The sequence below is a fragment of the Paenibacillus sp. J22P90 genome (genome assembly GCF_059692195.1).
In genome coordinates this window covers 865,073-922,743 of record NZ_JCAUAY010000002.1, presented here as the reverse complement: position 1 = coordinate 922,743, position 57,671 = coordinate 865,073, and the positions used below count along the sequence as shown (strand labels likewise).

General features: G+C 45.1%; 52 protein-coding genes (1 of these 52 cut by a window edge). 40 read left to right on the top strand and 12 right to left on the bottom strand.

Going from position 1 to position 57,671, the window contains the following annotated elements; translation table 11 throughout:
* The 5 genes from AC58UX_RS08875 to AC58UX_RS08855 all read left to right on the top strand — a co-directional run.
* Positions 1-769 carry the 3' portion of a stalk domain-containing protein gene (locus tag AC58UX_RS08875; RefSeq protein WP_497251540.1) on the top strand. It extends 347 nt beyond the left edge of the window, so only the last 769 of its 1,116 coding nucleotides appear in the window; its start codon lies off the left edge, out of view; it ends in the stop codon at positions 767-769.
* Between the two features lie 118 nt (positions 770-887).
* Entirely contained in the window at positions 888-1,205 is a 318-nt protein-coding gene (locus tag AC58UX_RS08870) for an SPW repeat domain-containing protein (protein WP_497251538.1), read from the top strand.
* Positions 1,206-1,384: 179 nt separating this feature from the next.
* Positions 1,385-1,933, top strand: coding sequence for a cysteine hydrolase family protein (locus AC58UX_RS08865; RefSeq protein WP_497251536.1), 549 nt, complete (start codon positions 1,385-1,387; stop codon positions 1,931-1,933).
* 67 nt (positions 1,934-2,000) lie between these two features.
* Entirely contained in the window at positions 2,001-3,446 is a 1,446-nt protein-coding gene (locus tag AC58UX_RS08860; protein ID WP_497252135.1) for a nicotinate phosphoribosyltransferase, read from the top strand.
* Between the two features lie 120 nt (positions 3,447-3,566).
* Positions 3,567-4,406 (top strand): aldo/keto reductase, encoded by an 840-nt coding sequence (locus AC58UX_RS08855; protein WP_497251534.1) that lies wholly within the window; start codon positions 3,567-3,569, stop codon positions 4,404-4,406.
* Between the two features lie 69 nt (positions 4,407-4,475).
* On the opposite strand, the gene AC58UX_RS08850 is transcribed toward AC58UX_RS08855, so the two are convergent.
* Both AC58UX_RS08850 and AC58UX_RS08845 read right to left on the bottom strand, forming a co-directional pair.
* The gene (locus AC58UX_RS08850; RefSeq protein ID WP_497251532.1) at positions 4,476-5,267 is read right to left on the bottom strand and encodes a hypothetical protein; all 792 of its coding nucleotides are present in this window, start codon (positions 5,265-5,267) and stop codon (positions 4,476-4,478) included.
* 157 nt (positions 5,268-5,424) lie between these two features.
* Positions 5,425-5,637: a hypothetical protein gene (locus tag AC58UX_RS08845; RefSeq protein WP_497251530.1), complete on the bottom strand. Its 213-nt coding sequence runs from the start codon at positions 5,635-5,637 to the stop codon at positions 5,425-5,427.
* A 319-nt stretch (positions 5,638-5,956) separates the two neighbouring features.
* Between AC58UX_RS08845 and AC58UX_RS08840 the strand changes: the two genes are divergently transcribed.
* Both AC58UX_RS08840 and AC58UX_RS08835 read left to right on the top strand, forming a co-directional pair.
* Entirely contained in the window at positions 5,957-6,904 is a 948-nt protein-coding gene (locus tag AC58UX_RS08840) for an ABC transporter ATP-binding protein (RefSeq protein WP_497251528.1), read from the top strand.
* Positions 6,901-8,004 (top strand): ABC transporter permease, encoded by a 1,104-nt coding sequence (locus tag AC58UX_RS08835; protein WP_497252133.1) that lies wholly within the window; start codon positions 6,901-6,903, stop codon positions 8,002-8,004. Before AC58UX_RS08840 ends, AC58UX_RS08835 begins: the two co-directional genes overlap by 4 nt.
* 510 nt (positions 8,005-8,514) lie before the next feature.
* Here AC58UX_RS08835 and AC58UX_RS08830 read toward each other — a convergent pair.
* From AC58UX_RS08830 to yhbH, 3 genes are all read right to left on the bottom strand, one after another.
* On the bottom strand, positions 8,515-8,859 hold the full coding sequence (locus tag AC58UX_RS08830; RefSeq protein WP_497251526.1) for a hypothetical protein: 345 nt from the start codon (positions 8,857-8,859) through the stop codon (positions 8,515-8,517).
* A gap of 290 nt (positions 8,860-9,149) precedes the next feature.
* Positions 9,150-10,583 carry a SpoVR family protein gene (locus AC58UX_RS08825; RefSeq protein ID WP_497251524.1) on the bottom strand — a complete coding sequence of 478 codons (1,434 nt, stop codon included), beginning with the start codon at positions 10,581-10,583 and terminating at the stop codon, positions 9,150-9,152.
* Entirely contained in the window at positions 10,580-11,737 is a 1,158-nt protein-coding gene (yhbH, locus tag AC58UX_RS08820; RefSeq protein ID WP_497251522.1) for a sporulation protein YhbH, read from the bottom strand. The genes AC58UX_RS08825 and yhbH overlap by 4 nt, the downstream gene beginning before the upstream one ends.
* A 276-nt stretch (positions 11,738-12,013) precedes the next feature.
* Between yhbH and AC58UX_RS08815 the strand changes: the two genes are divergently transcribed.
* The 7 genes from AC58UX_RS08815 (at position 12,014) to AC58UX_RS08785 (ending at position 22,744) form a co-directional block, all read left to right on the top strand.
* Positions 12,014-12,847, top strand: coding sequence for a (2Fe-2S)-binding protein (locus tag AC58UX_RS08815; protein WP_497251520.1), 834 nt, complete (start codon positions 12,014-12,016; stop codon positions 12,845-12,847).
* Positions 12,848-12,867: 20 nt separating this feature from the next.
* Positions 12,868-15,513 (top strand): winged helix-turn-helix domain-containing protein, encoded by a 2,646-nt coding sequence (locus AC58UX_RS08810; protein ID WP_497251518.1) that lies wholly within the window; start codon positions 12,868-12,870, stop codon positions 15,511-15,513.
* 94 nt (positions 15,514-15,607) lie between these two features.
* Complete coding sequence (locus AC58UX_RS08805) at positions 15,608-16,855, top strand: NAD(P)/FAD-dependent oxidoreductase (protein ID WP_497251516.1); 1,248 nt, start codon at positions 15,608-15,610, stop codon at positions 16,853-16,855.
* 183 nt (positions 16,856-17,038) lie between these two features.
* Positions 17,039-18,901 carry an FAD-dependent oxidoreductase gene (locus AC58UX_RS08800; RefSeq protein ID WP_497251514.1) on the top strand — a complete coding sequence of 621 codons (1,863 nt, stop codon included), beginning with the start codon at positions 17,039-17,041 and terminating at the stop codon, positions 18,899-18,901.
* 144 nt (positions 18,902-19,045) lie between these two features.
* Positions 19,046-19,603, top strand: coding sequence for a hypothetical protein (locus tag AC58UX_RS08795; RefSeq protein ID WP_497251512.1), 558 nt, complete (start codon positions 19,046-19,048; stop codon positions 19,601-19,603).
* Between the two features lie 91 nt (positions 19,604-19,694).
* Positions 19,695-20,651, top strand: a complete 957-nt coding sequence (locus tag AC58UX_RS08790; RefSeq protein WP_497251510.1) for a 3'-5' exoribonuclease YhaM family protein — start codon at positions 19,695-19,697, stop codon at positions 20,649-20,651.
* 185 nt (positions 20,652-20,836) lie between these two features.
* Entirely contained in the window at positions 20,837-22,744 is a 1,908-nt protein-coding gene (locus tag AC58UX_RS08785) for an ATP-binding protein (RefSeq protein WP_497251508.1), read from the top strand.
* A gap of 41 nt (positions 22,745-22,785) precedes the next feature.
* Here the strand turns inward: AC58UX_RS08785 and AC58UX_RS08780 are convergent, their stop codons facing one another.
* The 3 genes from AC58UX_RS08780 to AC58UX_RS08770 all read right to left on the bottom strand — a co-directional run bounded on the left by AC58UX_RS08780 (position 22,786) and on the right by AC58UX_RS08770 (position 26,323).
* Positions 22,786-23,025, bottom strand: a complete 240-nt coding sequence (locus tag AC58UX_RS08780) for an NHLP leader peptide family RiPP precursor (RefSeq protein WP_497251506.1) — start codon at positions 23,023-23,025, stop codon at positions 22,786-22,788.
* Positions 23,026-23,099: 74 nt separating this feature from the next.
* A complete protein-coding gene (locus tag AC58UX_RS08775) occupies positions 23,100-24,041 on the bottom strand; it encodes a hypothetical protein (protein ID WP_497251504.1) in 942 nt (313 codons plus the stop codon).
* Positions 24,038-26,323 carry a helix-turn-helix domain-containing protein gene (locus AC58UX_RS08770; RefSeq protein WP_497251502.1) on the bottom strand — a complete coding sequence of 762 codons (2,286 nt, stop codon included), beginning with the start codon at positions 26,321-26,323 and terminating at the stop codon, positions 24,038-24,040. Before AC58UX_RS08770 ends, AC58UX_RS08775 begins: the two co-directional genes overlap by 4 nt.
* Before the next feature lie 273 nt (positions 26,324-26,596).
* Here AC58UX_RS08770 and AC58UX_RS08765 point away from each other — a divergent pair, with 273 nt between their 5' ends.
* The 8 genes from AC58UX_RS08765 to AC58UX_RS08730 all read left to right on the top strand — a co-directional run bounded on the left by AC58UX_RS08765 (position 26,597) and on the right by AC58UX_RS08730 (position 34,497).
* On the top strand, positions 26,597-27,520 hold the full coding sequence (locus AC58UX_RS08765; protein ID WP_497251500.1) for an ABC transporter permease: 924 nt from the start codon (positions 26,597-26,599) through the stop codon (positions 27,518-27,520).
* Positions 27,521-27,532: 12 nt separating this feature from the next.
* The gene (locus AC58UX_RS08760) at positions 27,533-28,423 is read left to right on the top strand and encodes a carbohydrate ABC transporter permease (protein ID WP_497251498.1); all 891 of its coding nucleotides are present in this window, start codon (positions 27,533-27,535) and stop codon (positions 28,421-28,423) included.
* Between the two features lie 74 nt (positions 28,424-28,497).
* Positions 28,498-30,093, top strand: a complete 1,596-nt coding sequence (locus AC58UX_RS08755) for an extracellular solute-binding protein (protein WP_497252131.1) — start codon at positions 28,498-28,500, stop codon at positions 30,091-30,093.
* A gap of 119 nt (positions 30,094-30,212) precedes the next feature.
* Positions 30,213-30,677, top strand: a complete 465-nt coding sequence (locus AC58UX_RS08750; protein ID WP_497251496.1) for a MarR family winged helix-turn-helix transcriptional regulator — start codon at positions 30,213-30,215, stop codon at positions 30,675-30,677.
* Positions 30,678-30,717: 40 nt separating this feature from the next.
* Positions 30,718-31,638 (top strand): AEC family transporter, encoded by a 921-nt coding sequence (locus AC58UX_RS08745; RefSeq protein ID WP_497251494.1) that lies wholly within the window; start codon positions 30,718-30,720, stop codon positions 31,636-31,638.
* A 97-nt stretch (positions 31,639-31,735) separates the two neighbouring features.
* Positions 31,736-32,038, top strand: a complete 303-nt coding sequence (locus AC58UX_RS08740) for a hypothetical protein (protein WP_497251492.1) — start codon at positions 31,736-31,738, stop codon at positions 32,036-32,038.
* 35 nt (positions 32,039-32,073) lie between these two features.
* A complete protein-coding gene (locus AC58UX_RS08735) occupies positions 32,074-32,442 on the top strand; it encodes a DUF423 domain-containing protein (protein ID WP_497252129.1) in 369 nt (122 codons plus the stop codon).
* 189 nt (positions 32,443-32,631) lie between these two features.
* The gene (locus AC58UX_RS08730; RefSeq protein WP_497251490.1) at positions 32,632-34,497 is read left to right on the top strand and encodes a putative bifunctional diguanylate cyclase/phosphodiesterase; all 1,866 of its coding nucleotides are present in this window, start codon (positions 32,632-32,634) and stop codon (positions 34,495-34,497) included.
* 44 nt (positions 34,498-34,541) lie between these two features.
* Here the strand turns inward: AC58UX_RS08730 and AC58UX_RS08725 are convergent, their stop codons facing one another.
* Entirely contained in the window at positions 34,542-35,042 is a 501-nt protein-coding gene (locus tag AC58UX_RS08725; protein ID WP_497251488.1) for a hypothetical protein, read from the bottom strand.
* A gap of 135 nt (positions 35,043-35,177) precedes the next feature.
* Here AC58UX_RS08725 and AC58UX_RS08720 point away from each other — a divergent pair, with 135 nt between their 5' ends.
* From AC58UX_RS08720 to AC58UX_RS08660, 13 genes are all read left to right on the top strand, one after another.
* The gene (locus AC58UX_RS08720) at positions 35,178-35,450 is read left to right on the top strand and encodes a hypothetical protein (protein ID WP_497251486.1); all 273 of its coding nucleotides are present in this window, start codon (positions 35,178-35,180) and stop codon (positions 35,448-35,450) included.
* 97 nt (positions 35,451-35,547) lie between these two features.
* On the top strand, positions 35,548-35,850 hold the full coding sequence (locus tag AC58UX_RS08715) for a YunC family protein (RefSeq protein ID WP_056624253.1): 303 nt from the start codon (positions 35,548-35,550) through the stop codon (positions 35,848-35,850).
* A 284-nt stretch (positions 35,851-36,134) separates the two neighbouring features.
* Entirely contained in the window at positions 36,135-36,875 is a 741-nt protein-coding gene (locus AC58UX_RS08710; RefSeq protein ID WP_497252127.1) for a basic amino acid ABC transporter substrate-binding protein, read from the top strand.
* Positions 36,876-36,957: 82 nt separating this feature from the next.
* On the top strand, positions 36,958-37,605 hold the full coding sequence (locus AC58UX_RS08705) for an amino acid ABC transporter permease (RefSeq protein WP_497251484.1): 648 nt from the start codon (positions 36,958-36,960) through the stop codon (positions 37,603-37,605).
* Between the two features lie 11 nt (positions 37,606-37,616).
* Positions 37,617-38,339 (top strand): amino acid ABC transporter ATP-binding protein, encoded by a 723-nt coding sequence (locus AC58UX_RS08700; RefSeq protein WP_497252125.1) that lies wholly within the window; start codon positions 37,617-37,619, stop codon positions 38,337-38,339.
* Positions 38,340-38,479: 140 nt separating this feature from the next.
* On the top strand, positions 38,480-40,225 hold the full coding sequence (locus tag AC58UX_RS08695) for a sensor histidine kinase (RefSeq protein ID WP_497251482.1): 1,746 nt from the start codon (positions 38,480-38,482) through the stop codon (positions 40,223-40,225).
* A gap of 5 nt (positions 40,226-40,230) precedes the next feature.
* The gene (locus AC58UX_RS08690) at positions 40,231-41,766 is read left to right on the top strand and encodes a response regulator (protein ID WP_497251480.1); all 1,536 of its coding nucleotides are present in this window, start codon (positions 40,231-40,233) and stop codon (positions 41,764-41,766) included.
* A 174-nt stretch (positions 41,767-41,940) separates the two neighbouring features.
* Positions 41,941-42,630, top strand: a complete 690-nt coding sequence (locus AC58UX_RS08685) for an ABC transporter ATP-binding protein (RefSeq protein ID WP_497252123.1) — start codon at positions 41,941-41,943, stop codon at positions 42,628-42,630.
* Positions 42,620-43,654 carry an efflux RND transporter periplasmic adaptor subunit gene (locus AC58UX_RS08680; protein WP_497251478.1) on the top strand — a complete coding sequence of 345 codons (1,035 nt, stop codon included), beginning with the start codon at positions 42,620-42,622 and terminating at the stop codon, positions 43,652-43,654. Before AC58UX_RS08685 ends, AC58UX_RS08680 begins: the two co-directional genes overlap by 11 nt.
* 54 nt (positions 43,655-43,708) lie before the next feature.
* Positions 43,709-46,606: an ABC transporter permease gene (locus AC58UX_RS08675; RefSeq protein WP_497251476.1), complete on the top strand. Its 2,898-nt coding sequence runs from the start codon at positions 43,709-43,711 to the stop codon at positions 46,604-46,606.
* Positions 46,607-46,608: 2 nt separating this feature from the next.
* Entirely contained in the window at positions 46,609-47,493 is an 885-nt protein-coding gene (locus AC58UX_RS08670) for an ABC transporter ATP-binding protein (protein WP_497251474.1), read from the top strand.
* Between the two features lie 161 nt (positions 47,494-47,654).
* Entirely contained in the window at positions 47,655-48,950 is a 1,296-nt protein-coding gene (locus tag AC58UX_RS08665; protein WP_497251472.1) for a homocysteine synthase, read from the top strand.
* Between the two features lie 176 nt (positions 48,951-49,126).
* On the top strand, positions 49,127-49,993 hold the full coding sequence (locus tag AC58UX_RS08660; RefSeq protein WP_497251470.1) for a M15 family metallopeptidase: 867 nt from the start codon (positions 49,127-49,129) through the stop codon (positions 49,991-49,993).
* 49 nt (positions 49,994-50,042) lie between these two features.
* On the opposite strand, the gene namA is transcribed toward AC58UX_RS08660, so the two are convergent.
* Positions 50,043-51,047: an NADPH dehydrogenase NamA gene (gene namA, locus AC58UX_RS08655; protein WP_497251468.1), complete on the bottom strand. Its 1,005-nt coding sequence runs from the start codon at positions 51,045-51,047 to the stop codon at positions 50,043-50,045.
* A gap of 247 nt (positions 51,048-51,294) precedes the next feature.
* On the opposite strand from namA, the gene AC58UX_RS08650 reads away from it, so the two are divergent.
* Both AC58UX_RS08650 and AC58UX_RS08645 read left to right on the top strand, forming a co-directional pair.
* A complete protein-coding gene (locus AC58UX_RS08650) occupies positions 51,295-52,311 on the top strand; it encodes a Gfo/Idh/MocA family protein (RefSeq protein WP_497251466.1) in 1,017 nt (338 codons plus the stop codon).
* A 40-nt stretch (positions 52,312-52,351) separates the two neighbouring features.
* On the top strand, positions 52,352-53,314 hold the full coding sequence (locus AC58UX_RS08645) for an AraC family transcriptional regulator (RefSeq protein WP_497251464.1): 963 nt from the start codon (positions 52,352-52,354) through the stop codon (positions 53,312-53,314).
* Between the two features lie 279 nt (positions 53,315-53,593).
* On the opposite strand, the gene mtnA is transcribed toward AC58UX_RS08645, so the two are convergent.
* Together mtnA and mtnK are read right to left on the bottom strand one after the other, a co-directional pair.
* Positions 53,594-54,700: an S-methyl-5-thioribose-1-phosphate isomerase gene (gene mtnA / locus AC58UX_RS08640; protein ID WP_497251462.1), complete on the bottom strand. Its 1,107-nt coding sequence runs from the start codon at positions 54,698-54,700 to the stop codon at positions 53,594-53,596.
* Positions 54,697-55,917, bottom strand: coding sequence for an S-methyl-5-thioribose kinase (mtnK, locus tag AC58UX_RS08635; RefSeq protein ID WP_497251460.1), 1,221 nt, complete (start codon positions 55,915-55,917; stop codon positions 54,697-54,699). The genes mtnA and mtnK overlap by 4 nt, the downstream gene beginning before the upstream one ends.
* A gap of 238 nt (positions 55,918-56,155) precedes the next feature.
* Here mtnK and AC58UX_RS08630 point away from each other — a divergent pair, with 238 nt between their 5' ends.
* The 3 genes from AC58UX_RS08630 to AC58UX_RS08620 all read left to right on the top strand — a co-directional run bounded on the left by AC58UX_RS08630 (position 56,156) and on the right by AC58UX_RS08620 (position 57,575).
* A complete protein-coding gene (locus AC58UX_RS08630) occupies positions 56,156-56,614 on the top strand; it encodes a Dps family protein (protein WP_497251458.1) in 459 nt (152 codons plus the stop codon).
* A 94-nt stretch (positions 56,615-56,708) separates the two neighbouring features.
* Positions 56,709-56,876, top strand: coding sequence for a hypothetical protein (locus AC58UX_RS08625; RefSeq protein WP_497251456.1), 168 nt, complete (start codon positions 56,709-56,711; stop codon positions 56,874-56,876).
* 129 nt (positions 56,877-57,005) lie between these two features.
* Positions 57,006-57,575 carry a DUF1802 family protein gene (locus tag AC58UX_RS08620; RefSeq protein ID WP_497251454.1) on the top strand — a complete coding sequence of 190 codons (570 nt, stop codon included), beginning with the start codon at positions 57,006-57,008 and terminating at the stop codon, positions 57,573-57,575.
* The last annotated feature ends 96 nt before the right edge of the window (positions 57,576-57,671 follow it).

The following is a 57,671-nucleotide window of genomic DNA, read 5'->3' as shown; positions in this document are numbered from 1 at the left end:
CACGTACCACCCTTATGGACTTACCATCATCTACACTTTGAAATCGGATGGCACAGGTAATCCTTCAGGTGTTGTCTCACTTACGGTTACTACGTACGGGCAAACTAGTGGCACAGGCATGCCGAGAGTGGATACGTATAATGTGCTGAATGCGGCAGCGGCTCAACGTGTAACGCTTCAGGATCTCCTGGGAACGGACTATAAAGCTAAGATCGATGCTGGTGTCATTGCTAAAATTAACGAGAACCCGCAATACTTCTTTAAAGATCAATTTAAAGGAATTGACGAGAATCAAGGCTTTTATGTAGAAAAAGGGGAAGCAGTTGTGGTGTTCCCGAAATATTCCATCGCAGCTGGTGTTGCTGGATCGCCGGAATTCCGGTTTAGCTTACCTGACAACTTGACGATTAAACCGAATCCTGCGCCACTGCCTGGTTCTGATAAAGTGAAAGTAGACCTGGTCACAAGTGATGTTGTCGTGAATCCAGACGGTGTATCGCTCGTTCCTTTCCGCAAAGTGGCTGAAGGCCTTGGCTACACGGTGAAATGGAATCAAGATACGTACGCTGCTGAACTGAATAAAGGTGCTCAGTGGACGAGTGTAAGCGTGGGCAAAGACAGTTATTTCTTTGCTAAAATGACGCCAGTTGCGCTAGGTGCAGCTCCAGTTATTTTGAACGACTCCCTTTACGTACCGGTTAAATTCGTAACGGATATTTTAAAAGCTGAAGTGACGACGGTTACGACAGGACTTCATATCGAGCAATAGATGTAAAATGAAAAGCCTTTGGTTGCCTTTTTAGGTGAGCCAAGGGCTTTTCTATACACACATACCTGTAAGCGTTTGCATATACTGTAACATCCCGCTTTTAGGAGGTGTGATCGGTATGTATCTCAAAAACAGTTTATCAGCACTCATGGGCCTCTGGTTCTTGATAACACCTTGGGTGTTTGGATTCGGAGATGAGTCCAATGCGCTATACACCTGTGCCCTGTTCGGAAGTCTACAATTCGTAAGCTCGATGCTAGCTCTGGGGAAAACAGGGAAGTATACATGGCAGAACTGGGTTTGTGTTGGCACAGGTGCTGTTTTTATCGTATTTCCTAACGTATTTCATCTGTCATTTTTGGCATTTTTCTTATTCGTTGCCCTTGGCTTTATGACGATTCTCATTAATTACGCTAATCTATACCCGGATTCGTAATTATTGATTTCCCATGTGCCTATTGTAAAATGTTTTTAATTATGTCATAATGAAAATATCAAAATGACAATGTAAAACAAAGCGCGCCTCAGCTGTTGAATTACAGTTAGGCTTTTCTTTTAATTGTTGATAAAGTCGTTATAATAGTATTACACATACAATTTAAGGAGTGATGAACAATGAAAGCCCTCATTCTCATTGACTATACGGTGGATTTTGTAGTAGGAAAGCTTCCTTGTGGGGACCCTGCTATCGCCATTGAAGCTCGCTTATGTGAGCTAACTGAGCGGTTTCTAGCAGATAAGGATTATGTGGTGATGGCAGTGGATCTACATGAAGAAGGAGATCCCTTCCATCCTGAGACGGCTTTGTTCCCTCCTCATAATATCCGCGATACAGAGGGACGGGAGCTTTATGGCCGATTAAAAGCGGTGCATGAAGAGCACTTGGCATCCATCTATTGGATGGACAAAACGAGATACAGTGCTTTTTACGGGACAGATCTTGAGCTAAAGCTGAGAGCTAGAGGCATTCAGGAGCTGCACCTGGCAGGCGTGTGTACAGATATATGTGTCTTACATACAGCGGTGGATGCGTATAATAAAGGTTTTTCCATCATCATACATGAGGATGCGGTGGCTAGCTTTGATGCGCAAGGCCATGTCTGGGCGTTGAGGCATTTTGAACATACACTAGGGGCTAAGGTTGTTCGGGATTGGCAAAATTAACGGAAATGGCATTGGACGACGAGTAGACGCGAGGGTGGAGAGGATGAAGGCAATGAATTGGCATACGATGAAGGCGATGAACAACTTAACACTGCACACCGATAAATATCAAATTAATATGATGTACGCCCATTGGTTACAAGGGACACATACGGAGAGAGCTGTGTTCGAGGTGTATTTCCGTAAGCAGCCTTTTGATGGAGGATATGCTGTCTTCGCTGGGCTGGAGCGGGTCATTCATTATGTACAAAGTCTGCATTTCGGTGAGGAAGAAATCGCCTATTTGCGGATGCAGGAGGAAAATTACAAGGAAGAGTTCCTCGATGCGCTTCGTGCGTTTGCGTTTAAAGGTGATATCCAAGCCATCCCTGAGGGGACACTTGTATTCCCAAATGTGCCGCTCGTTCGTGTGATCGGCACTATATTTGAAGCGCAGCTCGTCGAGACAGCGATTCTCAACTTCGTGAACTTCCAGACGCTCATTGCGACGAAAGCCTCGCGCATGAAAGGCGTTGCCCCGCACGATGTGCTGCTGGAGTTCGGCACACGCCGCGCCCAAGAGGCTGACGCCGCGGTCTGGGGCGCAAGAGCGGCCTATATCGCGGGGTTCCACGCGACATCAAACCTAAGAGCCGGGATGCTGTTCGGCATCCCGACCAAAGGCACCCACGCGCACGCGTGGGTGCAGGCTCACGACACGGAAGCGGAAGCGTTCCGCGCTTACGCCGAGGCCCTGCCCGAGCAGGTGACGCTGCTCGTGGACACCTACGACACGCTGCGCAGCGGCGTGCCGAACGCCATTGCTACAGCGCGGCAGCTCGCGAGCCGCGGCAAGCGCTTGAACGCCATTCGCCTCGACAGCGGCGATTTGGCGTATTTATCCCAGCAGGCGCGGCGCATGCTGGATGAGGCGGGCTTTCCGGAGGTGAAGATTGTGGCATCCAATGACTTGGATGAGCACATCATCGCCGGGCTGAAAGCCCAGGGGGCTAAGATCGACAGCTGGGGCATTGGCACCCAGCTGATTACAGCGGCCGACCAGCCTGCGCTAGGCGGCGTGTATAAGCTTGTTGCCCGTGAGAAGGACGGCGAGTTCGTGCCGGTCATTAAGATTTCGGGCAACCCAGAGAAGGTGTCGAATCCGGGCTTCAAGGAAGCCTACCGGATTATGAACTTGAAAACAGGCAAAGCGGAGGCTGATTATTTGGCTTTGCAGGATGAGGTGGATATTCGTCGTGGGGAGCGAATTAAGCTATTCGACCCCATCCATCCGTATCTGTTTAAATATATCGAGGATTATGAGGCGATTCCGCTTTTGAAACCGATTTTTGAAGGCGGCGAACTGGTCTATGAGCTTCCTAGTCTGGATGCGATTCGCGATTATCACGCGCAGCAATTGGATACGGTTTGGCCGCAATATTTGCGGATGTTGAATCCGGAAGTGTATCGCGTTAATTTGAGCTCGGCTTTATGGCAAATGAAGATGGATTTGATTCATGCGCATCAAAGCTAGCACGTAGGCTGGCTGTTTTCGGTAAAACTTTAGAATATCCGACTTCAGTGGTATGATTAATGGGAGCTACACGGTAAAGATGCGCTCATTTTAATCTTATTCCGATGGAGGTTGTTAGCAATGTCTACGCAAGCGAATCAAGCATTAACAGCTGGGGTTACGCTCAACAATGGTGTACATATGCCTTGGCTGGGGCTCGGCGTTTATAAAAGCAAAGAAGGACAAGAGGTTATCGGAGCAGTTCAAACCGCTTTGCAATTAGGTTATCGAAGCATTGATACAGCTGCTGTATATCGTAACGAAGAAGGCGTTGGTCAAGGGCTGCGCCAAAGCGGTGTGCCGCGTGAGGATATTTTCGTCACGACGAAGGTATGGAATGCGGATCAAGGATACGAATCTACGCTGCAAGCTTTTGAAGCCAGTCGTAAACGGCTTGGTTTAGAGACGATTGATCTATATTTGGTGCATTGGGCGGTTTCCGCGACGTACCGAGAAACGTGGAAAGCACTCGTCCACCTGTACAAAGAGGGTCATGTTCGTGCGATTGGCGTGAGCAATTTTCAAATCTCTCATTTAGAGCACGTGATCGAGGATACTGGCGTTGTTCCTGCTGTGAACCAAGTCGAGTATCATCCGGAACTTTCACAAAAGGAATTGCTCGCGTTCACGCGTGAACATGGCATTCAGCTGGAAGCTTGGAGTCCGCTCATGCAAGGTAAGCTGAATCAGCCTGAATTGGCGCAGCTCGCTGCGAAATACGGGAAATCGGCAGCACAAATAGTGCTGCGTTGGGACCTTCAGCATGGCGTCGTAACGATTCCGAAGTCGGTGACGGAGCATCGCATTCGTGAGAATGCGGACATTTTTGATTTTGAGCTGAGTGCTGATGATGTGGCTCTGATCGATGGGTTGAATAAGAATCAGCGTATTGGTCCGGATCCGGATCATGTGACGTTTTAGATGTATTTCGTTGAAAAAGGAAACGCCCGCTTTTGCGGGGTTTCCTTTTTTTATGGGAGGGCCTCCTCCCTATTTTAACAATGCAATCATTTGATAGACTTCGCGGTGATCACCCGGCAGTAAGAAATTCGCGACCTTCAGCTGCGATGAGCCGTCTCCGTCAAGGAAAAGTCCGTCGACCAGTTGATTTTTCCCGACTTGCTCCTTTACCGCTGTACGAAACTCTTCCCCCGTACATGGTGTAGGCGCTACAACTAGATATACGTTGTTGAATCGATCATACACGATACCAGAGCGCATGCGTTTCTCGTTAATTACAGGCATTTCTTCGGAAATAGCTTGCTCCGCCCAGCCCATCGGATTCGTAAGCCCCATGCTTACGCCTCCCTGCGCCCAATATCGCGCGCGATCCATCACCTTGAGCTCACTCGCATTTTCAACAACTTGGACTGTAAAGGTTTGCGCCTTCTCGTCCCACACCAGCGTTCCCCGTTTCCGATCCGTATTGTACCAGCCAGAGCCGTAATCTCCGGGTTGCCCCTTTACGGGCTTATCATTGGTCACAGCGATGCTCAGCAAATACCCCTGCCAAAAAAAACCGCCATTAATCCCATTGTCCTCTCGCTCCGTCACATTTCCAGTAATAGCTTTGAGTCCTATGTTTTCAGGTGACGTTTGAATCACATGCAGAAGGACACCGTTCGTTGCGGGCTTGATGCTGTACTCGGCCGTAGTTCCAGGAGGCGGTGGAGATTTCAAGGGAAGCCCCCAGATTAAGGTCCAAACAAAGCTAGTTATCATGATGAGTAGATAGATTAGTAGCTTAGCAGCATGATCTTTGAAAAGGCGGATAACATTCATAGCGTTCTCCATCCCAGCTGTAGTGGTCTTGTTTCTATTAGTCTATTCTATGAAAAGAATAGGGGGAATATGCCAAATTGTCTACGAAAAAAACGCTTACGAAGGAATCTACCATTCGCAAGCGTTCGTTATGGAACATCTATGTACTGACTTCCATTTAAAAAATCGGAATACGTGCTTTATTGCCATCCGTGCCATATAAAATCGCTTCCGAGCTAAATAAATCTACACGCTCTAACGAGTTAACTAAATTCATGGTTGTGAATTTGTTATGGCGAAGTGCGTTGATCAAGGAAGGAATTAGTTTGTGGTCTGTGCCGACGAAATTAACGGAAATCGGCTTCTTATTAAATAAAATATTCATTCTCACTCCAACACATCTCCTTCTGATTTTGTTTATTAAGTAGATATTAAGATTATCATACCTTTCTCAATTAGTTCGTCGATTGGCGTTGTCGGAATTCCACTAGTTCTGTCAGTCAAAATATGATAGATAGTTCGTTGGGTATGCACCTATGTGAGAAAGTGTAACTGTGCTTTCATTTGTTAAAATATAGAAAATATATTTCACCTTATAAGTTGACTATATTTCTCCATAAACGATCCCGTCCTTTGATGGACGGTATACTCGTTTATTTTGTATGATAGGGTGAGTTACGTAAAATTTGGTAGCGGAAGGGGCTGGCTTTATGGATTCTTCACACATTGTTATTGAAGCGGATGGTTTAATGAAGCACTATGGATCCTTTCAGGCCGTGCGAGGCGTTAATTTTCAAGTCTATCAAGGCGAGGTATTTGGCCTGCTTGGTCCCAATGGTGCTGGAAAAACGACAACGATGGAAATGATCGAAGGGCTGCGAAAGCCTGACGGCGGACGTGCGATTGTTGCTGGTTATGATACGCAGAAGGATTTAGGTAAGGTAAAAGAAGTGATCGGGGTTCAGCTGCAGTCGACGTCCTTATTTGAGCTGTTGACGGTTGAGGAGCTTATGAGGATGTATGCCAGCTTCTATCCGAGCTCAGTTCCGATTGAACCACTTTTAGAAGATATGACGTTAATGGATAAAAGAAAAGGACGTGTCAAGCATCTATCTGGCGGGCAAAAGCAGAGACTTGCCATAGGTCTTGCGCTTTTGAATGATCCTAAGGTTATTTTTCTGGATGAGCCTACAACTGGGCTGGATCCAACAGCAAGAAGAACACTGTGGGAGATCGTTCTGAAGCTAAAAGAGAGAGGCAAAACGATCGTGTTGTCCACGCATTATATGGAAGAAGCGCATGTGCTTTGCGATCGGATTTGTTTAATGGATCAAGGCAAGGTCGTCGCCCTCGATACGCCGCGTAATTTAGTCAGCAGCTTGCAATCGGACAGCGCGATCGAGTTCAGACTGCATGAATTGGCAGAAGAGGATAAGGAATCGGTTCTTAAAGAGCTTCACGATGTCCGGGAAGTAAAGGGAATCGACGTGCGGAAGGACGTATTCGTGCTGTATACCGATAGATTGCAAGATTCGCTAATCGACCTCATTGAAAAGAGTGCTGGCGGTCGATGGCAATTAGTAGATTTGCAGACACGGACGGCTACGCTGGAAGATGTGTTTATTTCCATGACCGGAAGGAGCTTGAAAGAAGAATGAATGCTTATATTCAATTAACGTTAAGCCAGCTTCGTTTTTTTGTGCGCAATCGACAAGTGCTCGTGTTCACCTTGTTTATGCCGCTCTTTTTCATGATTATGCTCGGCTCTTTTCTCGGCAAGGGAAATGATATTATCATAGACGGCGTTGTCATTGATCAGGATCAGAGTGCAGAATCAAGGGTCATGGTGGAGGCGCTTCAAGCGAGCAGTATTCTGAAATTAAAGCCTGCCGATGACATGGATAAGTCGCTGGAGCAGTTGAAGCATGGCGATCAGAAACTAGTTGTTATTATTCAGAAGAATTATGGTAACGCGGTAGGGTTGAAAGGAGCGGATAGCACCAAGGCAAGTTTCCTTCAAGTTTACTATGATCAGACGAATCAACAGAGTGCGCAGATTGGTCTGCAAACGGTAGGGCAGGTGGCGGATACCGTTTCTAAAAAAGTATCCAATTACGTTCCCGTAATTGGGATTGAACCTGTTGGCGTGCAAGCACTGCAGCTTCGCTACATCGATTTCCTTGTGCCAGGCATCCTGGCGATGATGATCATGACCAACAACCTGAACGGCGTCTCGGGGCAAATCGCTTCCTGGCGTGAGCGTGGTGTGTTGCGACGCATGCAGAGCACACCGCTGAAGTCTTCGACGTTCATCGCCGCGCAGATCACTGCACGCCTTGTGATGAATACGGCGCAGGCGTTGATCGTATTGCTTGTAGGCGCCTTGATCTTCGGGACGCAGGTGAATGGCTCGTGGTGGCTGCTGCTGTTGTTTATCGTCATGGGCACCTTGACGTTCATGGCCATCGGCTTCATCATCGCCGGCGTGGCCAAAACCCCGGAGAGCGTCGGACCGATTTCCGGCCTGATCTCATTCCCGCTCATGTTCTTGGGCGGCGTGTTCTTCTCCGTATCCAGCATGCCGGAGTTCTTGCAGCCCATCGTGAAATCGATCCCGATCACCCAGCTCAGCACCGCCCTTCGGCAGATTATGAATGTGGGCGCGGGCATCGGTGAGCTGTGGCAGGAAGGGCTGATGCTGGCCATCTGGCTGGTTGTGTCGTTTATTGTAGCTACGTTTACGTTTAAGTGGGAGTAGGAGTAGGAGTAGGAGTAGGAGTAGGAGTAGGAGTAGGTTAGGGATGGGCTGCAGTAGTTAGTGCTTTAGTGAGGGGATCTATGTTGCCGAAGGGGAACGTAGATCCCTTATTTCACTGCAAACACTAGTTTTAGTGCGCGAAGCGGAACGTCAGTTCGCTATTTGGGTTGAAAGAGGTGTTTTTCCGCCAAATTTGCGCAAATGCGTCCCTACGTTCCGTTTGCTCGTGAAAATAGCGGAATAATCGCAAATAAGGTCGTGTAGTTCCGTTAGATGGTGTTGGCTACCTGATTAGAGCACTTATGAATGTAGAGGTAGTCTATCGACAGCCGTGCTACTCTATTAATTTGTATACATTCTAAAATTAGATAAGTCCAGTACAATATTCGCCGCCATAAGCAAATCCAATCCTAAAAGCCCATTAATCTCAAGTTTTTCATGTAAGGCACTAATATCGAGCTTGAAACTATCAATCTTGAAGTCACCCAGCGTGACAAAATCAAACGCTTTTCAAAAACAGCTTTCTTCGCCGCCGATGCCGAAAGCACTGACGATTTCGTCTCGAGTCTCAAAATAAACACCAATATCAGCTACAGCATCGGCGGAAAGTAGAGTGTGGGAAGCACCGGTATCAATTACCATCTTGTCTATCTTCAACTCTTCATTCGAGGTGTGAGACACAACGATACCGTCCTTTGAACGGAGCAGTTCAAGAGTTGCATCCTTGGGATCATGAATAGCTTTAATCAAGGCAACTTCATCTACATATTTGGTATTGCCTTCGATATGGGATGCAAGGATTTGTAGCTTTACGTATTGGTCAGGATAAATCTTACGTACTTCTTCCCATTGCATAGCTGGCACCTCCATTAGGTTCTGACACCTCTATTTTATCACAAAATAGGTAACAAAAAAGCTATCACGAAAATCCATGATCGTTTGTAGAGAGCATGTTTGCGTAAGCATTTTGGCGAAACAAAGCCATTTTAGGAGGCGAAGTCCATGCAATTCAGTCTCAAAGCTCCAGATGGTTGATGCGATAAAGCGTGGTGAATTTTAATTTCTCAAAACAAAAAAAGCCGCCCCCGATAAATACCGGACTCAGCTAATTTTTCTTCCCATTTACTCTACAATTGTACGAGCTCTCACAAAAACCGCCGATGATGCTTCTTCCCATCAAAACTAAACAAAACCGGCTTATCCTCCACAACCGTATGCATATGAATAGTCTTACCCCACAGCTTATAAATGTAAGGCAGCGTTCGCTCCACATATTTTAGATCCAGCTCCACGCCTTCAAAACAATGCTTCAAATACAACTCCCCATTGCGCTGATAATCCCCGTCTTCAACTACGATGTAGGGGAAACCGCCATTTACCCTGGAATAAATAAGCTGATCCCGCGTATTTTCCCATGTTTTATCGGTAATTTTCCATTCAGGCCCTTTCTTTTCAAACACGTACAGGTCTAGTTCTTCAACCAGCGGTTTATTCAAATAGTTGCGGATAAACGAGGTATCGGACTCGTATTCGCGGACTTCGAAGATCTTTTTCCGGCCTTGACCAGGCGTCCGCCCAAATCTACGGATTTCCTCATCCGTCGGCGCATCCCAGCGCTTCTCGATATCTTCAAATATTTTGACCCCTAAATAATACGGATTCAAAGAATGACGGGACGGAACGACGACGGATGAATTCAGTTTGGAGTACTCGATCGTTTCTTCCTCGGTCAAATCCATTTCCCGCAGGATGTGTTGATGCCAATACGAAGCCCAGCCTTCGTTCATGATTTTTGTTTCGAGCTGAGGCCAGAAGTAGAGCATCTCATCACGCAGCATGGTCAAGATATCACGTTGCCAGTCTTCCATATAAGGCGCATTTTCCTCGATAAAAAGGAGGATATCCTTCTCCGGCTTCGGCGGAAAGCGCTTCGTATCTTCTTTATCGAGATTGACCGCAGGTTTATTCCGGTTATCTAAGCCCCATAGATCCTCATATCCATAGGTGGCTTCCGTTGGCGCGGCAGGTGTAGAACCTTTGTGTATCTCCTGACGGTTGCGCGTTTGGCGATAGGAGAGCGTTAACACAGGGTCAATGTGCTCTTGGATAGCTAGAACGGCATCAATAAATTGTTCAACCTCATCGATCCCGTGCTCAATTTCATATTGGCGGATGCGTTCAGCCGTGGCGGACATGCTTTCCACCATATTGCGATTCGTTTTTGAGAAACGTGCGTTATTTTTGAAAAAGTCGCAGTGTGCAAGCACGTGCGCAACGATCAATTTATTTTGAATCAGGGAATTTCCGTCCAAAAGGAAGGCGTAGCAGGGATCCGAATTGATGACTAATTCGTAAATTTTACTAAGTCCAAAGTCGTACTGGGTCTTCATGCGATGGAAGTTTTTTCCGAAGCTCCAGTGACTATAACGTGTTGGCATCCCGTACGCACCGAAGGTGTAAATGATTTCTGCCGGACAGATTTCGTATCGCATCGGAAAGAAGTCGAGCCCGAAGCCTTTCGCGATCTCCGTAATTTCATCAATGGCATATTCGAGTTTTTGGATTTCGGATTTACTCACTGTGCAGGCACTCCTTCCTTTTTCGTAAAAAAGGTTTTTAACGCTTTATACACTTCGCCTTTTTCACGGATGACGTAATGCAGGAATTTCGGATTGTTAATATGGCGGAAAGCAGACATTAATGTAGAACTGCGGTTATATTGATTCACTTCCCCGTAGCCAAACATGTTCGACCGCTCCATTAATTGCGTAATCAGCTTCACACAGCGCTCGTTATCAGAGGTTAAATTATCGCCATCTGAGAAATGGAAGGGATAAATATTGAACTGAGAAGGGGGGTACCTTTTATCAATAATATCAATAGCGGTCTGATAGGCTGAGGAGCAGATCGTACCTCCACTTTCGCCTTTAGTGAAAAACTCTTCCTCGGTAACCTCTTTCGCCTCCGTATGGTGCGCAATGAACACAATTTCGACGTTCTCATATTTCGTACGCAGGAAGCGGGTCATCCAGAAAAAGAAGCTGCGTGCTATGTACTTCTCAAAGGAGCCCATGGAACCGGAGGTGTCCATCATCGCGATAATAAGCGCATTGGAATGCGGCTTCTCGATTTCTTCCCACGTTTTAAAACGAAGATCATCGGGTGAAATATGATGAATGCCCGGCGAGCTGCCTCGCGAATTGCGACGCATATTTTCAAGGATCGTCCGCTTCTTGTCGATGTTGGACATGATCCCTTTTTTACGAATATCGTTGAAAATAACTTCAGTGGTCGTCATGTTTCGTTTCTCTTTTTGCTGCAGATTCGGAAGCTCCAATTCTGAAAATAACATCGCTTGCAGCTCTTCCATGCTGACTTCCGCTTCGTAATAATCCTCGCCGGCTTGATCTCCCGCGCCTTCGCCCTTGCCTGGCCCCTGTGCAGGCTGCGGATCTGTTCCCAGTACATCGCCGACCTGCGAGTCGCCGTCTCCCTGTCCGACATGCTTCCCTTTATTGAAGTTATAGCGGAAGCGGTATTCGTCCAAGCTTTTTATCGGTACCTTCACGACTTGTTTACCATTGGACATCACAATGCTTTCATCTGTCACCAGATCAGGAAGGTTCTGTTTAATGGCATCTTTGACCTTCTCTTGATGTCTGGTTTGATCTTGGTATCCTTTGCGGTGGAGTGACCAATCCTCTTTGGAAACGATAAATAAGGGCTCTGTCATGGGGACACCTCCTTGGTGATTATGATAAGCAGAACGCTATGCAGACATAGGGAAATAAAGCTTGTTATTAAATATATTCAAGTGTGCGGGGGATATGTGGTGTATTGTGAATATTGCCTCACCAGAAAGAATTCGAATCCTTGGCAAAGAAAAACATTGAATAATTAACTAGGAAACTGAAAAAATGGGAGGCTTCAAATATGGAAGGAAATGTTATACTAGTTCCCAAGAGGCTACTTTGCAGGTGAAACACGCTAACGACAAGGAGTGAGGAACATGAGCATATCGGTTCAGGACTATATAGCAGAAAATTACGGAGTTAGGATGGAGCCCCATCCAGATCCGCTTTTCACGATTGCTGGAAAACTTCTTTTAACGGAGGAAGGAATGCGGGAGCTCATACATGCTTACTCGCCGCTGATGAAAGCACTGGAACCCGCGGCTGCTGGCGCCTATTTAATCAGCCGTCTCGGAAGTCTGAATGCGGCGATGCACTATATGGTGACACATGATGAATTAGTTGATCTGTCCCCTGCGTTATGGGCGCTGCAAATGTATCGAGGTGAGAAGGGATTCATCGAATTCCGTATTGTGCTTCAGGAATTAAGAAAATTGAGCGGTCCATCGTGCGGGCTTCGAAACGAATGGCGTGAAGAACACTTATCCCGCTGGTATGCTGGGACTATTCGTCCAATTGTCGAAGCGATAGCCGCCGCCGCAGAGATGGACATTATGCATTTGTGGAAAATTGTACCTATGCGTCTTCGGTTTATTTTCGCACAATGGAAAGAAACGAATACGTCAGAAGAATGGCATGCTCGTTATGAAGAGGACCATATATTCGTTACAAAGGAGTTGCAAGGTGAGGTATTCGGCCGCCTTCGCAATCCCTTGGATGTTAAGGTTGTGACTGTGGATTATCCTGGTTATCCCGGTGAGCCGGACACCAAAATTAAATTGAAGACGGCTTGTTGTATGTATTACCGTACAGAAGGCGGGTATTATTGCTATACGTGTCCCCGTATGAAACCTCAAGATCGCGAAGAGCGCAAAGAACAATTGCGACTTCAATTCGCTGAAGCAGCAGCAGCTAAAATTGTTGCCAAATAGGTCTAAAGGAGGACCTATGTGTGCTAGGTCAGAAAACGAATGATGAATGGAGTAAACCATTATTTGACGACTATCCCTTGCTTACCACAAAATTGTATATTCCGCATCAACCTTCGTATTTAGTTGCCAGAGAACACTTAATGGAGAAGATGTCTAGGGCAATACAGTGTAAAGTGACGGTAGTCACCTCCCCACCTGGTTTTGGAAAGACAACGATGGTTAGTCATTGGGCATTACAAGGGGAAATACCGGTGGCGTGGGTTTCTTTGGATCAGGGCGAGAATGACTTGCTTCGATTTTGGACGTATGTGATAGCTGCAATGAATCGGATTTGCCCTGATGTTGGTCATAAATCGCTATCTTTACTGAAGACAATGTCGTTTTCGTCTGAACAAATGATTTCTTGGCTACTCAATGATTTATTTGAAATGCCGCATCCCATCCTACTTGTACTTGACGATTACCATTTAATTGAGTCAGAAGAGGTTCATCGTTTGGTCGCTTTTTTTATTGAGCGTATGCCCTCTCAAATGCACGTGTGTTTACTCAGTCGCAAACAACCTCCAATTGCTCTGGGTCAATTGCGCGTTAATGGACAACTCAATGAAATTAGCCTCTCTGAGTTAAGATTTAGGGAACAGGAAATCGCAGATTTTTGGCTTCGGCAAACAGGCGGACGGCCTGACGAAGTATCGCTTCAATTGTTGTCTGATCGCACAGAAGGCTGGGTTGCTGGTATCCAACTAGCTGTTTTATCCCATTTATCGGGGCAACAGGATGCCCTGCACCAATTTAAAGGCGACCATCGCTATGTCGTTGATTACTTAATGGAAGAAGTTTTTGACCACTTGCCGGAGGGAATTCGCACGTTTTTATTAAAAACATCTCTCCTAGAGAGGATGAATGCGGAGCTTTGCGCCACGTTGACCAATGAACCTGCTCAGAGAGGGCGGCTGCAAGAAATGGAGAAATCCAACTTGTTTGTCATTCCTTTGGACGCAGAAGGCAAATGGTTTCGATACCATCACTTATTTGCTGATTTCTTACGATGCCGCTTAAAGCAGCAGCATTCGGAAGAGATTATTTCGTTGCACTTAGCGGCGTGCGAATGGTTTGAAAAGCACAGCTATTTGGGTGAAGCCATTGAGCATGCTTTGGCAGCAGGTGCATTTGATAAAGCGTGCGCGCTTATTTTAACGATTGCGACGGAGCTTTTAAAAAGAAGAGAACTTACCACATTGCATCGTTGGTTGCTTCAATTACCTCTTGCCATTCGTGAACGTCCCGCGTTGCTGATAATTCAAATATGGACGGAACTGTTCATGGGTCACAAAGAGCAAATGGATAAGCATATGGCAACTTTGCAAAAGGGGCTACATAGACCCAATAGTATAGACGACTCCTTTTATATTGCTATCCGGGAAGATATGAAGGTTGTGAAAAACTTTCAAGCCATGCTGCTCGGCGATTTCAAGCAATGCTATTCCCTATTGGAGGAGATGTATGTTGATGAGAATCTCCCCAATATTGAAGGATTGCCGATGCTGTTTGGTTTAGGCATGGAGCTGAACGACGGAACAATTCCACTCATCCGAAGCTATTATGGTTTTAGCGGTCGAATCAAGAATGCAGAACGTTACCACCGATTTTATGGTGAATTTATTGATAAGAATAGGTTCCACGAATTCCCATTTACGGCCTATCAGCGGGCAGCCCTCTGTGAGGTATGTTATGAACGTAATCAATTAGCGTTGTCTTTACGTTTAGCTGAGGATGCTATTCGCCTCGCAAAACGGAATCATGTCATCGGGGCTTATATTCCCGCTGTTATCATTCAGTCGAAAATTGTTTGGGAGAGAGAAGACAAAGAAGAAGCGATAGCCATGATTGACGGAGCGTTGAATCATCTTAAGTTGACCCATCACCATAGTTCGCATTGGCATGGTTTGCTGAATGCGTTTTTGACTCGTTATCAACTTGAGATCGGAGAGATGGAGACCGTAGATCACTGGATGCTAGCGTCTCCATGGAGCAGGCAGAATGAGATTATTGGAGATCAAGACTTTGAGCTCTTGATTTATATACAGATATTAATGGTGAAAAAAAGCTGGGAAGAAGCACTCGCTTGGTGTGAACAACTCTTAAAGAAATCGAAAATCGCCGGTCGAATCATGACAGAACTGGAAGTTCACTTAGCACTAGCACGGATACATGCCAAAATGAACAACCCGCATACTAGTATGCTTCATTTGCATCATGCACTTCTATTGGGTGAGCGAGAGGGTTACCTGCGTATATTTATCGATACCGATATAGAGCATTTACTAAGACAGTATGCGGATGTGCGGAAGCATAAGTATATGGAAGAAGTGCAAGCGGCTGGGGTTTCCCTTCACTATCTTCAAGTGGTTCAATCCCTTTCCTCTGAGAAATGGCAAGCGGAACGAAGAAGCAACGAGGAGGTATCCTCTGTGTTTATGCTGACGGTTCGTGAAAAAGAGGTGCTCCAGCTCATGGTGGAGGGATTGTCCAACAAAGCGATTGCTGAAAAGCTAGTGCTGGCTGAAGGTACAGTGAAGCTTCATCTCCATCGTGTTTACAGTAAGTTGCAAGTAAGCGGCAGGACGCAGGCTATCCAGAAAGCAAATCAACATCGGTTATTTTGAGTAAAAGATATAACCATCACATATATCGTTCGTTGGATGGCTCTCTCCTTCCCTTCTGATAAGCTGATAACATTCAGTATGGAGGAGGAAGGAAATGTCAGTAAATAACTATGATGTTATTATAGTCGGAGCACGAATTGCCGGTTCAACACTGGCTTATGAACTAGCGAAAGCCGGGTACGAAGTGCTGCTCGTGGATCGCAGTACATTCCCAAGTGATATTCTGTCTACGCATAATTTTTTTAACAATTCGGTAGCGATGCTCCGAGAGATGGGCGTATTGGAGAAATTGGTCCAGACGGGCACTCCGATGTACAACCGAGCTTATATTCAAATGGACGAAATGGTTGTCGATGGGATTTTTCCTGAGGTAGACGGGGAAACCCACTGTTTATGTGTGCGGCGCAAGCATTTGGATCACATCCTGTTCGAGCACGCATGTAATCAGGAGCGCGTTACGGCGCTAGAGGGATTCCGAGTAACCGAATTGCTTTACGAGAATGATACCGTGTCGGGGATTGCTGGTATGAAACGTGATGGCACGACCGAACAGTATACAGCCAAGTTGGTTGTCGGTGCTGACGGCCGCAATTCTACACTGCGTAGATTGGTGAACAGTGAAAGGAAAATGGCCGTTCCTACTGACTTCGCTTCGTATGTGGGTTACTTTTCTAATTTTCGCCAAGAAGGTGAGCCCTGCGTTGAATTCTATAAAATCAAGGGAAATATCGCGATAGTGTTTCCGACAAGTGATAATCTCGTTGTTATTGGGATTATGTTTCCTCTGGACAATAAGGAATGGAGCGAGAGATTTCGGAATGATCCAGAAGCAGGCATGCGCGAGCTAGTAGAGATAGGTTTCAGTTCTACTACTTTCCCGGAGAGGCTGCGAGAAGCTTCATTAGATGAGCCAATGAAAGGGCTGCTTGGTTATGATAATGATTGGTTCCAGGGGATGGGGAAGGGATGGGCTTTAGTTGGAGACAGCGTGTCGTTCAAGGATCCTGCGGTTGGGCAAGGTATGCATGATGCAATCTACGGAGCGCGCTTATTGCGGGACATTTTATTCGAAACGACTGACTGGGCGTCAAATTGGAGGGAAATGTCTGATAAATACCAGACCGCCATGGAGTCGAAAATGATGTCTCGTTATCAATTGGCATGCCAAATAACGAAGAATACACCCGTCACAATGGAACAATCGTTGGTCAATCAATTGATCGGCAGTCATCCGGTGGCATCGCAGGCCTTTCTTGGCATTTATAATTACGCGAATGAGCCCGAATTGTTACAACAGACGATCATGGGTTTGCTTCAAAGTGAGGTTGGCTTGGGAGAATAAGCCTCACATGATGACTTGGTAAATACTCAAAAAGGGTTAATTGATTTCTATCGTGAAATCGATTAGCTCTTTTTCCTTTCGTGACTCAAGCTTAATCGTAGCTGCTGACTTTTTTGTTGGTTTTTTTCCTTTTTATGCATACAATAAGGGAAGCACTAATTCGATGCAGCAGGGTGATGAATATTGAGAAATTGGTTTAAGAGTAATATCAAGTTAACACTGATCTTAAGCGTTCTGTTCATCGTGGCGGCCGTTGGCGGGGTATTAGGTTACTTCGGATTGCACCGCGATAGTGACGGGGGCTTCACGCTGCATACACAATCGTCTTTTCGCCCTGATGTCGTCGTGATGGGAACAGAGCTGGAAGGGATGTATCTCGCACAACGGGCGAAGCAGGAAGGTCTAGGCGTATTAATCCTTGAAACGAAGGGCAGATTGGGTGGACAGCTTATCCAGGGGGAAATGCTCTATCTTGATGGTATCTACGATGATGATGGTACCCAACTTATGCAAGGCGGTGTGAAGGATTTATTTCAGCAGTATACGAAAGGAAGTATTCGTACCAAAACAGATTTTGCTCATTATTTTCACAGGTTAATTGAAGGCATTCCACTGGAGAAAAATGTTGTGCTTGAAGACATGAGCATGACAGGGAATAAAGTCGATTCGATTACTTATCTGGATGGTAATGGGAAAAGGCGAATGGTGAAGCCTTCCTATGTCGTAGATAATTCCGATGATGCTGCCTTGATCCGCAAGCTTAATGTCGAGCCCCTTCCGGGGTTGGAAGCGCTATACGGAAGCAAGGAACGCGAATATATGAGCGGCACGTATATGATGAAATTCAAAGGGGTCGACTGGGACAAGTTTCAAACGCATTATTGGAAAATGAATAAAATAGAGAGAGCACACAAATACGGACCCGAAAGCTACGTGAATTCACACATCGCGTATGGATTCCCGCCAGTAGTATCGGCTTATGAACTGCGCAACAAGAATGAGCTGAATCTCCGAGGGTTGAACATCCTGAATCAAGGCAACGGGGAAATTATTATTAACGCGCTGCAGGTATACGGCATCGATCCGAGCCAGAAGGAAACGATCCAAAGGGGCATGGAGTTAGCCAAAGCAGAAATGCCTTTCATACGCGATCATCTTCGTTACCATATGGTTGGCTTCGAGCAGTTGGAATTGGGAGGAGAGCCCAACGAACTGTACATTCGAGAGTTTAACCACTACCCAACCGAATATGTATTGCAAGCGTCTGACTTAATGAGCGGCCGCATGTTCTGGGATAACGTAAGCATCGGCGGCTATTTCATGGACATTCAAGGCTCACGCTCCAATCGGGAAGGGCTAGCTATCGGACGGCCAGATAAATATGGGATTCCGCTCCGAAGCTACTTACTTCACGACTACGATAACGTGATAACGACTGGGAAGTTGGTTGGAGCAACAGCAGTTGCCTATGGCAGTGCAAGGATTCAACCGAACGGGGCAATGGCTGGAGAGACGATAGGTGTGCTCATGGCGCAAATGCAGGGAAGAAGCTTGAAATCGACAACGCCAGAGGAAATCACTCAACTTCATGAGCGGATGGAACATAAGTATCAGATCAAGCTTCATGACCAAATTGCGAAGGACAAAATCGCTCATTTATCTGAGGGAGAGAAAGCGGAGTTGAATAGTGGGAGGATTACACTCCTGAAAGGCAATAAGATCGCTCATCATCTGCCTTTTATCCGAATCAGCCTTGAAGGACAGGCCATCACCTACAACGGAATCAAGCCAATTGTCGTTGGAGGTGTTCCATGGGTGCCACTTACGCAAACCTTCGAGAAGTTAGGTCTTGGCGATGCATCATACGATGAAGAAAACAAACGCATTCTCTACACCTCTAGAGGGAGTTCCGGAACGATTGAATCGGCTGAGGTCCATGTACTGAATAATTTTGTACTTGTCAGCTGGGCTAAGATCGCGGAAGTGCTAGGCTATAATTGGGAGTGGAACAAGGCTAGGGACGAGGTCATTGTGAAGCGATTGTAGAGGTTGCGTTCATAGGTTTGAAAATCTGTCGATTCTCCATTGGAGGATGGCAGATTTTTTATTTTACCATGGTTCATCTCAAGCTCGCACCATCCCCCACCATAAGCAATAGTCTACTCTATATGGTGTTTAAGGAGTGGTTCTATGAAGCCAATCAAACAACGTGTCTTCGCCATCCGTAAGGTCGCTAAAGTGATGCTGCCCTTCTATCGCAAGTTGGTTAGCAGCCGTACATTTTCCATCCAATGGGCGAAGGCCGTGCGGGAGGCCGATATTGCGCGCATGAATAAGCTGCTGCGTTCCGTCATCGGTTCTGAGCCGCTATCCGCCTTAGCGTCCAATGGCGTGGGCTGGTTCGTCGATTTCCCGCTGCCGAAGCCGCTGCTCGTGATCACCAATGGGACGACGATTCGTCCAGGACAGGTGCAGTTCACGTTCAGTGCCACGATCAATCGTGCGATCGCGAAGGCTGTCATTCCGCTATATCGCGAAATCAACTGCAATCCCAGTTACGCCGCGCTACTGGTGAAGGCGATCAATACGAAGAATGAGGCATTGTTGAATGCTTTGATAAGGCGTACCGTAACGAGCCGCCGATTAGTCTCCGTGAACATTGATTTCTCTGGATTCTTTCTAGGCTTCAAATATCCAGAAAGTAAGTATGTGTATCTAAATGAAGTTTTTCGTGAGTATGTGATGTAAACCGGAATGGGAATAAATTTCTAATCTTGCCACTAATCACTAGCGCGCATTTCGTAGTATAATGTTCCTATTGATTATTGGAGGCACACACATGACATTAATTAAACATTTACAAGCACCAGATGAATTTACGGGTTTTTACTTAATTAAAGAATTGGAAGTCAAACAGACGAATACAACACCTGCCAAGGATTTCATGGATATTGTACTCTGTGATGCGAGCGGTCAAGTTTCGGCTAAAATGTGGGATGTCAGCGCGGCGGACAAAGAAACTTTTTTCCCGATGACGCTAGTCAAAGTTCAAGGATTAGTTCAACTGTATCGCGAACGCTTACAAGTGAAAATAGGAAAGATTCGTAAGGCCCTGCCAACGGATGGTGTGCAAATCACTGATTTTATACGCGCGGCACCGATCAATCCAGCGGATCTTATTCATACGATTAATCATGTAGTAGCGAGTATTTCGAATCCTACAATTCAATCCATCGTCTCGTTCTGTGTGGCGAAGGTGGGGGATAAACTGGACCACTATCCAGCGGCTAAAACGCACCATCATGCGTACTTCGCAGGGCTTGCCTATCATATCGTGCGGATGTTAGAGCTCGGCGAGTTTATATGCAAGCAGCGGCCATTTCTCAATGCTGACTTGATCAAAGCAGGCATTATTCTTCATGATATTGCGAAGCCAGAGGAAATGATCGCTCAGCTGGGCATCGTTTCCGACTACAGCGTGCAAGGGAAACTATTGGGCCACATCTCCATGGCGTCCAATTGGATTACCGAGGCTGCGCTGCATCTGGGGTTAGATTTGCAATCAGACCTCGTCATAGGATTGCAGCATATTGTATTGTCCCACCACAACTTGCCGGAGTGGGGAAGTCCTGTTCTGCCGCAGCTTCCTGAAGCTGTTGCGCTGCATTATATCGATTCAATGGATGCGAAGCTGCAGATGGTCGAGGATACGCTGCTCGTTACACCGGAATCCGATGCTTGGACACCGATGATCCGCGGGCTGGAAAACAAAGCAATGTATCGACTAAATCTGTAATGTAAAGAGCTGTTTCCAAGTAGAGAGATCTACTAGGGAATGGCTTTTTTTTGGCAATTGCAGTTATTTATTTTGCTTGCTTCATTTTGTGTATATAATGTTTACCTTCATAAGAAGGAAAGCTTCGAACCTTGTCGAATTGAATAATGTAAATAAATTACAGTCATCTGGGGGAAGGTGAATTCATGCCACGAATGCTTCAAATTCATCATTTTCGATGGAAAACATGGTTGGTTATTATAATTGGCCTATTCTTCATGGTCAATTATGCGAATGCGGAGCAGCCAGAAGTAATGAAAGCGATTCCAAAATGGGATCTTCTATGGGGGAAGCCTGATGATAAGCTCGAGGATGTTATTGCTTCATCAAATTCAGCTGAGTGGAGAACCATTGAAAGTGGAGCGGAGATGCCAGATAAACCGAAAGAGGTATCGACGGCTTGGGTTCGAATTAGTCTGCCAACAGAGCTTCCTAAGGACTATGGCATGTATATCGATGGTGTCTATACGCAACAGATGCAGGTGTATATTGGTGCACGACTAGTACGTGAAATTAAGTATGACTTTCCATACGATGAGCAACGAAGCTTATTTCCCATTAGTTCAATAGATGGGGGGAAAATGGTTTATTTAAAACTCCAGACATCCATGGAGCGGCTAGGTATACATTCTGACATTCGCTTAGATCACTATGCTACGCTGACGCGCACGTTAATTCTCCGAGATCTGCAGAATATCATACTCGGATTTGCATTTCTATTTATCGCTGTCATCATGCTGATCTGTTCAGCGTATCTTAAGCAGGTTCAACGATCGAGCTGGATATCACTTAGTTTAATCATTCTGACACTGGGTATGATATTTCTTACATATTCCCCTTTCCTCTATGCTAATTTTACACGTTGTGGGGACTTATTCTTGATCATCTTTGATATCTCCTTAGCTGTGCTTCTACCATCACTCTTATACTTTTTTGAGAAAATATTCGATAATGGCAAATTTAAATGGATCCGCATATTTCGTAAATTTCAGGTTGGGTATTCGATTTTTTCCATTATCTTAATTTTATTTAATCAACTTAATCATCACCAATTCAATGAAGTGTACTTTTTTTTCACACTGACTGTGCTAAGTGTAATTATGATTTTTCAATTCATTTTGATTATTGGATTATCCATTGTTTTTGTAATCCGTGGCAATAAAGAGGCGGTTATTTTCTCCACTGGCTTTGCTATTTTCGCATTGATGGGAATGTTTGACCTTATTCTTTACTACGCCAATAATCAAAAATATCAATTCTTCCTATGGAAGTTCGGTGTGGTTGGATTTATTATCGCGCTCATTGTGATTCTAGGCAGGCGTTTTGCAATTAATCAAGAGCAGATGTCCAACTATTCCAAGGAGCTTGAATTTTATAATCATCAACTGCAGTTGTCAGAAAAAATGGAGACGATTAGCTCCTTAGCCGCTTCCGTTGCTCATGAGGTCAGAAATCCTTTACAAGTTACAAGAGGGTTTCTACAGCTTGTAGCAGCGCGAACAGATGACAAGAACAAAGAGTATATGACAATTGCGATCGAAGAGCTTGATCGGGCGTCTGTCATCATTACCGATTTCTTGACGTTTGCGAAGCCGCAGCTGGACGAAGTCGTGGAATTGAATGTTAGCAAGGAAATTAGTCAAATTGAAGGCATTATTATGCCTTTGGCCAATATGAATGGTGGGCGGATTATGGTAGACGTCCCTGCTGATTTACATATTTTCGGGAATTCTGCGAAGCTCAAGCAAATCCTGATTAACATTATTAAGAATAGTATCGAAGCGTTTCAAGTCGATGGGCAGATTCATATATGGGCTTATGAAAAAAATGATGAGGTATTCATCCATATAAAGGATAATGGCGAGGGAATTGAACCTATGCAGCTAGCCAAGCTAGGTGAGCCTTATTATTCAACGAAGACGAAGGGGACTGGCCTTGGCTTGATGGTTACGTTCAGACTGATCGAGATTATGAAGGGTCATATCGAGTTTAAAAGTCAAAGATTTATGGGGACAGAAGTTATTCTACGTTTTCCAAATGTGACAGTAAACTAAAAGAAGGTGTTCCGCTAATCAAGCGGAACACCTTTTATATTTTACCAAACTGCTTCTAGACCATTGGATGCTACCAAAATTTTAGCTGGGTTTGTAGGAATGACAAGTACGAATTCTGTCGAAGTTTCTTCAACAGCTTTGACTTTGATGTCATTAGGAAGTGTAATGTTAAATGCTTGTTTCAACGCTGCTTTAGGATCGGCTAGAAGTTGTTGTTTGAACGCTTCATCTTCCCAAGCTTTTTGAATAATTTGTGCTTTTACGTTTTCATTTGTGGACATTAGTCATCACTCCTAGTCAATTGGGTAATTTTTCCTACAAAATTAAGTATACCATGGAAATCTCTATAAATCTATCAAATTCCATCAGAATTAGACAAAAAATAGTAGAAGCCGCCAGAGACTAAAGCTGCTCTCCGTTCTTTAATTTCGTGGGCTACATGATGGATATTGTGTACTAGAGAATCATGGAATGCGACTAGCTGCCCCATGCCAACAGAGAGGCTTAGCAGATGCTCGTGATGGGCGTCAGCGATAGCGCCATATGTGATCAAATAGTCGTGGACATAGAGCTGTTTCTTGACCATTTCATGCTTGAGGTCGTCTGCTGTAGAATGCTGTAAATGCTTGCGAATAGAGGCTAATAAGCAATTATACGCCCCTTCCTCTAGATCTTCTTCCCAGTCTGACCAATCATCCAGCATTTGGAGGGTAACCAGCGTCTGTTCAACAGCTTCGGTGACAGCAGGTATGAGATGAGCTTGATTAGTGAGGAGCAGAGCACCTGTGCTGGCATTCTTGACAGGGCTGGCTTTCTTGGCAATTTGCATCTTATTATGATGAAAATAATCGGATTTCAGCTCATTGGTGACACTCTTAGACCATTCTAAAATGTAAGTTTCATAATAGCTCCAGAAAGGCGAATTGGATGGAAAGAGTTCCCTGTATATGGACAGAAATTGGACGTGAAATAAGTTGGCTAGCGGCAGCTTGCTCGCGTGCTCTCCTTTGGCTGCGTCCATAATATCGTCTTGAATAAAGTAATAGAGCATAACGAAAACATTTGCCAGTGAAAGCTTGTTGAATTCTTCGGTAGAAAGCTCACAAATGTCTTCCATCCAGTACGGAAGAAGATAACAAATAAAATTCTTGGTACTCCCCTCTTGCGTCGCGTCAAATTTGTCTAAATAGGCAAGTCCTAACTGGTCCAATGGTGCTGGGTATTGGCGAACAGCTGCTTTTGCTTCTGCAAAAATAACGTTCAATTGGTTTTCATGAGCATGGAGCCAGTTGGTCATCTTTCTTCCATCCCTTTCTGAATGAGCGTATTTTCGTATTTGAGCTGCTTGCGGAAATCGTTCGGCGTAATGCCATTGTACTTCTTAAATAAGCGATAGAAATAAGAGTCACTCGTGAAGCCTGTTTTTTCAGCGATTTCTGCCACAGAAAGCGAAGTGTTCAGCAGCAGATCTTTGGATTTACTCATGCGGACATCTTGAATGACATCGGTTATGGCAGCCATTGTATGCTGTTTATATAAACGACTTATATAGATGGAAGACATCGCGAGCTCATCAGCTATGGAGTTCAGTGACAGATTTTGATTCGCATAATCCCGATCAATGATGTCATTCATCTTCTTAATAAGCTCTACATGCTTGGAGCTGCGTTTCTCGTCTAGCTTTTTCTGAAGCTGCTTAAAGACATCAATGAATTGTGTATTAATTTCATCAATCGTCTCTACATGGGTTAGGGAAGCGACATCTGCATCCAAATAGAGGGGAAAGGCAAGCGCGTTATTTTTGTTAATGGTGGTAAGCACGTTATTGACGGTTAAGGTCAGATGGGAAACGGCCAAATGCACAACGGTGTATGGATACAGGGATGTTTCATTTACGATTTCGGAATAAATGATTTCGGCTTCTTCGGAATCGCCAGTCATGAGGCAATCAACAAGCTGTTTTTCCTTTTGCGATGGAAACTTGTACTCTTTGGTACGGTAGGCAATGATTTCGTCTGACCAAATGATACAGCCATGTCCTCTGAACAAGCGATGGTAGGAGGCTTCTAACAGCTGCTTATACAGCTGGAAGCACTGTGTGGCCTCGTCCTGAAGCGGACTTACCGTGATGGACACAGATAACTTAATGAAGGAAGAGATCGATGCCTGCATGCTGTGGAGCAGCTCTGTGAAGGCTTCAAGTTGCAGTTGGTAATCAGCTTCCTTAGCGGAGAGCAGCATGATGATATGATCATCTCCCATATCAATAGCTTCCGCGTGGAAGGAGGAGGCGCTGATTTCGGTACAAATGTTCATGATCGCATAGCGGAGCAAGGTGAGCTGATCCTTATAGGTGCGCATGTTTTCTTCGTACCTATCTATCTTGACCATTAGCTGCAACGAAGGATGCTCAATCGTGATTTTGGAGCCGAAATACGTTAATTTCGATTGCAAAGCTTGGGGGTGATAGGCATCCCTTCCCAGCATAATATTTCTCAGGAAATTTTGCCGTAAAATTTGCAGATTATCGCGCTTTTCAATTTCTAACATTTTCAGGCTTCGAATGACTTTATCAATAGGATCGAATAAGCGCTTGGACATAATGAACGAAGTCAGCAGTCCTATAAGTAGAATGCTTAGCGAGATATAAATTGTTTTGGCCCGCATGGCCCTAATTTCTTCCGTGATAATGGTATAGGGAGTAGTGCGAACGTAACGCCATCCTAGAGAATCAGGGGCCGTATACGAAATTAAAGATTTCGTATCATCTACGTTGTCGACCATATAACCTGGCGCAGAAGCATTAGCAATAATTTTTTGAATATAGCTTTTATCTGCATAATTGGAAAGTACGGGGTTCGTCCCATCTGTGGAGATCAGAACGCCTTCTTTATTAATAATAAATTCGTTGCTCGCCCGATTATTTGAAACATTTTTAAGTGATTTATTGAAGAATGTTTCGGAAATGTTGACGACAACGGCGGAATTCAGGGAATTGTTCAAATTGATGGCGTCGTAGCACAAATAAGAATAGATGCCAACAGATGTGGATTGGAGTGTGCTGGAATCAGTTGTTTTGAAAGTTCTTGGAATCGGTAAAAACGGAATATAATCTTGAAAATGATCGAGGATATTGACCATGCTCGGATCGCCTAGGGTTCCTTTGGTCTGGATGCCGCTCTGAAAGTTGTTCGAGCTGACATAGAAAAGTTCTGATTTTCCGTTGTACACATAGATCGATTCGATAAACGGCATTGCGAGCCGATACAGATTCAATTGTGACATGCTGCCTTGGACATCATAGATATCTGGTTTATCGTAGAACAACAATTTGCTGATGACGAAATCGCGATATATTTGAAAGGACAGGGAGGTTGCAGTTTCCGTGATGGTTCGAATTTCTTGGCTCGTTTGCAGCAAGGAGTTGGAGTCAGACTCATACACTTGTTTGAGTGCAATATTATCAAAATTGACGTAGAGGATCGTTGAGGAGACAAGCAGTGTAAAAACGATGGACAAAACAATACTCAGAAATATGTTGCGATACATAAATTTGCTCTCTTGATTCCGAAGCAGCATGGCAATTGTCTCCCCCTTTGGTAGAAAAAGTATATCCCAACTTTATACAGCTTGCAATGGAATTGGATCGTCTTAAGGGGTGAAAAAGCACTAGAAAAGCCAGATTATCCATGAAAGTTTACATTGTACATATGTAAAATGGCCCTTCCCAAGCCGGTTCGTTCATAAATGTTAGGAGATATTCAGTATCCGAGCGGGAAGCATTCTGCTTATAATTCGAGTATGGCAAACGACAAGCAAGACAGGACACATTAACGCAGGGAGGTTTACCGCATGATCCGGAAGAAAGGATTTTTCTATGAGTTAAACAAAAATAAACTGTTGTTTCTCATGATAGCGCCAACATTGATTTTCTTCTTTATTAATTCGTACGTACCGATGGTGGGGATCTACTTCGCATTCACAAGGTTTGACTTTAATGGGGGGCTATTCGGAAGTCCATTTGTAGGATTAGAGAATTTTAAATTTTTATGGAAGTCTGGTGTGTTGTGGACGTTGACCCGCAATACGGTAGCGTACAATCTGGCATTCATTGTGTTCTTAAATGTTACAGCGATCTTCTGCGCTATCCTATTAAGTGAAATGACCGGAAAGTATTTCAAGAAAATTACGCAATCCGTGATGTTCTTACCTTATTTTATTTCATTTGTTCTCCTGAATGCAATCGCTTACAACATGTTTAATTATGATACGGGCTTTGTTAACGCAACACTGAAATCATGGGGTTCGAACCCTGTCGACATTTATAACACGCCCTCTGCTTGGGTAGTTCTATTGGTGATGTTTTATGTATGGAAAAATGTGGGTTACACGATGGTCATCTATCTGGCCACGATTACAGGCATAAGTGATGAATATTATGAAGCAGCTAAAATCGATGGAGCCAATATTTTTCAGCGAATTTGGTACATAACGGTTCCGATGCTGAAGCCAACCTTCATTATATTGCTCTTATTTGCACTAGGAAGCATCATGAAGGGGCAGTTTGATCTCTTCTACCAGCTCATCGGTAATAACGGCATCCTGTACAATGCAACGGATATCTTAGATACGTATGTATTCCGCTCCTTGAAGGTGACGTTCGATATTGGGATGGCGACATCTGCTGGCTTGTATCAGTCTATCTTCGGCTTCGTACTGATCATGACGGTCAATTATCTAATCAAAAAATCAAATGATGAGTATGCACTTTTCTAAGGAGTGATCGATTTGAGAACCAGAGGAATAGATTCTGTTACATTTAATATTTTTGCTTATTTAATCATTATCGCTTTATCCGTGATCTGCATCTTTCCATTTCTGCTCATTATCTCTGGCTCGTTAACAGATAATGAATCCATCATACGAGAAGGCTATCACTTCATTCCAAACGACTTTTCCTTAACCGCTTACAAGGCAGTGCTGACCTATCCTGAAAAAGTACTAAGAGCTTATGGCGTTACCATTTTCGTTACGGTGGTTGGGACGGTTCTTGGATTGTTCATGATGACGATGGCGGGCTACGTGCTGCAAAGGAAGGATTTTAAATATCGGAATAAGCTTTCCTTCTATATCTACTTCACAACGCTATTCGGCGGGGGGCTAGTCCCCTGGTACATCATGATCACCAAATATCTGCAGTTAACAGATACTTACGCTGCACTTATTTTCCCAGGGCTGATGTCTCCCTTTCTTATTATATTAATGCGCAGCTTCATTAAGTCTTCAATTCCTGAAGAGCTTACCGAGTGTTCAAAAATTGACGGGGCGAATGATTTTACGATTTATTATCGAATCGTGCTTCCGCTGGCGTTGCCTGGGATTGCCACCGTTGGATTATTCCTTGCCTTGCATTATTGGAATAGTTGGTTTTCGACCTCGCTCTTTATTAATGATCAGAACAAGTATGAGCTGCAGTACTTCTTGTACAACATCATCAACACAGCGGCAGCCGTTTCTTCGCTTGGCATTAGCACAGGTGTGACGATGAGTCAGGAAATACCGACGGAATCTACGAAATTAGCTATGGCGATTATCGTAACAGGTCCAATTCTATTCCTGTACCCATTCGTTCAACGTTTCTTCGTAAAAGGTTTAACCATAGGTGCTGTCAAAGGTTAGAACTGTAACGGAATCATTCCGTCAGCTAACATAGATTGTTTGACTTATTTTAATTAAGCGCGAATAAAGGGAGGATTTACATGAAAAGTAATGCTAAAAAGATGTACAGTGTGTCTATGGCAGTAGCTCTTGCCGGTTCCGTTGTTGCAGGGTGCAGTAGTTCAACATCAACTAGCTCGCCTAGTCCTTCCGCCGTAGCAGCAACGAAAGCGCCTGAAGCAACTGTAGCAGCGTCCGCAAAACCAGCAGGTCTGGATATTTCCAAGAAAGTAGAATTGCAATTTTATATGCTAGGACCTGCGCCTAAGGATCTTCCTGTTATTGAAGAGGAAATAAACAAGCTGGCTTTAAAGGATTTGAATGCGACAGTCAAATTCAATTTCACCACATGGACGGATTGGGATCAGAAATATAAGCTTCTCTTATCATCCGGGCAAGCCGTGGATCTCATCTTTACAGCTGAATGGACACAATACCAGTCTTATGCCAAAAAAGGCGCCTTCCTAGCGCTCGATGAGCTTCTTCCGAAAGCAGCGCCTAAATTGAATAGCTTCGTACCGAAGGATATGTGGGAAGCTGTCAAAATTGATGGCAAGATTTACACGGTTCCCGCCACTTATAAAGAATATGTAACGACTGGTTTCATCTGGCGTGAAGATTTAAGGGAGAAATTCAACTTGCCTAAGCCGGATTCCCTTGCTAATTTTGAAGCGTATCTAGCTGGAATTAAAAAGAATGTCCCTGATATGGTGCCGCTGGCAGCCAACAGTGACGTCAAAGGCAGCTTGTCCGATCAATACAAAAACTTGACAATCGACCCTATCGGAGCTGTTCCATACGGTTTGAACATTGGTTATAAAACACCATCAGAGGTTGGCGTGTATTGGGGCTCCCCAGAGCACTTGAATGAGCTAAAAGCGATGAAGAAATGGCAGGATGCCGGCTACATTACGAAGAACGTCCTGAATACGAAGGATGCGATGACAGACCTGATCACAAGCGGAAAAGCAGCAGCTAACTTAGGCGATAATCCGACTCGCTTCAACGATCAAAAGCTGAAAGTTGCTTCTACGCACCCAGATTGGAAGCTAGAATACTATCCAGCTCCAATGATCAAAGGTCATGCTGAGCCAGTTCACCCAATTCACAATGGCTTCGCAATTCCGAAAAGCAGTAAAAACGCTGAACGTGCGCTTGCGTTCTACGAAAAAATGGTAACAGACAAAACTTATAATCAATTGACAGAGTACGGTATCTTAGGCAAAAACTATACAGTCGATAATGGCTACTACTCCATGATTGGCGATGCTAACAGCAATGGTTTCCCTAGAGAGGCTATGCAGGGCTGGGCTTGGAGAAATCCAGAGTTTATGTTGTTCGACAAAGGCTATGATGGCGTGAAAAAGATTTTCACAGATCTTGATAAAATTGCGACTCCTGATAAATACACAGGCTTTGCTGAAGATTACACAAGCTACCAAGCTGAAAGAGCGGCATTAGAGCAAGTGGAGAAACAATATCTGTACCCACTTCAAGCAGGTCTGGTTGCCGATGTTGAAGGCGGACTGAAAACATTTATGGAAAAAGCGAAAGTTGCAGGACTTGATAAAATCCAAGCAGAGTACAAGAAACAATGGTTAGATTATGTTAAAGCGCAAAACATTAAATAAGTAAGCTTTTGTACGGAGAAGAGCGCCCACGGCAGGGGCGCTCTTTTCGTTGTATATTGACAGTCCGATGCTTTTTGTTTAAATTGGAAGCAAATCGATTGTTCACAATATGACTCGAAATGACGGAGGGAAAGGAAACGATTATGAGCAGCAGTGAATTTTTGAAGCTGGAGAATCAGCTTTGTTTTAGCTTATACGCGAGCTCCAGAGCGATTACCCGTATGTATCGCCCTATGCTGGAAGAGCTGGGCATCACCTACCCGCAATATCTCGTTCTGCTTGTGCTCTGGGAACAGAAGGAAAGCACCGTTAAGGAGCTGAGCGAGAAGCTCGACCTGGATTCCGGCACGCTGACACCGATGCTTAAGCGGATGGAGGCGCAGAAGCTGCTCGTTCGGAACCGTTCGCAAGAAGATGAGCGCGTCGTGCTTATTCATATTACAGAGGAGGGACTTGCCCTCTACGAGCAGGCGCTTTGCATTCCACAGACATTGTTTGCTTCTAGTGGATTGTCACCAGAAGAAATTGTGAACTTTAATGCGCAGTTGAAACGAATTATTACTAGCGTGAATGCCTCAATGTAAGGCGCATCATGGGGATTCTCGATGAATCGAGGCTTTTGAAATGAATTATTTTATGTATATTCTTATCAATAATATTGTTCCTATTTGTATTATGATTGCGGTCGGCGTGGCCATGTATCGCGCCTTTAAGCTAGATATTCGAACGCTTTCCAAGCTTAACTTTTATGTATTCTCACCTGCCCTTGTGTTTGTAAAGCTGTATGAATCCGAAATGAGTTTATCCATTATGATGCAGGTGCTGTTATTTTTCGTTATTTTCTTCAGCTTGCTTTTTGCGATCATCGAAGCGATCATTCGCATACAGAAGCTGCAGCGCGGCATGCGGATTGCCATGCGCAATAGTGTCATTTTTTATAACAGTGCTAACTATGCGCTGCCGCTGAATCAAACGGTTTTCGGAGGAAATGCTTACACGTTAGCTATTCAAATGGTTATTATGGTTATGCAATCGCTCATCCCGAATACATACGGGATTTACACCTTGAATGCACACAAAACCACTTGGAAAACGACGATGAAAACGATCCTTTCGTTACCGGTTATATATGCGATTCCGATCGCCCTTTTGATGCGATACTACGATGTGCCGGTGCCAAGCTCCATACATATTCCGTTAAATTACATAGCGAATGCCTTTATGGCGACGGCATTGCTAACCTTAGGTGTACAGCTAGGCGCGATGAAATGGGAGTTTCACTTCTCGAATGTGCTTCTGTCCAATATGCTTCGATTGGCAATTGCGCCAGTGCTAGGCTTCTTTGTTGTTTGGATGCTAGGGATTGAAGGCTTAACAGCGAAAGCGTTAATTCTGTCCTGTGCTGTACCGACGTCACTGAGCAGTGTACTTCTTGCAATTGAATATGAAAATGAGGCGGAGTTCTCCTCTCAGGCTGTCTTTACATCAACACTATTTAGCATGTTTACAATCCCGATTGTCATCTATTTGTTGGATTTTGTTTAAACATTGTGTGGTATCATGTAATTAGCAGGAATATCGACAAAATTCGGCGAATGGGTACTTCTACCTAATCTTATCCAATTTAAGGGGGATATTTTCCATGCGTTACGAATTTTGCCAGTATGTTACGATTGTCGATATGAATGATGAGATTTTGTCTGAGGTACTCTTTGAACACGGGGTATATGAGTCTAATGCGGTTGCTATAGGTTCCTCTGTCCTAATTCATCAATTGGGATTAAGGCAGTTCGATGTTGTCTATGATAAGCGTGAAGGCAAGACGATTCGTTATAAAATCGTTGATATTGAAGTCAATTTGATTGAGCAGCCTACAGTAACACGTGTTTACTTGGAGCCAGTTCGATTGATTGTAGGTCAACATGATATTGGTGAAGTTGAGTAAATTATTTTTGTAAGGAAAGGAAATAACGTGTCATGATGAAATTGTTTTTACTGATTGGAAGCTTAAATGCTTTCCTATCTGTTGCTTTAGGTGCATTCGGTGCCCACGTTTTAAAATCCAAAATTCCCGATAAGATTGACGTATTTCAAACAGGCGTCCATTATCACATGATTCACGCGGTTGCTTTGATCTTGATCGCGCTGCTTTCGGACAAGCTGGGCAATACCTCCCTGGTGAATGCCTCTGGTTGGGCAATTTTCATCGGTATCATTTTGTTCTCAGGCAGTCTATATGCATTGAGCTTGACAGGACTTAAGGTCTTCGGACCTATTACACCACTAGGCGGTTTGAGCTTCTTAGTTGGCTGGATCCTTCTTGCGATTGCTGCACTTAAAATGAATTAGGAAAAGAGCCGGAGAAATCTGGCTCTTTTTTGTATTTTATGGCAGGTTAGCAGGAAAATGCGCAACCTTTGTAGAAGAAAGCATGTGAATGCAATGTGAGCGTGCTGGATGAGCTACAATTGGGAGCAGGATCGGATCTCTATTAAAATGCTTCCGTAACAAGAATAACTATACAAGGAGGCCAATTTCGTGAAAAATCGGCTCTATATTAGCGTATATGTCGTCGCAGCCATATTCGTTAGCATATTCGTAAAGCCGTATGCCCCGTGGATTTGTCTCTTTGGTGCACTTGTATTGCTTTATCTATTGCGGGGTAGTAAGAACCAGCAGCGACAACTTGTCCCCAAGGAACTACCACGGGATCACGCGTATCTGAGTGTGTTGGATTCCCTTTTTGAACACCATCCCAATGCGATCGGCATCTTTAATGATCAAGGTAAATTCATTCGGATGAATCAAGCAGCGGAATCGATACTGGGGTACCCGGTCTCAGAGCTTATGCATCAAAATTTTACGGGAATTGTGACGGAAGAACAGCTGAAGCAGACAGAGTGGCACTTGCAGCAAAGCCGTAACGGCATCCCTTATACCTTTGAGACTTCGGTGCATCATCAGCGTGGGTATCGTGTCGATTTGCACGTGACGGCTGTTCCAGTCGATATCCATCGTCATGCCAAAGGAAATATACTGATTTGTCAGGATATCACGGAGCGTAAGCGAAGCGATGAGCAGGTCCGTTACATGGCTTATTACGATGATATGACTGGACTGCCAAACCGACGGTTATTTAAAGATCATTTGAATGAAAAACTTCGAATTTTTAAAGAAGATGGCCAAAAAGCGGCGGTGTTTTATTTAGATATAGATCGCTTTAAGCTTGTCAATGATAGCTTTGGGCATGATTATGGCAACATGCTCCTGCTTCAGCTGGCGGAGCGTTTCACGCGCTGCCTGACTGCGGAGGATTTTCTGGCGCGTACGGAAGGTGACGAGTTTGCCTTTTTCTACTCCAATGTTGAAGATGTGAATGATGTGATGACCGTCATTGCGGAAATCAATCGTGTTTTGGAGAAGCCGTTCCTCCTTGAGCAGTATGAGCTGCATGTAACAGCCAGCATTGGCGTCGCGATATCCTCGGAAGACACGGACGAAGCGGATTTGCTGATGAAATATGCAGATATTGCTCTCGCGAGAGCCAAGGAGAAAGGCAGAAACGATTTTCAGATTTTCAATACGGACATGAAGTCTGTGTCTATTAATCGTTTGAGGCTGGAAAATGAGCTTCGTAGAGCTTTAGTGAATGAAGAATTCGTACTCTACTATCAACCACAGGTGGAGATTGAATCAGGACGAATTGTGGGTGTAGAAGCGTTAATTCGGTGGAAGCATCCGGAGAAAGGGATGGTTGCGCCCAATCATTTTATCCCATTAGCGGAAGAAAGCGGATTGATCGTTCCGATTGGGGAATGGGTGCTGCGTGCGGCTTGTAAGCAGAATATGACATGGCAGCAAGAAGGGTATTCGCCTATTCCCATCTCAGTCAATTTATCCATGCGACAGTTTTTCCAGCATAATTTGAAAGGGAAGATCTCGCATGTGTTAGAGCAAACGGGGCTCGACCCGCAATATTTGGAACTGGAAATTACCGAAAGTATGACGATGGATGTCGATCATGCGATACAATCGCTGCTTGAATTGAAAGAACTCGGTGTCCATGTGAGCATCGATGATTTCGGAACGGGCTATAGCTCGCTCTACTATTTAAAAAAATTTCCGATTGATAAGTTGAAAATTGACCGTTCCTTCGTTCGAGATATTATGGTAGATCCGAATGACGCGGCGATTGTTGCGACGATTATTGCGATGACGCACCATTTGAATCTGAAGGTCATTGCGGAAGGTGTAGAGACCGAGGATCAATTGAAATTTTTATACCAAAATCGATGCAACGAGGTACAGGGCTATTGGTTTAGTCCTCCTGTCGACCGCATAGAGCTTGAGCAAATGTTGAAGAATGGCCTGTCTGTTGCGACGGCTGCTGCGTCAGGTGAATAGAAAAAAGGTACCCTTGCTGGCGGGTCAGCGAGGGTACCTTTTGTTTAATTTGTTGTCACGTAGTCATCGATCTCATTCAACTTGAACAGGTAGACCTTCTTCTCATCGACATGATAGACAGTAACATTTTGGCTGCTAGTATCAAAATTAAGAATGCGACAAGGGAGATTCAGCTTAATGCCTTGTGCTTTGATGACGGTCAAGCGGATCAAGGTGTTATTGGCTTTGAATTTCTCTAGCTGTTCAACAATGTTCATAGCCGTTGTTGAATCGGTTGATTTTACTGCTGGAGCCTGCGAGGGAGCAGGTACTGTTGGCTTTTTATTTGTATGTAGGGAAGCTGCATTTCCTTGCTTCGTATTCAGTTCAATGAGTTGACCAAGCTGAATCCCTTTAAGAATTTGATAATCCTTTACAGAGGAATCACCATTTAACAAATGTAGGAGCTTTTCCATTGCTAGGCCATTGGTGTCTTCTTCAATTAATATCTCTACGGTGAATAAATGTCCATTCTTCGGACCTGTGTTTGAATTACGCTGATTCATCATAGCCTCCTTACTGCACTGAAATCGCACTTATCATAACTATATCATGATATCCTGACCAAATGTAGCATTATAATTTAAGAGGAACACTAAACATAGTTAAAGTGGAGATATACCACAATGGAGGGTTGACCTATGAAATGGATCGTGCTGGCGATTATCTTATTCGTAATCCTTTTTCTGATGTATAAGATGATGTTTAAAATGAGAGACAAGGTCGAGACGGCTAAGATTATTAAATTGTCTGTTCAAGGTAAAGATTCTCCAAAGGTGAACAAGCAAATGTGCTCATTTTGTCGGAAGAAGGAAAAGAATCTGTCCTTTTACTCTGATGAACGGGGGAGAGTCGTCGGCGTTTGCAAGGTATGCCGACCTCAAGCTGAACGTAGAGCGTTAATGAGGCTGTAAAATGGAAAATCACATATAATCTTTACAGTGTCCTCACACCGTACTAGCCGCAGGCGCATATACTACCGTAAGACTGCGAAGAGGAGCTGTGCAGAGCATGATGCGCGTAGAACCCATTCTTCTTGAAGGACATACAGCAATCGCGATAGAAGTGAAATTGCCGAAAACGACCTTGTTAGTTGTGACGACAGATAAAGGTTACATTATGTGTGGCGCTCTAGACGTGGCGCTGCTCAACGAGCGATTAAGTGACAGGAATATTGTAGCGGCGCGAGCAACAGGGGTTCGAACGATCGAGGAGCTGTTGGAAGCACCGCTTGAATCAGTAACCTATACGGCGGAAGATCTTGGCATTGTTGCCGGGATGACGGGTAGAGAAGCTATTTTAAAAATGATGTAAATAACATTGGGCAAAAGGGAACGCTTGGGTCTTGGGACTTAAGCGTTTTTGCTTTGGATGGGAGTTTTAGGCAATAAGACAATACGACTGCAGCATTTTGTGCATGAAAATAAAATTACATAGAAAATTCACACTTCCTGTAATTTCCTTGCTATTTTTATTCATAAATGTGTTGTTATTTTATTAACCAAGTGTTAATATATGATTCGTCCAATACATAGAACGGGGGAAAAATAATGAAAAAGTTAATGATTTCTGTCGTAGCAGCAGCATTGGTTTTGACAATGTCAGCTTGTGGTTCTAAAGATAGCGGTGGCACAAAAATTAAATTTGCTACAGATGCAGCTTATGCACCGATGGAATATATGGATAAAGACAAAGTGGCTGGTTTTGATATCGACTTTCTTGCAGAAGTTATGAAAGAAGCAGGTCTTTCTTATAGTATTACCAACACAGGTTGGGATACAATGTTGACAAGTGTTCAACAAGGGAAAGAGTATCAAGCAGGTATCTCTAGCGTATCTATTACAGATGAGCGTAAACAAACGTATGATTACTCCGCTCCTTATTTTGAATCAACAAACATGATCCTTGTTAAAGAAGGCAGCCCGATTAAGAGTGCGGTAGATTTGAAAGATAAGAAAGTAGCTGTTCAAATCTCAACTACAGCGGATACGCTTATGTCGAAAATCATGGGTGCTGAGAACAAGTCCCTGAAACGTATGGACAATAACACACTTGCACTGATGGAACTTGAGAGCAATGGTGTTGACGCAGTTGTTGCGGATATCGCTATTATTCGTGAGTATGTTAAAAATAATCCAAACAAAAAATTCGTTTCAATTGCAGATGCAAAGAACTTCGAATCCGAATACTACGGCATTTTGCTTCCAAAAGGCAGCGACTTGAAAGCGAAGCTTGATCCAGCAATTAAGAAAGTAATTGAGAACGGCAAGTACGCAACAGTGTACAAAAAATGGTTTGGTCAAGAGCCAGATACGAAGAAATTGCTCGAACAAAAATAAAAGTTCAAAAGCATGCGTGATGTAACCAAACGCATGCTTTTCTTCTGTAAGTAGCAGAATAATGAAAGAAAGGAAGTGTGGAATGGATTTTCGTTTTGATATCATTCTTGATTATGTTCCATTGCTGCTGAAAGGTACGCTTTGGACGATTGGTATTTCCATTCTCTCCATCTGTTTCGGTTCTGTTCTAGGGCTGGCAGTTGGTTTAGGCAAAATGTCTCACCGCGGCTATCTGAGATGGCCAACGAGTATTTACGTTAACTTTTTCCGTGGCACACCGTTGCTAGTTCAAATATTGCTTGTGCACTTTGGAATCGTGCCCGTATTCTTGGGGGAGACGAACCCTATTATCGCATCGGTTGTTGCCTTATCTTTGAACTCAGCGGGATACATGGCAGAGATTTTCCGTGCAGGTATTCAATCCATTGATAAAGGCCAAACGGAAGCAGCTCATTCACTCGGTATGACGCATTTCCAAACGATGAAATCGGTCATTTTACCGCAAGCGATTAAGCGCATGATTCCGCCGTTCGGGAATGAATTTATCGTGCTGATCAAGGATTCCTCCTTGTTTGCGATTATCGCTGCACCTGAGCTTATGTACTGGTCAAACGCGATGCGCAGTCAGTATTTCAAAGTGTGGGAGCCGTATTTAACAGCTGCACTTATTTATTTCATTCTTACTTACTCTCTTAGCAAGCTTCTCGGCTATATTGAAAGGAGAGTATAACCATGACAGCCATGATTGAAGTAAGAAATTTGAAAAAAGCGTTTGGAGATAACGTTGTTCTGCGCGACATTAGTGCGGACATTCAGCATCAAGAGGTTCTCGTTGTGATTGGACCTTCTGGTTCAGGGAAATCAACGTTCTTGCGTTGTCTGAACCTGCTGGAACAGCCCAATGGCGGCACAATCACCATTGAAGGTCGTAACCTCATGGATCCGACGAACAAAATCAATGAAATTCGCATGGAACTAGGTATGGTTTTCCAACGCTTTCACTTATTCCCGCATATGAAGGTTATTGATAATATTATGCTGGCACCGATCCAAGTTCGGAAATGGCCAGAGGATAAAGCACGGAAAAAAGCAATGGAGCTGCTAGCCAAAGTAGGGCTTGCAGATAAAGCTAACGCACTCCCGGACTCCCTATCTGGTGGTCAGGCGCAACGCGTAGCGATTGCGCGGGCACTTGCGATGGAGCCGAAGATCATGCTGTTCGACGAGCCGACCTCAGCGCTTGACCCTGAAATGGTCGGCGAAGTGCTTAACGTTATGAAGCAGCTAGCGAAAGAAGGCATGACGATGGTTGTCGTTACCCATGAAATGGGCTTCGCACGTGAAGTTGGCGATCGAGTCATGTTCATGGAGCAGGGGGTTATTGTCGAGGAAGGCAAGCCTGAGCAAATTTTTGAAAAGCCTACCCAGGAACGTACGAAATCGTTTTTGTCTAAGGTGTTGTAGAAGAAGATGAGATAGAGTCGCTTATGCGGCTCTTTTTTTTTGCCTCGAGCGCCTTCTATTAAAAAAAAAAGATGGGAAAATTTCCAATATGCTATGATGGAAGATAAGGTAACCAATCTGTTCAAAACGAAAGGTGACGTATGCCATCGCTGTTTTCACATCTTTTTAACCGATTTCAACTACGTGTGTTGTTATATATAGTTCTTGCGATTGCCTTGCCGTTATTCCTTGTGATGTATGTTGGGAATCAACAATTCTCGGCGAGCATGGAGAAAACGGATCTTACCGCCGTGGATCAACAGCATGATCACATTATCTCTGGATTGCAGCAGGAATTACGTTTTGTTGCGGAAATGACGCACCGGCATGCCGAGGATTATGGACTCATTTCATTGACTAAACTCCAAGATTCAATTTCACCAACAGCTAAAGAATTGAGCAATTATGCCAATAATTTGTTAACGGAGATGACGGTTCAAACCCGATATATCGAGCAGGCATGTCTGACGATTCGCGCATCAAACCGAACACTATGTGCGCATAGTGGAGAAGTGGATGGAACCATGGTTACTCGTGCCGCAAGCAGCAATAAACGTTTTGAACCATTAGCTGAAAAGTCCCATGGAAATAACGACATTCTCATTACGTATTCAGAGTCGATGATCGACAGTCCTAGTACGCAGGAGCTTGGAAAAGTGACCATTTGGCTGAATATGAATAAGCTCTGGAAGGAGTTCAGCTTAAAGAACTTGCCTCATGCCTATGTGTTGATGGACCCTGATAAACAAGTGCTCTACCGAGATGGGGTGTACTCAGGAGACTTGCAAGTAGCAGCGCAGGGTATGAACAGCATACTTAAGACTGACGCGGAGATTTATTCTGTGAAGCAAGTAGAAGTCAACGGAGCAGTCACTTGGCTGTCCTACTTTGAAGCTCCAGTGCCTATGCATAGCCTAGATGTATTTCCTCATTTCAAAACATGGCTTATCGCGCTAATTGCTCTAGTTTTTGCACTTAGCTTTGGCGGGCTGTTCCTATTTATCGGATCGGTGACGAAGCCGCTTTATGTTTTGAAAGCGTTAATGAATCGAGCTGAACGTGGCGATCTGAGGGCGTATTGGACCTTCAAAAGCTCAAGCGAATGGATGCAAGTAGGTCAAAGCTATAATCAAATGTTGAATCGCTTGGAAGATCTTATTAAGCAAGTGAAGCGGGAAGAATCCCTGAAGAAAGAAGCTGAAATGGAAGCGCTCCATTATCAGTTGAATCCGCATTTCCTCTACAACACGTTGAATACGATAAAATGGGTTGCCAAAATCCATAAGACGCCTCAGATTTCAGAGGTTGTGAGTGCATTAGTTCGTCTTTTGCAGGCGAGCTTAGGGAAAAAGGGAGATTTTATTACGCTGCGCGATGAAATCGGACTAACCCATGACTACATGGAAATTCAAAGATTTCGATATGGAGATCGCATTCAGATCGTCATGCAAGCGGATGAGATCACATTAGGTTGTTTAGTTCCGCGGATGCTCTTACAGCCGCTAGTGGAGAACGCGATTATACATGGAATCGGGCCAACGAAGAATGAAGGTATCATTACGATTAAAACTTGGTTGGATCGGGATCTGTTATTTTGTCAGGTGGAAGATAATGGCGTTGGCATGCAGGTGGAAGAAGGCAGCTCTGGCTGGAAAGCCATGCATGCAGCAGGCGGAGCGCAGGCAGATCGGATGTTGAAGGAACGCATGAGCGGTGTGGGGATTTCACATATCCGCGAGAAAATTAAGCTGATCTATGGGCCAGAGTATAAAATGCATATTAGCAGTAAGCCTGGTGAAGGAACTACGATTAGAATGTTCCTTCCCATCCATCAAGGCGAGGAGTGAACGGAATGAATGTGCTTGTTGTGGATGATGAACCTATCATTCGGCAAGGTTTACGTCAATTAGTAGATTGGGAACTTCATGGCTTTACGTATGCAGGTGATGCAGAGGATGGCGTAGAGGCTTGTGAGCTGCTAGAAGCTTTACATATCGACATTGTGATCACCGACCTCATTATGCCGCGGATGGACGGCTTAGCGCTAATACGCAAACTAAAAGATAGTACAAGAGCAATCAGTGCTGTCGTTCTGAGCTGTATGGATGACTTCACGTATGTGAAAGAAGCCATGAGGCTGGGCGCCAAAGACTACATTCTTAAACCAACGATGGAGCCCGAGTCATTAATCGACATTCTCCTCGGTGTGAAGCGAGATCTTGAAGTCCAGCGGAATGAGCGAAAAGAACAAGGGATCCGAGAGCTGGAGCTTGCATCGACCCTGCAGATGCAGCTTTCAACCCGATTGCAGGCGTATTTGCAATCGGGGGTAGGCGAAGCGGAGCTGCAGGCTGAGCTGTTCGGCTCTGCACAGAGCAGCGGCCTAGTCAGCCTGCTGCTCTACACCGGCTCCAGCGCCGCAGCCGCGGGCTGGCGCTGGACCGGCTGCCTGGCGGCGCTGCCGCTAGCCGCCGGTAGCGTGCTGCTGCTCATGCCAGCAGCAGCCACAGACCCCAGCGCCGCTGCGGCCGCGCTGGAGCGCGCAGCGCAGGTCCGGCTCGCAGATGCGCCGGACTGGTTCATCGGAGCCGGCGTCGTCCTCCGCCGGCTCCAAGATGTGCAGCCCGCTGCGCTGCTCCACGCACAGCAGCTGCATGAGCGATTCTACGGCGTGAGCCGGAATCGCCGAATCGTGCTTGCGCCACAGGTCGCAAGCGCAGTACAACTACCGCTGCCGTATGACATACGCAGCGATCTCCTCCGCTGTATCGTACACGATAACAGCGAAGGGTATTTGCATCATGCGGACGTCCTGTGCGCGAGATTGCGGGAACAACGCCACGAGAAGGACAAGGTGTTGTCCTTTATTCAAGAACTGCTTGCGCTCGCCGCAGGCTACGCACGCGAACGCGGCTTCGCAGAGATTGAACGCTATGAAGAGATGTTCGTTCATAGCCAAGTGATGCGTCACTGCGTAAGCTTTGACCAGGTGACGGAGCTTCTACAGCAAGCGATGAACATGCTGATGCAGAACCCTACGGCGCTAGGCAATGATCAGCCTCATCGCTCGAATAACCCATTTATCCGCAAGGTTATTAGCTATATGAGGGAGAACTATGCCTCGCCAATCAGCACCTCGGACATGGCGGACTATGTTCGGCTCAGCCGCAGCTATTTAAGCGATTTATACAGTAAAGAAATCGGAGAATCGCTTAGTGAAACGTTGACACGCATTCGAATGGAAGAAGCGAAGCGCCTTTTGCGTACAGGAGAAATGAAAGTATACGAAGTAGCGGATGCCGTAGGCTTTCCCGATGCTAAAACTTTTGCCAAAACATTCAAACGCGTTGTGGGCTGCTCGCCAAAAGAGTTCGAGAAGCCGAACTAGATTGTTTTCTTTCTAGGTCTTCCTTGGCTCTTCCAAGTAAGATCGAACAAACAGACACCTTTTCGAACAAAGGTGATCTGTTTTTTTATCATGTAAAGGTTTACATTTATAGTGAAGTTTACATGTAAATTGAAAATGCAGGATTAGTGTAAAGATGAGGTGTTCATTTTGACTATGCATGAGGTTCAGGTGCCAATCGTTCAAACGATAGGTGTAACACGTGTATTTGGAAAAGGATCTGGAGCCGTTCATGCCTTGCGAGGAGCTAATCTATCCATACCGAGAGGTAGACTTGTAGCTTTACGTGGAAGGTCAGGTTCTGGTAAAACAACGCTGCTCAACATCATAGGAGCCTTGGATCATCCTACGGAAGGTGCCGTTTATCTAGAAGGGATGGAAATCAGCACGCTCTCCGAATCGAAGCGCAATGAACTCAGACGGAAGCAGATCGGGCTAATTTTTCAATCGTTTGCCTTAGTTCCTTATATGTCTGCTTACGAAAACGTCGAGTTCGGTTTGCGCATTTCAGGCGTACCTCCCAGTCAATATAAAGCTTTAGCCGAAGAGGCGCTGCACTTTGTGGGCTTGAAGGCGAGAATGAAGCACCGTCCTTATGAGCTTTCTGGCGGAGAACAACAGCGGGTTGCGATAGCTAGAGCGATTGCTCACAAGCCTAAGTTGATTTTGGCAGATGAGCCTACGGCGGAGTTAGATAGCAGAATGGGTCTGCAGATTCTCAAATTATTCAAGGATTTGGTTCAAGAGGGAATGACCATAATTTTGACAACGCATGATCTGGCGATCATGGAAATTGTAGATGAAGTCTATGCATTGGAGGATGGTTCCATTGTCGATGAAGGTTAATACAATTGCTTCAAAGGTAGTGCTTATAACAGGCGCCCTCTTCATTCTTGCCGGTTGCTCTTTGCTGCCCAAAGAGGAAGAAGCGCTGCAGCCGCCTTTAGTTAAGCCAGTCAAAGAAAATTTTGAACTCTATGAAGTAAAAAAAGGCACCATTACGAGAAAAGTTAGTGCGGTCGCGACGTTTAAGTCGAGCAAAACGACCAGTTATTATTTTAAAGAGTCGGGTCACCGCTTAGCAGGAATACGCGTCAAATCAGGCGATACCGTGAAGCAGGGCGATGTACTTGCTGAATTGGAAAAAGGTGATTTGGAGACGAGAATTGCACTTCAAAAATTTAACGTGGAGAAAGCTCAGATCGCTTACATGTTAGCCAAACAAGCTTCGCCGGATCAAGAATTAACAATTCGTCTAAAAGCGATAGATGTGGAAGCCGCACAGCTGCAATTAGCAACGCTTCAAGCTGAATTAGCGAAAACAAAAATAATAGCAGAGGCTGGCGGGATCATCACCTTTGTGACGGATGCGCAGGAAGGAAAGATTGTGGATGCCTTTAGTACACTAGTTGTTGTGTCTGACCCTACAAAGCTGCAGCTTTTTTATGAATCATCCGATAGCAGTACCCTTTCTGGCATTCAAGTCGGCATGAATGTAGACGTAAAGTTTATTTCTAAAGGGAATGCGGTTCAAGGTAAAGTCCTGCAAACCCCTTCAAGCGCTCCGTTTACAGATAATAAGGCACAAGCTGAGCGTAATGCCAAAACGATTATTGTGGGGATCCCTGAGGGGACCGAAGGGGCTCAGATTGGGGCATCCGGTGACATGACGATCAATGTGGAGAAACGAGAAGATGTTATTGTCATTCCGCGCACAGGCTTGCGGTCTTATTTAGGCCGAGATTATGTGCAAGTGCTGAATGGTGAGAGCCGTAAAGAAATCGATGTTGAAAAAGGGCTCGTCACAGCGACAGAAGTAGAAATCCGAACGGGGCTAAAAGAGGGTCAACAGGTCATTTTGAATAATTAATGCGTATGCTTACGATGCTAGTTTTGCTTTAGCAAAACTTTTAGGAGGATTGCAATGTCTTTATTTCTGATGATTCTCCGCAAAATGGTCAAGAACCGCTGGCTAGAGCTCAGTTTATTAATAGGGTTAATTATTTCGGTTGCCCTTGCGAGTTCGATGCCGATTTATACGCATGCCATTTTGCAACGTATGTTGATTAAAGACTTGGAAGTTCAGCAGACCAATACGGGGAAATTTCCAGGCTTAGTGTCAAACCACGGCTACTTACTCGCAACAGGTAAAAGTAAAGACGGAGACGTCCTTTTAAGGGAAACAGATGCCTTTATGGCTGAACAGACCAAGCATTTTGGTTTGCCGATCCTGTCTTCTTCCATCACGCGTATCACCAGAACGTGGGAATTTACGCCAAGTGATCCGAGTAAATTAGACCCGAAAGTAAGACGTTCTGGGGAAATTTCGGCGATGTCTAATCTAGAGAAGCATATCCTTCTAGTTGACGGCGTCATGCCTTCCACAAAGCCCGTGGATGGGGTGTATGAAGCATGGGTGTTCCCAGAAGTGTTGACCCAGCTGAAAATCGTGCTAGGCAATGAACTGACCATCGTGGATAACGATGAGCAGAGAAGTATTCGAATCAAGCCAGTTGGTGTTATTGATCGTGCTGATGAAAAGGATCTGTATTGGACCAATAGCTACAATAGTATTAATTCAAGATTTTTTATACCGTTTGCGTTATTTGAGCAAGATTTTACGCAGCATGCCAACTTTATGGATATGTTTTCCTATTGGGATTACTCGTTAGATTACCATCAATTGAAGCTTGAGGGGATCGGCAACTACATCGCAACTCACTTAGGAATTGAAAGTTATTTTAGCGCTTATTTAGAAACCTATATATCAAGTAATACAACGATAATTACCTTGAATACCTATGGCGAAAAAGAGAAAAAGCTACGCATCCTACTGTGGTCATTGAATGTACCTGTTAGTATTTTACTTGCGTTCTATTTATTCATGGTCGCTAATTTGATTACCGAACGGCAGAAAACAGAAATCGCTGTGCTGCGAAGCCGAGGAGCAAGTCGAGCGCAAATTATGATTGGGTATGTGATCGAAGGCATTCTACTTGGCGCAATTGCCCTTCTTATCGGCCCTTTATTAGGGCTCCAATTAACGAAGATCCTGGGTGCTTCGGATGGGTTCCTGACGTTTGTCCAGCGCGCTGCGATGGACGTTACGCTGGGTAAAGAGGCATACCAATATGGATTAATTGCCGTAATCGCTTCCGTTGGGATGACACTCATTCCCGCTGTACTTGCAACACGAGTAAGCATTGTAGGACATAAGCAAACACTTGCAAGGAAAAATAGGATTTCTTTTTTTCATAAAATATATCTGGATGTCATCTTATTAGCGGTTTCGTTGTACTTATTGCAAAGCTTTAAGCGACGAATGGATGATCTGGTGGCCTTGGGACTAGACTCCTTAGATATGAAGATTGATCCACTGCTCTTCGTTGTACCTGCTTTGTTCATATTTGCAATGGGTCTTTTCCTGCTTCGACTCTATCCATGGGTGATTCAGTTGATCTATATCGTCGGTCGAAAATGGTGGCCACCTTCTTTATACGCAACGTTGTTGCAAGTTGGGAGATCAACGATTCAATATCAATTCATCATGCTGTTTATTATTATGACACTGGCAACGGGCATTTTTAGCGCCAGCGCCGCAAGAACGATGAATAAGAATGTGGAAGAGAAAATCCATTACAAGAATGGGTCGGATATCGTTTTGCAAACGGCATGGGATAATGATGCGCCGCCTCCACAAACAGGCCCGCCAGGAGAAGCGGGTGCAGCGAAAGCATCAGCCGATGGTGGGGTTAAGAAACGCGTTCAATTCGTCGAGCCGCCGTTTATGCCATTCACACAATTAGATGGTGTAGACGCAGCAGCACGCGTTTTTCAAAAGAATGATGCGTATATCGCATTGGGTAAAGATACCAAAAGAACAACGCTGATGGGCATCGATACCGATGATTTCGGTCGGACAGCTTGGTTCCGAGATCACTTACTGGATCATCATTTCTATGACTATTTGAACGTGTTGGCGACAGATTCCAAAGCCGTGTTGATCTCCAGATCCATTGCCGAGGAAACGGGAGCCAAAGTAGGTGATGTCGTTCGGATCGGATGGAATGATGTTGAGGGCGCAACATCAGTTATCTATGGCATTATTGATTATTGGCCCAGTTGGAATCCGAATCCGATCTTGTCGGCTTCATCGAGCTCATCAAGTTCGTCCAAAACATCAAACAAAACGGATAAACCAAAGCTCGTCATCGGACATCTTTCTTTTATCCATAATAATTTAGCCGTGGAGCCGTATGATGTGTGGCTGAAGCTGAAGCCAGGTGTGACCAGTCAAGCCTTGTACGAAGCACTGGAACAGAAGCATATGAAGATCACAAAATTAGTGGATACGAATATGATGGTGATTCGTTCTAAGAACGATCCGTTCCAATTGGCAGTGAATGGTGTCATGACCCTTGGATTTTTAATTGCGATGGGGATTAGCTTTATAGGATTCCTGCTGTATTGGGTGCTTTCGTTGTATGGCCAGATTTTACAATTTGGTGTGCTTCGTGCGATGGGTATTTCTTATCGACAATTGATCGGAATGCTCGCGGCTGAACAGCTTTTAACGTCAGGTGCAGCCGTGCTCATTGGCATAATAACGGGGAATACGGGGAGTCGATTATTCGTTCCTTTATTCCAGTTAACGTTTGATTCATCGAGCCAAGTTCCGCCTTTTCAAGTTAGTTTCGATCCGAGAGATCAGCTGCATTTATATATCATCGTAACGGTCATGATCGGGCTGGGACTCCTGCTGCTCGGCACGATGCTCTCCAGAATTAAAATTCATCAAGCAGTTAAGCTTGGGGAGGATTAAGCATGATTCATTGTGAGAATTTAGTTAAAATATATAAAGCTGCGGATCTTGAAGTGGTTGCCTTGCAAGGGCTGGACCTTCACATTGAAGAGGGAGAGCTGATGGCCATTATCGGCAATAGCGGCAGTGGGAAGTCGACGCTGCTCAATATGCTGGGAGGTTTGGACCGACCTTCAGCAGGCAATCTGAGTGTGGATGGGAAGGACTTATTGAAGTTTAAAGAACCTGATCTAGTCAAATATAAGCGGGAAACGGTAGGCTTCGTCTGGCAAAATAATGCCCGCAACCTCATTCCCTATCTAACGGCATTGGAAAATGTGGAATTGCCCATTCTGCTGCAGGGACGGCGCAAGCGCTATCGCGCTTTGGATTTATTGGAAGCCGTAGGCTTGAGTCATCGGAGAAATAACAAGCTGAATGAGCTTTCTGGCGGGGAGCAGCAGCGTGTCGCCATTGCGATTGCACTCGCGAATCAGCCTAGGCTCTTATTGGCCGATGAACCGACAGGCTCCGTAGATACGAAGATGGCGAATCAGATTCTGGATCTGTTCCGTGAGCTGAATCGCAGCTTCGGGCTGACCGTCGTCATCGTCACGCATGATCCGCTGCTAGCGAAGAAGGTAGACCGCGTGGTAGCGATTCGTGACGGCAAAACCTCTTCCGAAATACTGCGGCGCAAATCTTATCAAGAAGAGCTGTTAGAGCTGGAGCGTGGGATTATCTCATCGGAAGAAGATTCGCATGTGGAGTATGCTGTCGTGGATAAGGCAGGCAGACTGCAAATTCCGGCTAACTACCTCGAATCCATTGGGGCTACTGGAACGAATAAAATGCGTGTAGAGATGGAAAATGGACGCATTATCCTTCTTCCGCAAGATAAAGCTTAAGAAATGCCCGTGATCGAAGATGGGTTCGATTGCGGGTTTTCGTTTTTTTTAGAAATCTTATATTGACTTCAGGAAGAAAATGCCATTAGAATGAGATTTATAACTCACTATTCCAGTCGGAATAATATATTTTGATTAATTATTCTTTAGGAGGCATGCTCATGTCCAATTCTGAACGTAAGCACTTACCGGAAACACTAGCGATTCATGCAGGTCAAAAGGTTGATCCAACAACCAAGTCACGGGCAGTCCCGATCTACCAAACGACGTCCTATGTGTTTAATGACACAGAGCATGCCGCTAATTTATTCGCACTCAAGGAATTTGGCAACATTTATACACGGATAATGAATCCAACGACAGATGTATTCGAGCAGCGTATTGCCGCATTAGAGGGCGCTCCTGCCGCGCTGGCAGTGGCGTCAGGTCAAGCGGCCATCACGTTTTCGATTTTGAACATTGCTGAAGTTGGTGATGAAGTTGTAGCTGCTTCGGCCCTATATGGCGGAACTTATAATTTATTTGCTCATACATTGCCCAAATTAGGCATTAAGGTGAAATTCGTAGATGCAAGCAACCCGGAAAATTTCCGCAGTGCCATTACGGATAAAACGAAAGCCATTTATGCCGAATCCATAGGTAATCCCAAAGGGGATATTCTTGATATTGAAGCTGTGGCCGCAGTTGCTCATGAACATGGGATTCCGCTTATTATTGATAATACGTTCCCAAGTCCCTATCTGCTAAGACCTATCGAGCATGGGGCTGACATTGTGGTACATTCTGCGACGAAGTTTATCGGCGGTCACGGTACAACTATAGGTGGCGTTATCGTAGACGGAGGGAAATTCGATTGGGCGGCAAGCGGCAAATTCCCAGGTTTGACGAAGCCGGATCCGAGCTATAATGGCGTAGTTTACACAGATGCCGTTGGCCCAATTGCTTATATTATCAAAGCGCGCGTGCAATTGTTGCGAGATTTGGGAGCATCTTTATCGCCTCAAAGCTCCTTCCTGCTGCTGCAAGGATTAGAAACGCTGCACTTGCGTCTAGAGCGTCACAGCGCCAATGCGCTGGCGGTTGCCCAATATTTAGAAGCACATGAGTCTGTTGAATGGGTAAACTACGCTGGCCTAGAAAGCCACCCGACATATGCACTAGCTAAAAAATACTTACCGAAGGGTCAAGGCGCGATTTTGAGCTTTGGCATTAAAGGCGGTATTGAAGCGGGGAAAAAGTTGATTCACGCTGTGGAGCTATTCTCTCATTTGGCCAATGTTGGTGATTCCAAATCGTTAATTATTCATCCCGCAAGCACAACCCATTCGCAATTAACGGAGCAGGAGCAAGCTGCCGCTGGTGTGTCTCCTGGGCTTATCCGTCTATCTGTTGGCACCGAAGCGATTGAAGATATTATTTATGATTTGGAGCAAGCGATATTGGCTAGTCAAAAGTAAACTTGAAACGTTAACCCGTTCCGCATAAAATATGAGAAGGCTGCGATTTAGGGGCTCACCCTAATGCAGCCTTTTTGGTTTGGAGAAAAGAAGGCAGGTTTGCAACTTTTTCATCCCTATAGCGGTCTATTACTTTGAAAAGCTTTTACAACTTCTAGGAGGCATAACGACAACGAATGAAAACGACTAAGACAATAAGCATCGCTTTGCTTATAGCGTTATCGATCACCGCTGGTTGCGGGAATAAAAGTGAAGAGACGTCAACCATTTCACCTAACCCAACAGCGACAGTGTCACCGGCGGCAACAGCAACAGTAGCGCCGAGTGCAGGAGCGACGCCGACGACATCAGCGGTACCGACGCCTTCTGCTTCAAGTACAGCGAAACCTACATCTGGTGCAACAACGACTCCTACGGCAAGCAGCACACCAACTAAAAATGGCACCATTCAGGTGATCGCCAAACCGGATAGCATAACGGCTCTTGTGAATAAGCAAAATATGCTGCCATCCAGCTATGAACCGACGGATCTGGTTTATCCGAACATTGCGTTTACATTCTCGGAAAAAAATGATAAGCGCAAAATGAGGCAGGTCGCGGCTACAGCTATTGAAAAGCTGTTCGCTGGTGCTGCGAAGGACGGCGTTCCATTAGCCGGTGTTTCTGCGTACCGCTCGTACGCAACACAGAAATCCCTATTCGAAAGCTACGTGAAAAAAGATGGTGAAGAAAAAGCCAAAACGTACAGCGCTGTTCCGGGAACAAGTGAGCATGAAACGGGACTTGCCATAGACGTATCGGGCAGCAATGGGAAATGTGCGGCATCGGATTGTTTTGGCGGGACCAAAGAAGCGATCTGGTTAGAGAAGCATGCAGCGGAGTACGGTTTTATTATCCGTTACCCGCAAGGAAAAGCCGCTATTACAGGCTACCAATATGAGCCGTGGCATTTGAGATATGTTGGCATTGATATCGCGAAGGAAATCCAGTCAAAAAATTCGACGATGGAAGAATATTATCATACAGTGCCAGTATCGAAATAAACGAAAACAACCCTACTCGGACTCCAATGTCCAAGTGGGGTTGTTTTGTTCACCATCCTCGTTGATAAGGCGTCGGAGGAGCGAGTTCAGCGCGTAAGTCATGAGCAGCGCTCCTTGCCCAGTAAGGATCGCGTAGTAGTACCCTGCCTAGAAAAATAAGATCCGCGCGGTGATTCTGGAGAATCTCTTCTGCTTGCTGCGGCTCGGTGATCAGACCGACTGCACCAACGGGGATCTCAGCTTGGGTGCGAATTTCTTCGGCGAATGGCACTTGATAGCCAGGGTAAAAGTGTGGAATGACCGGAGCGTTAGCGCCGGAGCTGACATCAATTAGATGGACGCCAAGCTCTTTGAGTTTTGTGGCGAAGTAAACGTGATCCTGAGGCGTAAGTCCGCCTTCTACATACTCATGAGCCGAAATGCGTACAAACAAAGGACCGTCCCACCGTGTTTGAATAGCTTGAACGGTTTCCCGCAAAAAGCGGAACCTCCCTTCTTGGTCACCGCCGTAAGCATCTTGACGATGATTCGAAAGTGGAGACAAAAATTCATTGATGAGATAGCCGTGCGCAGCGTGAATTTCGATGACATCAAAACCAGCTTGCTTTGCACGATCAGCCGCATCAGCAAACGCTTTGACGGTATTCTGTATGTCTGTCAGTGTAGCTTCCTCAGGTGTTTTGAACGTTTCTGAGAAAGGAATCGCTGAGGGGGCTATGATAGGCGTGTCTAAGACTGCTTTTCTGCCTGCGTGTGCGAGCTGAATGCCCACATGGGCGCCTTGTCCATGGATGGAAGTAACAACACGTTTCAAGCCATCGATCTGTGCATCATCCCAGATACCCAGATCTCGCGGGGAAATTCGTCCTTGTGCAGTGACTGCGGATGCTTCAAAAATGATAAGTCCAACTTGGCCGACGGCCCGAGTCGTATAATGAACATGGTGCCAATCTTTGACTTCACCGGATTCATCCGATGCATACATACACATAGGTGACATTACGATACGATTTTTGAGCGTTAGCCCGCCAATTGTATAGGGTGTAAATAACATAGGAATTACTCCTTTCAGGGGATAGAATTAATTATTTAATTGTATACTAATCTGATTGGAATTATCAACTTTGGTTTAAGCATTGAAAACACTTGACGTACTTGATAATTTATCCTAATCTGCGTGTATGAGAAAATTCGTTGTGATGTCGTAATTTTGCACCTTCGTCTGTCGCCTATTTGAAATTTAACCGCCTCGGGCCCCATGATACAATGATCCCAAGTCACTTATTTGGAGGTAGTTCAAAATGAAAGTAGCAATGTTGAGTTTCTGGCATGTACATGCAAAGGATTATGCAAAACAGGTGAACGAACACCCAGATACTGAAATTGTCGCAATTTGGGACGAGATCGTGGAAAGAGGTCAACAAGAAGCCGAAGCACGTGGCGTGACTTTCTACTCCAGTCTTGAAGAGCTATTGGCAAATCCAGAAATCGAAGCGGTGGTTGTAGATACACCAACCAACCTACACAGAGATGTAATGATCGCTGCTGCACAAGCAAGTAAACATATTTTCACGGAGAAAGTTATTGCTCCTACTCTTAGCGAAGTTAATGAAATTCTAGCAGCTGTGGAGAAAGCAGGCGTGACGTTAACGGTTTCGTTGCCGCGTTTGAATTCACCATCTACGTTAGCCATTCAAGAAATTATTGAAAAAGAGCTTCTAGGACCAATTACACTTGTACGCACGCGTCTTTCACATAATGGCGGAATTTCAACTACAGCGAATCCGAATGGCTGGTTGCCGGAGCATTTCTATAATGCTGAGCAATGCGGTGGCGGAGCTCTAATCGATCTTGGCTGCCATCCGATGTATCTCAATCGATTGTTCCTAGGTCTGCCAGTAGCTGTAAGCGCTTCTTACGGTTATGTGACGGGCAGAGAAGTTGAAGATAATGCGGTATCGTTGCTTCAGTATGAGAACGGTGCACTTGGGATTGTTGAAGCGGGCTTTGTGAATGCTCATTCACCATTCGTTATTGAAGTCCATGGCACAGCAGGCAGTGTCTTGTACTCCGATCAAGATAAACGCGTTATGATTCGTACGAGCAAGCTAGAGGAAGCTGCGAATCAATGGGTGGCTTACGAGGCATTGCCGGAGGCGAAGCCGTCTGCTTTTGAACAATGGGTTTCCCATATTCAAAATGGAACTAAAGCCACTGAAAATATCGCATTGGCTGTGGACCTAACGAAGCTTATGGAAGCTTCTAATCTATCTGTTGCAAGCAAGAGCCAGGTTCGATTGGATTCCTTGGCTAACTAATAAATGTTTTAATCAACTGGAAAGGAAATGGTGTATACCCGTGAGTCAACCCTTTTACTTCGAACCTATGCTGGAAAATCCGATGGCATTAGATCGCTTGGAATTAAGCTTTCGTTGGGGGGCTTATGGACTCCGGGTATTGCGTTGTCACCTGACTTCCTTTCCAGCCGGAACAATTGTGAATTATCATCAACATTCCGAATTTGAAATTCATTATATCCCTAGCGGCAAAGGGAGAGTGATTCTGGATGGGGTTACGCATCCACTCCATGAAGGAATGCTCTATGTCACAGCTCCTGGCGTCATCCATCGACAAGAAGCGGATGAGCATGAAGCAATGGGGGAGCTGTGTCTCCATGTGGATATTGTCAAGCTAGATCAGAGCGATGAGAATGAGCCCAAAGCTGCACATGGCTGGGGAGAAGAATGGGAGATAGCCGAAGCGGAAGCGTGTATTGGACAGCTGAGTGAGCTTCCCCGAATTCCGGCCGTAGACCGCCACGAAGCGATGAAATGTTTCCTCGTTGCCTATGAAGCATGGCGGAACAATCAGCTGGGGCAATATACGACGATCAAGCAGTCCATTGTCCAGATGCTGCTCAGGACCGTGAGTGCCTATCGACCGGAACAGCAGGGCGTGAACCTGCCTGCCCGTGATATGAAAAGCTATCGCTATCACATGGCTGTTCAGTTCATCTCAGACAATTTCCGCCGCCCTCTAACCTTAGAGGGGGTAGCAGAGCGTGTGCAGATTAGCTCGAGGCAGCTGCAGCGGATTTTCAAGGAGAAAGCCAATGTGTCATTCAGCGAGTATTTGGAGCAAATTCGCCTCAAATTCGTCTGCAGTGAGTTACAGCAAACCTCGCTTACTCTGGAGAAAATAGCAGAGCGCAGCGGCTTCACCTCCAGCAATTATTTGCACTACGTATTCAAAAAAGCGCATGGAACCACCCCGAATGCCTATCGGGAAAACAGAGTGCTCCAGCATGCAGGCAGCAATTAAGAAGAGCTGTTCGAAAGTAGATTTCACTACTTTCGAACAGCTCTTTTTTACCTACTAACTGGAAAACATACAGTTATTTCGTGCCGATTTCGCACTTTAAACCGAATAACTGGAAAAACTCCAGCTATTTTCAGGCTTTCTTCGCAAAAGAAGAAGATTTCCTGAATTTAACTGGAGTTTTTCCATCTAAACTCATATTTTAGCTGAAGTTGATGAAATTAACTGGGGATTTTCCAGTTAGTTGCAACCCTGGAGGTCCCGAACATCGACTTTCTAGCTCTATTCAAAAAGCTTACGCAGATTTTCGCCATACGGAGCTTGAACGATCCCTTTTTCCGTAATAATCGCGGTAACATACTCATTCGGCGTTACGTCGAACGCCGGATTGAACACCTTCACGCCAGCTGGCGCTGTGCGTTTGCCAAAGCCTTGCGTGATCTCGTCCTCATGACGCTCCTCGATCGGAATATCTCCGCCAGTCGGTGTGTTCAAGTCGATGGTGGACAACGGACTTGCCACATAGAACGGGATGCCATGCGCCTTAGCCAGCACAGCTACGCTGTACGTGCCGATCTTGTTGGCGACATCGCCGTTCGCAGCAACGCGGTCCGTCCCGACGATGACCGCTTGAATCCAGCCCTTGGCCATTACAGCGCCGGCCATGTTGTCGCAGATAAGCGTGACGTCGACGCCCGCTTGCTGCAGTTCAAAAGCCGTAAGCCGCGCGCCTTGCAGCACGGGTCTCGTCTCATCGGCGAACACTTTGATGTTCAGCCCCTGCTCCTTCGCCAAGTAGAACGGCGCTAGCGCCGTGCCGTACTTGGCGGTTGCCAAACCGCCGGCGTTGCAGTGCGTCAGCACGCCGAACCCATCCTCGAACAGCGTAAGCGCATGTTCGCCGATACGGCGGTTGGTGTCTTCGTCCTCCGCCTGGATAACTTGCGCTTCTTGCAGAAGCGCAGACTTGAACGCATCCGGGCTCACGCCCTCGGCTGCCAAAGCACTTGCTCTCGCGCGCATGCGATCGAGCGCCCAGAACAAGTTCACCGCTGTCGGACGCGACGTCGCTAGGTAATCCGCTTGCTTCTGGACTTCCGCCAGAAGCGCATCAACCGCAGCATCCACGCCGCGGATGCCGAGGTACACCCCATACGCGGCGGCGATCCCAATCGCAGGTGCGCCGCGAACTTTTAAGTGCCGAATCGCTTCCCACACCTCAATCGGTGTCTCCAGCGGCAAATACACGATTTCCTCCGGTAGGAGGCGTTGATCTAGCAAATCTAGCTGCTGGCCGTTCCAGCGCAAGGACTGCAAAGCACCTTGCTCTTGATTTTCATCTTTTACGTTTTCATTTTTTACATTTTCATTCTCTACGTTCGTTGTCATAGTACAAAACCTCTTTCTGCTGCTCGTGTTGCGATGTGTATAAGTTCATCAATGGATGTTGCTTGGCGATTCGCTCGAATAGCAGCGGTGCCGATTCTTAATGCCAATCGTTGTGCGCGTTCTCTCGCAGCGGCATCTTCAATTTTATCGATATCGGCTACATGTGCTAGGCCGACTACGCGGCGCACCATTTTGGCGCCTGTGAATCCGACTGCATCACGCAGCAAGTTTGAGATGAAATAATCTTGGTAGCCTGGAGCTGTAAATACACGATCTACCCCGTGCTCATTCCATAATGCGCGGAAGTTTTGCTCGAAATGCGTCCATACATCCTTCACTGTTTGCGTTAAATAAGCACGGTAAGCGGAGCGGCTGCCCTCGTCTTTGCTCCAACCTTCTTGTGCAGCAAAGTTAAGCAATAGGTTAGCTAATACAGCGCCAATATCAAAGCCCATCGGGCCATAGTACGCGAATTCAGGGTCAATAACTTTTGTTGAATCTGCTTTGATGAAAATACTGCCCGTATGCAGGTCGCCGTGTAGCAGAGCTTGCGCTTGGGTAAGGAACTTGTTGCGCAGAATAGCAACTTCAAGGTGAAGATCGTTGTCTGCCCAAAGTTGTTCCACCGCATCACGGATCGCTGCTTCAAAATTGTTCGTTTCCGCATCGCGATACGGATCATCAAAAATCAAATCCTCCGTGATTTTGCAAAGCTCAGGATTGATGAAGCGTCCCAGCTGAATCTTTTTCTCTTGTTGATTTTTTCCTAAATCTGAAGTGAAGAATAGCGTATGAGCTAAAAAGCGCCCAATATGCTCAGCAAACAGCGGGTATTGGTTACCCTCTATCAGCCCTCTGCGCATGATCACGTGATCGCTCAAATCTTCCATGACTGTTAGCGCTAGGTCAGCGTCATAGGCGTACACATGTGGAACTAGGTCTGGAACGAGCCCTTCTTCAATGATCAAAGCTTCGCTCTCAATACGAGCGCGGTCCAGTGTAAGCGGCCAGGACTCCCCAACAACTTTGGCATACGGAAGAGCTTGCTTCAAAATAATACTTTTTCCAGTGGCAGCTTCGGTTATACGAAACACCAGGTTTAAGTTTCCATCTCCGATTTCCTGACTAGCTAACTCCGCATCAGCTTGAAATAATTGTGGAATGCGACGCGCGTATTCGATGGCTTGTGCTTCCGATAATGGATGATAAGTGGACATTGAGGAACCTCCTAAAAGTTTTCGTCAGAAAACTGACTTCGTAAGCGTAATCTTAAGTGATTGGAACTAATTCCAACTAATTTACTGAGTATTAATATTCTTTACCTAGTATAAGACAAATTGATTGCGCATGAAATACACATTTCAGAAATGTCGTTTATTTTACATAAAATTCGCGAAATTAACGTAAATTAGCCTGTACACAGACGATTTTTAGGCAAAAAGAAGGAGGATGTTCATGACGAGCGCGACGTTAGTATCAACGCAGTCAATTCAAGCTGTTCTCAATAAGCAAATCGCAAATTGGAATTTACTATTCGTTAAATTGCATAACTTCCATTGGTACGTAAAAGGGAATCAATTTTTCACACTCCATGTGAAATTTGAGGAGCTTTATAATGAGGCTGCACTTCATGTGGATGAGCTAGCTGAACGCTTGCTTGCGATCGGCGGCAAACCTTTAGCAACCATGAAAACCTACTTAGAGAATTCGTCATTGAAAGAAGCCTCCGGCACAGAGACCGCTACGAAAATGGTCGAAGCGATCATTGAAGACTTCACTATTCTTACGCAAGAGTTGAAGGCTGGCATGCAAGTATGTGAGGAAGCGAGTGATGACACTACTTCGGATATGCTCTTAGCGATCCAAACTTCCTTGGAAAAGCATCGCTGGATGCTGCAATCTTTTCTGGGGTAAGTGAAATATTTACACAATCTTTAAGTCGTTCGAACATTCGTAAAATGAAATTCCGTTATCCTAAAGACATTATGTTTCGAAGGATGTGGGATGGATGAAACTTCTGAATGTCATGATGGCCATCACGGTATGCGCCATTTTCCTGCTGATTGCGTACCAAGCAGACGCTCCTGACACGGCTCATGATCCGAACCCAATGAAACATAATCAGGAACAGTTTACCCGAATGAACGACACTTATGTCACGGATTCTCTAAAATGAGAAGAAGGAATGGCCAAATTTTTGCGCCGTTCCTTTTTATTTTTCCTGAAAACTGTCAATTTCATTTGTTTTGCTCACAAAGTTTATTTATAATAGATGGATTAACGAGGAGAACGAGGAGTTGGCGTCATGGGACATGGGATTGCTTTAAAGGAGTGGGCATCTGCTATTAAAGCATTAGAGGCTGGCTCGCAAATTTTTATTATGCGCAAGGGAGGTATTGTCGAAGAAACGAGAGATTTTCAAGTCGAATCGACTGATTTTTTTCTGTACCCTACATACGAACATCAGAGAAAAGAACTGCTGAAAGAGCATTATCGCGGAATTATCGATGAAACGTTGGTCAATTGGAGCGCACAAGATACACATGTGACGATCACTTCTTTTGCCCGCATGGTGGAAGACATCGAGGTCAGCGATCAGGATCAGCTTAATCAGCTATTCCCTTTCCATATTTGGACAGAAAATTTTACAGAAGAGCGTTTGAAGTGGAAACGTAAAAACCCGCTGCATATAATGTTATTACGGGTATATAAGCTGGACCAGCCGCTTCAAATCGAGATCGAACAGGCCTATATTGGCTGCAAATCATGGATACAGCTAGGAGCATTGGTACCGGATGATACCGCAATGACTCCCGTGTTGAATGAGGAACAATTTACCGCACAAGTTGCTGAAATAAAACGTACTTTGGCGTAAAATGTGCGTAGCTTTTCACAAAACGGTCGCCTTTTTCACGCAATGGCACTTTCTTGATTTGTTTTAGTAAGTTATAATAGAATTATTCTAATGAGA

What these genes read in the sequence shown, in the direction of transcription:
- AC58UX_RS08870 (WP_497251538.1), top strand. Translation starts at nt 888, where the DNA reads ATGTATCTCAAAAACAGTTTATCAGCACTCATGGGCCTCTGGTTCTTG.
- AC58UX_RS08865 (WP_497251536.1), top strand. Translation starts at nt 1,385, where the DNA reads ATGAAAGCCCTCATTCTCATTGACTATACGGTGGATTTTGTAGTAGGA.
- AC58UX_RS08860 (WP_497252135.1), top strand. Translation starts at nt 2,001, where the DNA reads ATGAAGGCGATGAACAACTTAACACTGCACACCGATAAATATCAAATT.
- AC58UX_RS08855 (WP_497251534.1), top strand. Translation starts at nt 3,567, where the DNA reads ATGTCTACGCAAGCGAATCAAGCATTAACAGCTGGGGTTACGCTCAAC.
- AC58UX_RS08850 (WP_497251532.1), bottom strand. Translation starts at nt 5,267, where the DNA reads ATGAATGTTATCCGCCTTTTCAAAGATCATGCTGCTAAGCTACTAATC.
- AC58UX_RS08840 (WP_497251528.1), top strand. Translation starts at nt 5,957, where the DNA reads ATGGATTCTTCACACATTGTTATTGAAGCGGATGGTTTAATGAAGCAC.
- AC58UX_RS08835 (WP_497252133.1), top strand. Translation starts at nt 6,901, where the DNA reads ATGAATGCTTATATTCAATTAACGTTAAGCCAGCTTCGTTTTTTTGTG.
- AC58UX_RS08830 (WP_497251526.1), bottom strand. Translation starts at nt 8,859, where the DNA reads ATGCAATGGGAAGAAGTACGTAAGATTTATCCTGACCAATACGTAAAG.
- yhbH (WP_497251522.1), bottom strand. Translation starts at nt 11,737, where the DNA reads ATGACAGAGCCCTTATTTATCGTTTCCAAAGAGGATTGGTCACTCCAC.
- AC58UX_RS08815 (WP_497251520.1), top strand. Translation starts at nt 12,014, where the DNA reads ATGAGCATATCGGTTCAGGACTATATAGCAGAAAATTACGGAGTTAGG.
- AC58UX_RS08805 (WP_497251516.1), top strand. Translation starts at nt 15,608, where the DNA reads ATGTCAGTAAATAACTATGATGTTATTATAGTCGGAGCACGAATTGCC.
- AC58UX_RS08795 (WP_497251512.1), top strand. Translation starts at nt 19,046, where the DNA reads ATGAAGCCAATCAAACAACGTGTCTTCGCCATCCGTAAGGTCGCTAAA.
- AC58UX_RS08790 (WP_497251510.1), top strand. Translation starts at nt 19,695, where the DNA reads ATGACATTAATTAAACATTTACAAGCACCAGATGAATTTACGGGTTTT.
- AC58UX_RS08785 (WP_497251508.1), top strand. Translation starts at nt 20,837, where the DNA reads ATGCCACGAATGCTTCAAATTCATCATTTTCGATGGAAAACATGGTTG.
- AC58UX_RS08780 (WP_497251506.1), bottom strand. Translation starts at nt 23,025, where the DNA reads ATGTCCACAAATGAAAACGTAAAAGCACAAATTATTCAAAAAGCTTGG.
- AC58UX_RS08775 (WP_497251504.1), bottom strand. Translation starts at nt 24,041, where the DNA reads ATGACCAACTGGCTCCATGCTCATGAAAACCAATTGAACGTTATTTTT.
- AC58UX_RS08770 (WP_497251502.1), bottom strand. Translation starts at nt 26,323, where the DNA reads ATGCTGCTTCGGAATCAAGAGAGCAAATTTATGTATCGCAACATATTT.
- AC58UX_RS08765 (WP_497251500.1), top strand. Translation starts at nt 26,597, where the DNA reads ATGATCCGGAAGAAAGGATTTTTCTATGAGTTAAACAAAAATAAACTG.
- AC58UX_RS08750 (WP_497251496.1), top strand. Translation starts at nt 30,213, where the DNA reads ATGACGGAGGGAAAGGAAACGATTATGAGCAGCAGTGAATTTTTGAAG.
- AC58UX_RS08745 (WP_497251494.1), top strand. Translation starts at nt 30,718, where the DNA reads ATGAATTATTTTATGTATATTCTTATCAATAATATTGTTCCTATTTGT.
- AC58UX_RS08740 (WP_497251492.1), top strand. Translation starts at nt 31,736, where the DNA reads ATGCGTTACGAATTTTGCCAGTATGTTACGATTGTCGATATGAATGAT.
- AC58UX_RS08735 (WP_497252129.1), top strand. Translation starts at nt 32,074, where the DNA reads ATGAAATTGTTTTTACTGATTGGAAGCTTAAATGCTTTCCTATCTGTT.
- AC58UX_RS08725 (WP_497251488.1), bottom strand. Translation starts at nt 35,042, where the DNA reads ATGAATCAGCGTAATTCAAACACAGGTCCGAAGAATGGACATTTATTC.
- AC58UX_RS08720 (WP_497251486.1), top strand. Translation starts at nt 35,178, where the DNA reads ATGAAATGGATCGTGCTGGCGATTATCTTATTCGTAATCCTTTTTCTG.
- AC58UX_RS08715 (WP_056624253.1), top strand. Translation starts at nt 35,548, where the DNA reads ATGATGCGCGTAGAACCCATTCTTCTTGAAGGACATACAGCAATCGCG.
- AC58UX_RS08710 (WP_497252127.1), top strand. Translation starts at nt 36,135, where the DNA reads ATGTCAGCTTGTGGTTCTAAAGATAGCGGTGGCACAAAAATTAAATTT.
- AC58UX_RS08705 (WP_497251484.1), top strand. Translation starts at nt 36,958, where the DNA reads ATGGATTTTCGTTTTGATATCATTCTTGATTATGTTCCATTGCTGCTG.
- AC58UX_RS08700 (WP_497252125.1), top strand. Translation starts at nt 37,617, where the DNA reads ATGATTGAAGTAAGAAATTTGAAAAAAGCGTTTGGAGATAACGTTGTT.
- AC58UX_RS08695 (WP_497251482.1), top strand. Translation starts at nt 38,480, where the DNA reads ATGCCATCGCTGTTTTCACATCTTTTTAACCGATTTCAACTACGTGTG.
- AC58UX_RS08690 (WP_497251480.1), top strand. Translation starts at nt 40,231, where the DNA reads ATGAATGTGCTTGTTGTGGATGATGAACCTATCATTCGGCAAGGTTTA.
- AC58UX_RS08685 (WP_497252123.1), top strand. Translation starts at nt 41,941, where the DNA reads ATGCATGAGGTTCAGGTGCCAATCGTTCAAACGATAGGTGTAACACGT.
- AC58UX_RS08680 (WP_497251478.1), top strand. Translation starts at nt 42,620, where the DNA reads ATGAAGGTTAATACAATTGCTTCAAAGGTAGTGCTTATAACAGGCGCC.
- AC58UX_RS08675 (WP_497251476.1), top strand. Translation starts at nt 43,709, where the DNA reads ATGTCTTTATTTCTGATGATTCTCCGCAAAATGGTCAAGAACCGCTGG.
- AC58UX_RS08670 (WP_497251474.1), top strand. Translation starts at nt 46,609, where the DNA reads ATGATTCATTGTGAGAATTTAGTTAAAATATATAAAGCTGCGGATCTT.
- AC58UX_RS08665 (WP_497251472.1), top strand. Translation starts at nt 47,655, where the DNA reads ATGTCCAATTCTGAACGTAAGCACTTACCGGAAACACTAGCGATTCAT.
- AC58UX_RS08660 (WP_497251470.1), top strand. Translation starts at nt 49,127, where the DNA reads ATGAAAACGACTAAGACAATAAGCATCGCTTTGCTTATAGCGTTATCG.
- namA (WP_497251468.1), bottom strand. Translation starts at nt 51,047, where the DNA reads ATGTTATTTACACCCTATACAATTGGCGGGCTAACGCTCAAAAATCGT.
- AC58UX_RS08650 (WP_497251466.1), top strand. Translation starts at nt 51,295, where the DNA reads ATGAAAGTAGCAATGTTGAGTTTCTGGCATGTACATGCAAAGGATTAT.
- mtnA (WP_497251462.1), bottom strand. Translation starts at nt 54,700, where the DNA reads ATGACAACGAACGTAGAGAATGAAAATGTAAAAAATGAAAACGTAAAA.
- mtnK (WP_497251460.1), bottom strand. Translation starts at nt 55,917, where the DNA reads ATGTCCACTTATCATCCATTATCGGAAGCACAAGCCATCGAATACGCG.
- AC58UX_RS08630 (WP_497251458.1), top strand. Translation starts at nt 56,156, where the DNA reads ATGACGAGCGCGACGTTAGTATCAACGCAGTCAATTCAAGCTGTTCTC.
- AC58UX_RS08625 (WP_497251456.1), top strand. Translation starts at nt 56,709, where the DNA reads ATGAAACTTCTGAATGTCATGATGGCCATCACGGTATGCGCCATTTTC.
- AC58UX_RS08620 (WP_497251454.1), top strand. Translation starts at nt 57,006, where the DNA reads ATGGGACATGGGATTGCTTTAAAGGAGTGGGCATCTGCTATTAAAGCA.